Source organism: Thauera sp. 2A1, assembly GCF_009469595.2.
Taxonomy (GTDB): domain Bacteria; phylum Pseudomonadota; class Gammaproteobacteria; order Burkholderiales; family Rhodocyclaceae; genus Thauera.
The window spans coordinates 1-57,671 of record NZ_SSXV01000024.1; the positions used below are offsets into that span (position 1 = coordinate 1).

54 protein-coding genes (1 of these 54 running past the window's edge) are annotated in these 57,671 nt (G+C 63.4%); 18 read left to right on the forward strand and 36 right to left on the reverse strand.

What is annotated here, in order from left to right; translation table 11 throughout:
* Nucleotides 1-374 precede the first annotated feature (374 nt).
* Together GH664_RS18090 and GH664_RS18095 are read right to left on the reverse strand one after the other, a co-directional pair.
* Nucleotides 375-785: a VOC family protein gene (locus GH664_RS18090; RefSeq protein ID WP_153169484.1), complete on the reverse strand. Its 411-nt coding sequence runs from the start codon at nt 783-785 to the stop codon at nt 375-377.
* Between the two features lie 69 nt (nt 786-854).
* Nucleotides 855-1,634, reverse strand: coding sequence for an SDR family oxidoreductase (locus GH664_RS18095; protein ID WP_153169486.1), 780 nt, complete (start codon nt 1,632-1,634; stop codon nt 855-857).
* 261 nt (nt 1,635-1,895) lie between these two features.
* On the opposite strand from GH664_RS18095, the gene GH664_RS18100 reads away from it, so the two are divergent.
* From GH664_RS18100 to GH664_RS18120, 5 genes are all read left to right on the forward strand, one after another.
* On the forward strand, nt 1,896-3,290 hold the full coding sequence (locus tag GH664_RS18100) for an aromatic ring-hydroxylating dioxygenase subunit alpha (protein ID WP_153169487.1): 1,395 nt from the start codon (nt 1,896-1,898) through the stop codon (nt 3,288-3,290).
* A 39-nt stretch (nt 3,291-3,329) separates the two neighbouring features.
* On the forward strand, nt 3,330-3,899 hold the full coding sequence (locus GH664_RS18105) for an aromatic-ring-hydroxylating dioxygenase subunit beta (RefSeq protein ID WP_018990641.1): 570 nt from the start codon (nt 3,330-3,332) through the stop codon (nt 3,897-3,899).
* A gap of 93 nt (nt 3,900-3,992) precedes the next feature.
* On the forward strand, nt 3,993-5,309 hold the full coding sequence (locus tag GH664_RS18110) for an amidohydrolase family protein (RefSeq protein WP_153169488.1): 1,317 nt from the start codon (nt 3,993-3,995) through the stop codon (nt 5,307-5,309).
* A gap of 113 nt (nt 5,310-5,422) precedes the next feature.
* A complete protein-coding gene (locus tag GH664_RS18115) occupies nt 5,423-7,006 on the forward strand; it encodes an NAD(P)/FAD-dependent oxidoreductase (RefSeq protein ID WP_153169490.1) in 1,584 nt (527 codons plus the stop codon).
* Between the two features lie 72 nt (nt 7,007-7,078).
* Nucleotides 7,079-7,300 (forward strand): hypothetical protein, encoded by a 222-nt coding sequence (locus tag GH664_RS18120; RefSeq protein WP_228111604.1) that lies wholly within the window; start codon nt 7,079-7,081, stop codon nt 7,298-7,300.
* Between the two features lie 66 nt (nt 7,301-7,366).
* Here GH664_RS18120 and GH664_RS18125 read toward each other — a convergent pair whose 3' ends face one another.
* The 18 genes from GH664_RS18125 to GH664_RS18210 form a co-directional block, all read right to left on the reverse strand.
* On the reverse strand, nt 7,367-8,521 hold the full coding sequence (locus GH664_RS18125) for a multidrug effflux MFS transporter (RefSeq protein WP_153169493.1): 1,155 nt from the start codon (nt 8,519-8,521) through the stop codon (nt 7,367-7,369).
* A 48-nt stretch (nt 8,522-8,569) separates the two neighbouring features.
* Nucleotides 8,570-9,613, reverse strand: a complete 1,044-nt coding sequence (locus GH664_RS18130) for an oxygenase (RefSeq protein WP_153169494.1) — start codon at nt 9,611-9,613, stop codon at nt 8,570-8,572.
* Nucleotides 9,610-10,566 carry a Rieske 2Fe-2S domain-containing protein gene (locus GH664_RS18135; protein ID WP_153169496.1) on the reverse strand — a complete coding sequence of 319 codons (957 nt, stop codon included), beginning with the start codon at nt 10,564-10,566 and terminating at the stop codon, nt 9,610-9,612. Before GH664_RS18135 ends, GH664_RS18130 begins: the two co-directional genes overlap by 4 nt.
* Nucleotides 10,567-10,592: 26 nt before the next feature.
* A complete protein-coding gene (locus tag GH664_RS18140; RefSeq protein ID WP_153169497.1) occupies nt 10,593-11,519 on the reverse strand; it encodes a zinc-binding dehydrogenase in 927 nt (308 codons plus the stop codon).
* Nucleotides 11,520-11,529: 10 nt separating this feature from the next.
* On the reverse strand, nt 11,530-12,360 hold the full coding sequence (locus GH664_RS18145) for an SDR family NAD(P)-dependent oxidoreductase (RefSeq protein ID WP_153169498.1): 831 nt from the start codon (nt 12,358-12,360) through the stop codon (nt 11,530-11,532).
* A gap of 40 nt (nt 12,361-12,400) precedes the next feature.
* Nucleotides 12,401-13,237, reverse strand: coding sequence for an enoyl-CoA hydratase/isomerase family protein (locus GH664_RS18150; protein WP_153169499.1), 837 nt, complete (start codon nt 13,235-13,237; stop codon nt 12,401-12,403).
* A gap of 1 nt (nt 13,238) precedes the next feature.
* On the reverse strand, nt 13,239-14,204 hold the full coding sequence (locus tag GH664_RS18155) for a lactoylglutathione lyase (protein ID WP_153169500.1): 966 nt from the start codon (nt 14,202-14,204) through the stop codon (nt 13,239-13,241).
* Between the two features lie 81 nt (nt 14,205-14,285).
* Nucleotides 14,286-16,733, reverse strand: coding sequence for an RND family transporter (locus GH664_RS18160; protein ID WP_153169501.1), 2,448 nt, complete (start codon nt 16,731-16,733; stop codon nt 14,286-14,288).
* 36 nt (nt 16,734-16,769) lie between these two features.
* Nucleotides 16,770-17,897 carry a YCF48-related protein gene (locus GH664_RS18165; protein WP_153169502.1) on the reverse strand — a complete coding sequence of 376 codons (1,128 nt, stop codon included), beginning with the start codon at nt 17,895-17,897 and terminating at the stop codon, nt 16,770-16,772.
* Nucleotides 17,898-18,028: 131 nt separating this feature from the next.
* Entirely contained in the window at nt 18,029-19,384 is a 1,356-nt protein-coding gene (locus tag GH664_RS18170) for a DUF1329 domain-containing protein (protein WP_153169503.1), read from the reverse strand.
* A 26-nt stretch (nt 19,385-19,410) separates the two neighbouring features.
* The gene (locus GH664_RS18175) at nt 19,411-21,111 is read right to left on the reverse strand and encodes a DUF1302 domain-containing protein (RefSeq protein ID WP_153169504.1); all 1,701 of its coding nucleotides are present in this window, start codon (nt 21,109-21,111) and stop codon (nt 19,411-19,413) included.
* 272 nt (nt 21,112-21,383) lie between these two features.
* Nucleotides 21,384-22,235: an SDR family oxidoreductase gene (locus GH664_RS18180; protein ID WP_153169505.1), complete on the reverse strand. Its 852-nt coding sequence runs from the start codon at nt 22,233-22,235 to the stop codon at nt 21,384-21,386.
* Nucleotides 22,236-22,272: 37 nt separating this feature from the next.
* Nucleotides 22,273-23,445, reverse strand: coding sequence for a thiolase family protein (locus GH664_RS18185; protein WP_153169506.1), 1,173 nt, complete (start codon nt 23,443-23,445; stop codon nt 22,273-22,275).
* Entirely contained in the window at nt 23,442-24,347 is a 906-nt protein-coding gene (locus GH664_RS18190; protein ID WP_153169507.1) for a 3-hydroxyacyl-CoA dehydrogenase, read from the reverse strand. The genes GH664_RS18185 and GH664_RS18190 overlap by 4 nt, the downstream gene beginning before the upstream one ends.
* Nucleotides 24,348-24,364: 17 nt before the next feature.
* The gene (locus GH664_RS18195) at nt 24,365-25,237 is read right to left on the reverse strand and encodes a fumarylacetoacetate hydrolase family protein (protein ID WP_153169508.1); all 873 of its coding nucleotides are present in this window, start codon (nt 25,235-25,237) and stop codon (nt 24,365-24,367) included.
* Nucleotides 25,234-26,325: an amidohydrolase family protein gene (locus GH664_RS18200; protein WP_153169509.1), complete on the reverse strand. Its 1,092-nt coding sequence runs from the start codon at nt 26,323-26,325 to the stop codon at nt 25,234-25,236. The genes GH664_RS18195 and GH664_RS18200 overlap by 4 nt, the downstream gene beginning before the upstream one ends.
* 184 nt (nt 26,326-26,509) lie before the next feature.
* The gene (locus tag GH664_RS18205) at nt 26,510-27,211 is read right to left on the reverse strand and encodes a TetR/AcrR family transcriptional regulator (protein WP_153169510.1); all 702 of its coding nucleotides are present in this window, start codon (nt 27,209-27,211) and stop codon (nt 26,510-26,512) included.
* A 61-nt stretch (nt 27,212-27,272) separates the two neighbouring features.
* Nucleotides 27,273-28,073, reverse strand: coding sequence for an SDR family NAD(P)-dependent oxidoreductase (locus tag GH664_RS18210; RefSeq protein WP_153169511.1), 801 nt, complete (start codon nt 28,071-28,073; stop codon nt 27,273-27,275).
* Between the two features lie 86 nt (nt 28,074-28,159).
* Between GH664_RS18210 and GH664_RS18215 the strand changes: the two genes are divergently transcribed.
* The gene (locus GH664_RS18215) at nt 28,160-28,903 is read left to right on the forward strand and encodes a DUF2889 domain-containing protein (RefSeq protein WP_153169512.1); all 744 of its coding nucleotides are present in this window, start codon (nt 28,160-28,162) and stop codon (nt 28,901-28,903) included.
* A gap of 76 nt (nt 28,904-28,979) precedes the next feature.
* On the opposite strand, the gene GH664_RS18220 is transcribed toward GH664_RS18215, so the two are convergent.
* The 7 genes from GH664_RS18220 to GH664_RS18250 form a co-directional block, all read right to left on the reverse strand.
* On the reverse strand, nt 28,980-30,215 hold the full coding sequence (locus tag GH664_RS18220) for an NAD(P)/FAD-dependent oxidoreductase (RefSeq protein ID WP_153169513.1): 1,236 nt from the start codon (nt 30,213-30,215) through the stop codon (nt 28,980-28,982).
* A gap of 36 nt (nt 30,216-30,251) precedes the next feature.
* Nucleotides 30,252-30,572, reverse strand: coding sequence for a 2Fe-2S iron-sulfur cluster-binding protein (locus GH664_RS18225; protein ID WP_153169514.1), 321 nt, complete (start codon nt 30,570-30,572; stop codon nt 30,252-30,254).
* 27 nt (nt 30,573-30,599) lie between these two features.
* A complete protein-coding gene (locus GH664_RS18230) occupies nt 30,600-31,871 on the reverse strand; it encodes an MFS transporter (protein ID WP_153169515.1) in 1,272 nt (423 codons plus the stop codon).
* A gap of 102 nt (nt 31,872-31,973) precedes the next feature.
* The gene (locus GH664_RS18235) at nt 31,974-32,537 is read right to left on the reverse strand and encodes an aromatic-ring-hydroxylating dioxygenase subunit beta (protein WP_153169516.1); all 564 of its coding nucleotides are present in this window, start codon (nt 32,535-32,537) and stop codon (nt 31,974-31,976) included.
* 39 nt (nt 32,538-32,576) lie between these two features.
* The gene (locus GH664_RS18240; RefSeq protein WP_153169517.1) at nt 32,577-33,971 is read right to left on the reverse strand and encodes an aromatic ring-hydroxylating dioxygenase subunit alpha; all 1,395 of its coding nucleotides are present in this window, start codon (nt 33,969-33,971) and stop codon (nt 32,577-32,579) included.
* A 172-nt stretch (nt 33,972-34,143) separates the two neighbouring features.
* Nucleotides 34,144-35,130, reverse strand: coding sequence for a fumarylacetoacetate hydrolase family protein (locus tag GH664_RS18245; protein ID WP_153169518.1), 987 nt, complete (start codon nt 35,128-35,130; stop codon nt 34,144-34,146).
* 97 nt (nt 35,131-35,227) lie between these two features.
* A complete protein-coding gene (locus tag GH664_RS18250) occupies nt 35,228-35,929 on the reverse strand; it encodes an SDR family NAD(P)-dependent oxidoreductase (RefSeq protein WP_153169519.1) in 702 nt (233 codons plus the stop codon).
* Nucleotides 35,930-36,043: 114 nt separating this feature from the next.
* On the opposite strand from GH664_RS18250, the gene GH664_RS18255 reads away from it, so the two are divergent.
* The 9 genes from GH664_RS18255 to GH664_RS18295 all read left to right on the forward strand — a co-directional run bounded on the left by GH664_RS18255 (nt 36,044) and on the right by GH664_RS18295 (nt 44,668).
* Nucleotides 36,044-36,478, forward strand: coding sequence for a Zn-ribbon domain-containing OB-fold protein (locus tag GH664_RS18255; RefSeq protein ID WP_228111601.1), 435 nt, complete (start codon nt 36,044-36,046; stop codon nt 36,476-36,478).
* Nucleotides 36,475-37,668 carry a thiolase family protein gene (locus GH664_RS18260; RefSeq protein ID WP_228111602.1) on the forward strand — a complete coding sequence of 398 codons (1,194 nt, stop codon included), beginning with the start codon at nt 36,475-36,477 and terminating at the stop codon, nt 37,666-37,668. Before GH664_RS18255 ends, GH664_RS18260 begins: the two co-directional genes overlap by 4 nt.
* 74 nt (nt 37,669-37,742) lie before the next feature.
* Nucleotides 37,743-38,612 (forward strand): cache domain-containing protein, encoded by an 870-nt coding sequence (locus tag GH664_RS18265; RefSeq protein ID WP_228111603.1) that lies wholly within the window; start codon nt 37,743-37,745, stop codon nt 38,610-38,612.
* A 231-nt stretch (nt 38,613-38,843) separates the two neighbouring features.
* Complete coding sequence (locus tag GH664_RS18270; RefSeq protein WP_153169520.1) at nt 38,844-39,632, forward strand: IclR family transcriptional regulator; 789 nt, start codon at nt 38,844-38,846, stop codon at nt 39,630-39,632.
* Nucleotides 39,633-39,779: 147 nt separating this feature from the next.
* A complete protein-coding gene (locus GH664_RS18275; RefSeq protein ID WP_153169521.1) occupies nt 39,780-40,004 on the forward strand; it encodes a ferredoxin in 225 nt (74 codons plus the stop codon).
* A 60-nt stretch (nt 40,005-40,064) separates the two neighbouring features.
* Complete coding sequence (locus GH664_RS18280) at nt 40,065-40,823, forward strand: SDR family NAD(P)-dependent oxidoreductase (RefSeq protein ID WP_153169522.1); 759 nt, start codon at nt 40,065-40,067, stop codon at nt 40,821-40,823.
* Between the two features lie 130 nt (nt 40,824-40,953).
* Complete coding sequence (locus GH664_RS18285) at nt 40,954-41,895, forward strand: VOC family protein (RefSeq protein WP_153169523.1); 942 nt, start codon at nt 40,954-40,956, stop codon at nt 41,893-41,895.
* Nucleotides 41,896-42,009: 114 nt separating this feature from the next.
* Nucleotides 42,010-43,062, forward strand: a complete 1,053-nt coding sequence (locus GH664_RS18290) for a universal stress protein (protein WP_169141813.1) — start codon at nt 42,010-42,012, stop codon at nt 43,060-43,062.
* 19 nt (nt 43,063-43,081) lie between these two features.
* Nucleotides 43,082-44,668 carry an MFS transporter gene (locus tag GH664_RS18295; protein WP_050416127.1) on the forward strand — a complete coding sequence of 529 codons (1,587 nt, stop codon included), beginning with the start codon at nt 43,082-43,084 and terminating at the stop codon, nt 44,666-44,668.
* A 74-nt stretch (nt 44,669-44,742) separates the two neighbouring features.
* Here GH664_RS18295 and GH664_RS18300 read toward each other — a convergent pair whose 3' ends face one another.
* Nucleotides 44,743-44,961 carry a hypothetical protein gene (locus GH664_RS18300; protein WP_153169525.1) on the reverse strand — a complete coding sequence of 73 codons (219 nt, stop codon included), beginning with the start codon at nt 44,959-44,961 and terminating at the stop codon, nt 44,743-44,745.
* A 242-nt stretch (nt 44,962-45,203) separates the two neighbouring features.
* Here GH664_RS18300 and GH664_RS18305 point away from each other — a divergent pair, with 242 nt between their 5' ends.
* On the forward strand, nt 45,204-45,761 hold the full coding sequence (locus GH664_RS18305; protein WP_153169526.1) for a nucleotidyltransferase domain-containing protein: 558 nt from the start codon (nt 45,204-45,206) through the stop codon (nt 45,759-45,761).
* Nucleotides 45,761-46,198, forward strand: coding sequence for a hypothetical protein (locus tag GH664_RS18310; RefSeq protein WP_153169527.1), 438 nt, complete (start codon nt 45,761-45,763; stop codon nt 46,196-46,198). Before GH664_RS18305 ends, GH664_RS18310 begins: the two co-directional genes overlap by 1 nt.
* Before the next feature lie 306 nt (nt 46,199-46,504).
* On the opposite strand, the gene GH664_RS18315 is transcribed toward GH664_RS18310, so the two are convergent.
* From GH664_RS18315 to GH664_RS18325, 3 genes are all read right to left on the reverse strand, one after another.
* Entirely contained in the window at nt 46,505-47,434 is a 930-nt protein-coding gene (locus tag GH664_RS18315; RefSeq protein ID WP_050416129.1) for an electron transfer flavoprotein subunit alpha/FixB family protein, read from the reverse strand.
* Nucleotides 47,434-48,195: an electron transfer flavoprotein subunit beta/FixA family protein gene (locus tag GH664_RS18320; protein WP_050416130.1), complete on the reverse strand. Its 762-nt coding sequence runs from the start codon at nt 48,193-48,195 to the stop codon at nt 47,434-47,436. Before GH664_RS18320 ends, GH664_RS18315 begins: the two co-directional genes overlap by 1 nt.
* Nucleotides 48,196-48,281: 86 nt before the next feature.
* Nucleotides 48,282-51,839, reverse strand: a complete 3,558-nt coding sequence (locus tag GH664_RS18325) for an indolepyruvate ferredoxin oxidoreductase family protein (protein WP_096452355.1) — start codon at nt 51,837-51,839, stop codon at nt 48,282-48,284.
* A gap of 97 nt (nt 51,840-51,936) precedes the next feature.
* On the opposite strand from GH664_RS18325, the gene GH664_RS18330 reads away from it, so the two are divergent.
* The gene (locus tag GH664_RS18330) at nt 51,937-52,848 is read left to right on the forward strand and encodes a LysR substrate-binding domain-containing protein (RefSeq protein WP_096447412.1); all 912 of its coding nucleotides are present in this window, start codon (nt 51,937-51,939) and stop codon (nt 52,846-52,848) included.
* A 254-nt stretch (nt 52,849-53,102) separates the two neighbouring features.
* Here the strand turns inward: GH664_RS18330 and GH664_RS18335 are convergent, their stop codons facing one another.
* The 5 genes from GH664_RS18335 to GH664_RS18355 all read right to left on the reverse strand — a co-directional run.
* Nucleotides 53,103-53,897, reverse strand: a complete 795-nt coding sequence (locus tag GH664_RS18335) for a hypothetical protein (RefSeq protein ID WP_153169528.1) — start codon at nt 53,895-53,897, stop codon at nt 53,103-53,105.
* 329 nt (nt 53,898-54,226) lie between these two features.
* Complete coding sequence (locus tag GH664_RS18340; RefSeq protein ID WP_153169529.1) at nt 54,227-55,771, reverse strand: AAA family ATPase; 1,545 nt, start codon at nt 55,769-55,771, stop codon at nt 54,227-54,229.
* A gap of 372 nt (nt 55,772-56,143) precedes the next feature.
* Nucleotides 56,144-56,578: a hemerythrin domain-containing protein gene (locus GH664_RS18345; RefSeq protein ID WP_096447414.1), complete on the reverse strand. Its 435-nt coding sequence runs from the start codon at nt 56,576-56,578 to the stop codon at nt 56,144-56,146.
* Between the two features lie 13 nt (nt 56,579-56,591).
* Nucleotides 56,592-57,230: a GTP cyclohydrolase I FolE gene (gene folE / locus GH664_RS18350; protein WP_050416190.1), complete on the reverse strand. Its 639-nt coding sequence runs from the start codon at nt 57,228-57,230 to the stop codon at nt 56,592-56,594.
* Nucleotides 57,231-57,399: 169 nt separating this feature from the next.
* A protein-coding gene (locus tag GH664_RS18355) for an acyl-CoA dehydrogenase family protein (protein WP_096447416.1) crosses the window boundary here: on the reverse strand, nt 57,400-57,671 show its 3' portion. The gene runs 853 nt beyond the window's last position; 272 of the gene's 1,125 nt are visible here — the last part of the coding sequence; its start codon lies off the right edge, out of view; its stop codon occupies nt 57,400-57,402.

Consider the following 57,671-nt stretch of genomic DNA (forward strand, 5'->3'; position numbering starts at 1 on the left):
GTTGATCACCGCGTCGAGCGAACCATCGACCTGCTCGGCACGGCCGAGCGTGGCGACGGTGCGCTTCTTCACCCGTCCCACTTCGTCCCGATAGGACTCGACGAGCTGGACGTAGCGGCGGCCTCCGGAGGTGGTGAGCTTGACGTGCATGCCGCCACTCTAACCAGGCACAAGGCCTCGTCAAGTTTGACGGTAACTGTTACAAACGTGCCACCACAGCACTTTTGCGATCATGGCCTTGAAACCCGCGCCGGTGCTGAAGGCACTTTCCGAAAAGGGGCGAAAATCGGGGTTAAGTGTCGAACCCCGGGTTGCTGAGTTGTTGGGGGCAAAGTTCGGGCTAGTCGCTCGTGCTTGAGTTCCAGTCGCCCCAATTAAATCGCCGCCCTCCGCGTTTTCCAATCATGGGGACCGCTTTCGGATGGGTCGAAGTCGAGTTCGACTTCAACCCCGTTCGGATCCATGAAAAAGACCTGCCACGTGTGCAGTTCGCCCGGCGCGCGAATGATGCGGTAGCTGACGCCGGCGGCATCCAGGCGATTCAGCGTGCGCACCAGTCCCTCGGCACGAAATGCCATGTGGTCGAGAACGCCCCGACGCGGCTCGGGCATCTCTTTGACACTGATGACGTGCAGCACGGGTTGCTGCGATATGTAGAGCCAGCAGCCTGGGACGGGAAAAGGCGGACGCGGCCCTTCCTCCATCTCGAGCAGTTCCGTGTAGAAGCGACGCGTCACATCGAGGCGATCGGTAACGATCGTGAAGTGGTCCATTCGCGTGATCATGAATTGCTCCGACGGAGGTTGAATTCTGTAAGGCGGCCGGACGCCGTGGTTTGCAGCGGGTGAGCGCTCTTACATGAGCCCGCTGTAGCTTCCACCGTCCACCTGCAAGTTCTGTCCCGATATGTAGGAAGCCTGCATTGAACACAGAAACGCACATGCGGCGGCGAACTCCTCGGGGCGGCCGAATCTGCCTGCAGCGACGGGCTTGAGCATGTCATGCCGGGCCTCCTCGAAGCTGCACCCGGCTCTCGTCGCCTGCTGTTCGATCATGTAGCGCAGCCGGTCGGTTTCGATCCGCTCCGGCAGCAGGTTATTGATCGTGACGTTGTCGCGCGCGACGGCTCGCGATAGCGCCTTGGAGAAGGCCGTCAATCCGGTGCGCGCGGCAGTCGAAAGCCCGAGCGGGAGCTGCGGCGATTTCACCATCGCGGAGGTGATATTGACGATGCGCCCGAACTTGCGCTTCCGCATTCCCCCCACGACGGCCTGGATGAGGAGTATCCCGGACAGCATGTTGGCTTCGATGGCGCCCAGCCACGCTGCGTGATCCCAATCCTCGATCCTGCCGGGCGCGGGCCCGCCGTTATTAGTGACCAGGATGTCCGGTTCATCGCACGCGGCAAGCAGAAGCTGCCGCCCTCGCTCGGTATCGAGGTCGGCAACGACGGTGGCGGGCCTCACTCCGGTCTCCCGCGCGATCTCGTCTACCGCCAAGCTCAGGCGCTCCTCGTCACGTCCATTGAGGATGACCGCACAGCCTTCCCGCGCCAACGCCAAGGCACAGGCTTTTCCAAGGCCGCGCGAGGAGGCGCACACGATCGCCCGACGTCCATTGATTCCGAAATCCATTCAGCTCTCCTGCCACGTCTTGAACTTGCCTCGCAGGGACGGCATTGATCCACTTTACGGGAAAAGTGTTCAACTTCCACAAAGCCACACAAGCCTGCGCATCTCGCGTTTAGTCGAGGGGCACCACCGGCCATTTTGTTGACATAGATCAAATCACACCGTGAGCAACGGTAGGATACTCCGCTTAAATTATACATCTTTTGTGTTTATGTTCAGTTTTCAAGCACAGACGAACGGACGACCTTCAAGGAGGAGGACCACATGGACAGAAAATCGAACCCCAAACTCTCGGACGGCACCCTGCTTTCCGATCTGATCAACCTCGAAACCCGCGAAGTCAAGATGCGGGCGCTTTCCGATCCCGAACTGTTCGAGCTCGAGATGGAGCGCATCTTCGCCAAGACCTGGGTATTCCTGGGGCACGAAACCGAAATCCCGAACAAGGGCGATTTCGTTGTCCGCGACATGGGATCGGATTCCGTGCTGATGGCACGCGGGGCGGACGGCGAGGTGCACGTCTCCCTCAACGTCTGCCCCCATCGGGGCATGAAGATCTCGACCCACGACGTGGGTAACACGATGACTCACGTCTGTATCTACCACGGCTGGGCATTCAAGCCGAACGGCGACTTCATCGGCGCGCCGGTCGAGAAGGAATGCATGCACGGAAAGATGATGACCAAGCAGGAACTTGGCCTGAAGAAGGCGCGCGTCGCGATCTATGGCGGCTTGGTCTTCGCGACATGGAACATCGAGGGCCCTAGCTTCGAGGACTTCCTCGGCGATGCGAAATGGTATTTCGACACGCTCTGGTGCCGCACTGACAAGGGCATGGAAGTGCTGGGCCCCCCGCAGCGTTTCACGATCCGTGCGAACTGGAAGACCGCCTGCGAGCAGTCGGCGTCGGACGGATTCCATGTGCTGACCCTGCACCGCTGGCTGTCGGAAGTGGGCCCCTATCGCAAGCCCGGCAGCGAAGGTGGTGGCGGCGATCTGACGCCGGAGATGTACGGCACCGAGGTCTACACCGCGCACGCACATACCATGCGATGCATCGAGCTGGACCGCAAGATCCGACGCCTGACGGGGAAGGACCCGAGCGAGTTGTCGATCAAGGAGAAACTCGAGGCGCTGCCCCCGCCGGGCATCACGCCCGAGATGCTGCCGGAAGTGCTCCGTCGCTTCAGCGATGACCAGCTGCGCGTCATGGCCTGGCGTCCGCCCCAGGTGGGCAACTTCTTTCCCAACGGGCTGTTCGAGTTCGTCTACATCCCCTCGCCCGATGGCGTGATCGGGGTCATGGCGCTGCATGCGTATGTCCCGAAGGGGCCGGACAAGCTGGAATTCGTGAACTGGATCCTGGCCGAGAAGGACACTCCGCCGGAACTGAAGGCCAAGATGCTGCGCCTTGGCGTCCAACTCCTGGGCACTTCGGGGATGGTCGAGCAGGACGATTCGGACACCTGGCCGCACCAGACGCTCGCGGCGAAGGGTGCCGTGAGCAAGCACATCACGATGAAGTATCAGTCGATGTACGAGAACAACAGGCTCGAAGGCTGGCCGGGCCCGGGCGATGTCGGCGACGGCTTCACGAAGGACGACACCCAGTGGCGCTGGTGGGAATACTGGTACGAACTGATGACTGCCGAGAACTGATCACAGCGCGACTAACTACCCCTATTTCAGGAGACCTCCATGCTTCAGCAACTGCTCGAACCGACTCCGCTGCCGCCCTCGATCAAGGCGAACCGTATTCCCTCCGGCAGCGATACCTACAACGAGGTTCTCGACTTCCTCTACGACGAAGCCGAAATGCTCGACAACCTGCGCCTCGGCGAATGGGCGGAGCTGCTCACCAAGGACCTCGAATACAACGCGCCCCTGCGCCACACGCGTTCGACGTCACAGTTCGACCAGACCTATTCGCGCAACGTCCAGCACCTGCACGAGAATTACGGCTCGATGCTCATGCGGGTCAAGCGCATTACCGACACCAAGAGCGCCTGGGGCGAGGATCCGCCATCGCGCATCAAGCGTCTGGTCACGAACGTACGCGTCTACCGAATCGACGACAGCGATGACCTGAAGGTCGAGAGCTATCTGCTCCTCACACGCAGCCGTTTCGATTTCGACTACTTCGACCTGATCCCCTGCGTCCGCCACGACATTCTGCGCCGCGAGGATGGCGCGCTGAAACTCGCTCGCCGCGAGATCCTGCTCGACCAAGTCGTCATCGGCACCCCCAACCTGGGCGTGATCCTTTAGACGCGCAACGGCGACCACTACCACAAACATACCGCCTGCATGCCGCTCGGCCACGTGCGCGGCATGCGAGGGCGGAATCGGAGACAACACGCGATGAAACTTGAAGAACTCATCCTCGTCAGCATCGACGACCACGCCATCGAACCCCCGAACGCCTTTGCGCGCCACATGCCGGCCCGCTTCAAGGGGCGCGAGCCTCACATCGAGAAGCATAAGGGTCGTGACGTGTGGGTTTTCGAAGGACGGGCAACCGGCTACATGGGCCTCAACTCGGTCGTCGGTCGCCCCAAGGAAGAGTACGGCATGGAGCCGCTCGGTTACGAACACATGAGGCGCGGCACTTGGGACGTCCAGGCGCGCGTCGACGACATGAACGCCAATGGCGTGCTCGGCTCGCTGTGTTTCCCGACCTTCCCCGGCTTCGCGGGGCAGCGCTTCCAGCAGTACGAGAACGCGCGCGACGTATCGCTCGCCGCCATCCAGGCCTACAACGACTGGCACCTGCACGACTGGTGCAACGCCGCCCCGGGTCGCTTCATCCCGATGGCGCTGATTCCCTGGTGGGATCCGCAGGCCGCCGCCGCCGAAATCAACCGCATGGCGAAGGACGGGGTGCACGCGATCTCCTTCTCCGACAACCCCGCCCTGCATGGCTTCCCATCGATCCACGATTCGTACTGGGACCCGGTGTGGAAGGCCTGCGCGGACAACGCGGTGGTCATCAACTGCCACATCGGCACCGGCGTCAAGGCCGAGCACGCCTCCGACCTGTCGCCGATCGACGCGTGGATCACTTCGATGCCGATCTCGATCGCGAACTCGGCGGCCGACTGGATCTGGGCTCCAATGTGGAGGAAGTACCCGACGCTGAAGATGGCGCTTTCCGAGGGCGGCATCGGGTGGATTCCCTACCTCCTCGAGCGCGCGGATTTCACCCACCGGCATCACAAGGCCTGGACGAATGCCAGCTTCGGCGGCAAGAAGCCGAGCGAAATCTTCAAGGAGCACATCATCACGTGTTTCATCGAGGACGACTTCGGCCTGCAGAACCTGAAGCACATCGGTGAAGACATGGTTGGCTGGGAATGCGACTACCCGCATTCCGATTGCACCTGGCCGAATTCTCCGGAAGTGGTGTGGGGGAGCTTCAGGCACCTCCCCGACGAGACCATCGCCAAGGTCACTCACCGGAACGTGATGCGCGAATACAGCTACGACCCGTTCGCGATCCTCGGCCGCGAGAACTGCACCGTAGGCGCGCTGCGCGCGCAGGCTCGCGCCAAGGGCATCGACACCTCGCCCACGCAAGGCATGGGGGGCGCGGCACCGAAGCGGGAAGCCGGCAAACCGGTCACTTCGGGCGACATCAACGCCATGTTCAAACAGGCGGACGCCGAGACCGCACTCTGATCCGGGGGCGCTTCACGGTGCCCGCAGCATGAGAGGAAGACATCCCGCGCTATCCGCGATAGCGCGGCGGGCGCCCTCACGCCCGACGATGGAACCGATAACGGGAGATATCCATGAGCGAACAATACGACATCGTGGTCGCCGGTGGTGGCCACAACGGTCTGGTGGCCGCGTGCTACCTGGCGAAGGCGGGACTGAAGGTATGCGTCGTCGAGAAAAACGACAAGGTCGGCGGCGGCGTCATGACGCGCGAGCTGACGGCGCCGGGCTTCAAGCATGACGTCTGCTCGGTCGCACACACCCTGCTGCAGGCCAACCCATTGCTGCGCAACGACGAACTGCAGCTGAAATCGAAGTTCGGGCTGAAGTACATCAACCCCGACAAGATGACTGCGATCTTCTACGACGACGGGACCACGCTCGAGTTCTACACCGACCTTGAGCAGACTGCCCAAGCGATCGCAAAATTCTCGCAGAAGGATGCGGAAGCCTACCGGCGCTTCAACAAGGAGGTTTTCCAGAACCTCGACATGATGGTGATGGGCATGTTCCATGCACCCCCGAACGCGGGGGCGCAAGCCGTGATGATGGAGCAGAGCGTGGTCGGGCAATCGCTGATGCGAACCCAGTCGATGAGCGCATGGGACTTCATCTGCGAATGGTTCGAGCACCCCAAGGTGCGCATCGCGTTGGCCCGCTATGCCTCGGAAGCCATGATGAACCCGTTCAACAACGGCACGGGATTCGGTTTCTACATCATTCTGCCCTTCATGCACCGCTACGGTGTCGGCATTCCCGTCGGCGGCTCGGGCGCCTTCGCGGACAAGCTGCGGGAGTGCTTCGAATCGCATGGCGGCGCGGTACGCGTCAATGCACCCGTCAAGCAGATGCGCATGGATGGCAGCAAGGTGACGGGCGTCGTGCTCGAATCGGGCGAGGAGATCATCGCGAGGAAAGGCGTCATCTCGACGATGCACGTGCAACAGGTGTTCCCGCACATGGTGCCGGGCGCAAATCTGCCGGAAGGATTCGAGCCGCGGATTCGGGGGCTGAAACGCAACAGCTTCCAGCCCTTCAACCTGCACCTCGCGCTGCACGAGGCGCCGCAGTACAAGGTCGGTCCTGCGGTGGACGATTTCTTCTGGGTCGAGCGTTCGCACTCCGACTGGGAGGAGTTCGCACGCGCCTTCTCCGATCTCGAATACGGCATCCCGCGCCGCGACTTCGTCGCCTACGTGATGCAGGACGTCTATGACAAGACGCGGGCACCCGAGGGCAAGCGTGTGCTCAACATGTACGCGTTCTGCCCCTACAACGTAAAGGGCGGCCCGCAGCGTTGGGACGAGATCGGCAAGGAAATCGCTTACGGATTCCTCGACGACCTGCGCAAGCTCACGACCAATATGGGCGACGACAACATCATCGGTTTCTCGTGGTTCACACCGCTCGATATCGAGCGCCACAACAACGCGATGATCGGTGCGGACATCCTGCACTTCGGCTCGTACAACTGGCAGATCGCGGGCAACCGCCCTGCCCCGGGCTACGGGCAGTACAAGTCGCCGGTGGCAGGTCTGTACATGGCGGGCGCGTCCACCCATCCGGGGGGCGGAGTCACCGCAGCGTCCGGACGCAATGCGGCACAGGTGGTGTTGGAAGACCTGGGCATGGATTTCGACGACCTCATCGAAAACTGACCCGTGGAACGCCGCGACCGCGTCGCGCGGTTGCGGTCACGTCCAACGTGATGGAGAGCGGCAGCCGTGAAGATGTTCAGCAAGGAAGGCGTGGAGATGGTCGAAGTGAAGTCCATCCAGCGAAAGGACGACACCCTGGTCATGAAGGGCAAGGTCATGGGCTCGATGGCCACCACCATCCTGATCCGCCCCGAAGACTGCTGGCAGGCGCTGCAGCTGCTCGGTTGGCGGACGCTGCTGCGGATGCCGTTGATCCTGTTTCGGGGCTACCGCCACGCCGCAAGATCAAGCTGATTCGCGGTCGCTCGCACATAGCGCAGCAGTAAAGGGGCGCCCCTCTCCTTGATAGGCCTCGGATCTTCAGCTGGACAGGCGGCCCGCCACGACCACCCCGAGGACGCCGCACAGGGCGAGAGCGGCGGCTCCCAGCGCGAGGGACAGCAGCGAATTCCACATCAGTGGCGCCAGCACCGCGGCAATCCAGGCGTTGAATCCCGTCTGGATGAACAGCTGAACCGATGAGCCGGTGCCGCGGCGCTCCGGTACGCAATCCAGGCCGCGCACCGTGATCGTTGGAATCATCACCGCCATGCCCAGATTGAAGAACAGGAGATACGCCACATACCACGCCGTGCCGCCGGGTTCGACGAGGCACACGGCGAGATTCCAGAGAGTGGCGGCAGCCATGATCGCGAAGCCGGCCTTCAGCGTGGATGCCGTGGACCAGCGCTGCGCAAGGCGGCCCGCAAGCGCGGAGCCCAACATCAGCCCCACCGTCGCAGGTCCGAACATCCACAGGAAATCGGTCTCGCCCAGGCCAAGGTGCTCCATCAGGAACACCGGCGCAGACAGGACGTAAAGGAAGAAGCCGCCGAACATGCAGGCATACGCCAGTGCCCAGCTCATGAAGCGCGCGTTTCCGAGCACGGACGCGTAACCGCGAAGCACACCCGCCGGATTGAACGGGTGACGCTGCGAGGCTGGCAGGGTCTCCGGCAATCCGAAAAACACGGCGACAAGCAGGCTGGTGGCAAGCAGGCACAGGAACACGAATACGGAGCGCCAGCCCAGCGCGACCTGCAACCAGCCGCCCACCAAAGGAGCGACGGCAGGTGCGATCGAGAACATCAACACCACCTGCGACATCATGCGCTGCGCACGCGGCCCTTCATGCAGGTCCCGGACGACGGCGCGACCGATCACGATCCCGGCACCCGCCGAAAAGCCCTGGAGTGCCCGCAGAACCCACAACTGCTCCACTTGTGTCGCAAGCGCGCATCCGAGCGACGCCAATGCATAGACGACCAGACCGGCCAGCACCACGCGGCGGCGCCCGAAGGAATCCGAGATCGTGCCATGCCACAGGGCCATGAAGGCAAAGGCGGCGAAGTAGATCGCCACTGTCTGCTGCAACGCGACTCGATCCGTGCCGAGCACCACCGCCATTTCCCCGAAGGATGGCAGGTAGGTGTTGATCGAAAACGGGCCGAGCATCGCCAAGCCCGCCAGGATCACGGTCGTGCCGAGTTGCCTTGTACCGGGACGGTATCCGGATTGCAGAAATCAGCCCCGCATGCCGAGAACTGCCGAAATGTCGGCACTCGGGTCGGCGTCGGCGCCATAGCCGAAATCCCCGCGCTGCTGCCTCTCGGCGAGACGCACCATCAGCAATCGGTAGCGGTTGCCGGGGCCGTCGAAACGCGAGCTCAGGTCGCGGCGTTCGGTGGACTCGAAATAGCGCGCGTTCTGAGGGCGCAGCACCGAGTTGTCCTGTGGCTGGATCACGTAGGAGATGCGCGGCATCAGCCAGCGAAACGGTGCCGGCGCATGGACGGTGTAGTTCGTCTGGTCAACGCGAGAACGGTGCTTGCCGACTGGTACAAAGGGCTGCACGTTCGGAATCGGATAGCCCGGGGTGAAATTCGGGTAAGAGATGCACACGTTGTTGCGCAGATGGACATGCAGCACGGCGCGCAGATCCTGGTATTGGGCGCGTACGCCTCCGATCCAGCGCATCACCGGTGCCACCGACTTGCGGGTGACGTTACGGATGCGAGTCACCGTCTCGGAGGTCGAATGGACCTCGACGACATCGTTCTCGGACTGGCCGTCACCGATCGCGTTGGCATGCAGGAAGTCGGCATGTGTCAGATCGATGAGGTTCTCGACGGACAGCGGCGACGCCGCATCGAAGCGCACCGCGCGCTGCGTGTAGCGAGGGATCCCCTGACCATCGGGCGGCAGGAAGGGGATGTTCGGAATCAGTTCCTCGTGCGCATTATCGGGGTTTCCGTACCACGCCCAGATATACCCGTAACGCTCGACGGCCGGATAGAAACCGGAGCCGTTCGTGAAGGCACTTGCACCGGCGCGCATCGCCTCGAGGCGGTCGGGGCGGAACTCGGCCGCATATAACCTCCCGCCATCGCGCCATAGATATACGTCCTGCGCATGGACGATACGGCGTACCGCCCCTTGGCCGATGTCGGCACTGTAGGCGACCGGAAACCAGGTGTCGCGCAGATCGAGATTGATCGGTACCCAGTCGCGCTTGGAGGTCACCTCCGCTTCGCGCCCTGCCGCATCCATCATCGGGACTTCGCTCATACTGCGCACCTCTCCTGCACGGGCACCACGCGCTCGGCCGGCGTCCTCGCATCGGTCTTCGCCAATCTGCGATCTCGTGACGGTGCGACTTCGAGTGCCGCCACGGCTGCGCCGTCGATATGGGGGAAGATTGCGAACGGAGCACGTCCGATCGCCCGCGCCATCCGCCACCGCCACGACAGCGGCGCTGCCGTGGCATGACGAAAACCGCGCCAGACCAGACTGGTGGTACCGCGCCTGTTCTCGCTGGCAGCGATGAAGATCGTGACGAGCGGATCTTCGTCGGCGCTTAGGAGTTCCACGCGAATGTCGCCGCCCGTTACCGGTACGCGAGTACGTACCCACAGCGAATGGTCTCGCACGAAGGCCGGCCCATTTCCCTTGCCCTTCCACACCGCGCCTCGATCGAGGACAAGATGCTCGCCGTCGCGGCGCGGATCGCCGAGGAAGAAATCGGTGATGTGTACGCCGGGGAAGGAAAGCAGGCATTCCGGGCCGTCGAGCATCACGTCGAGATACTGCTCGAACGCGATATTGGCCACCGCTGAACCGGTCTGCTCGCGATCTGCCGCGCGATACGACGCGCCCGGCAATTCGGCAGCAGGCGTTCCCGCCCCCCGCCAGACGTGGATGAAGCCGTTCGCCTCGGCCGCCGGAAAGGCGCGCGCCGCATAACGCGCCGGCACCCGCTCATCGCGACGCAGGTTGGGAATGTCATTGCACAGGCCCGTCGCGCCGTCGAAAGTCCAGCCGTGGTAGGGGCACTGAAGACCACCGGCTTTCACGGGTCCGGGCGACAGTGGCACACGCCGGTGCGGACACCGGTCCTCCAGCGCGAACACGGCGCCCTTCCCGTCGCGAAACACGGCGAGTTGCTCGCCTTCGCAGGTCACCGCGAGCGCCTTGTCACCGTGCACCGCCTCGGACAGCGCGACCACCCACCATCGTCCCATGCTCAGCCTCCCCTGCCCCTTGCCGGTCAGCCCCTGATCCGCGCGGTGATCTTCGCGTGCGGCCCGGCAATCTGCGACGCCCAGGCTTCGGCAGCCTGATCCAGCGTATAGTCGGCGTAGTCGACCTGGATATTCTCTGTGTGTGCAATGCGCAGCAGTCGCTCCCAGATCGCGCGGCGATCGGCCGGCGGACGCTGCCCCGTACCCACGCATGACAGCGTGCGGAAAAGCAGATCGGCGATGTCGAGATTGATCTGACGCCCCGCACCCGTGCCGATCGTCATGATGCGTGCGCCCCATCGGGTCGCCTTGAGGGCGTTGAGCAGCGGTTGCCCGCACACCAGATCGAGCACGACGTCGAAACCGTCGCCCGCCGCGTCCTTCAACGCCGCGACATCGTTCTCGCTACCGAGCGCCACGACTTCGTCGGCAATCCCGCGCGTCTTCAGGCGCTGCAGGGTCTCGGCGGAGCGTGCGGCCGCGACGACCCTGCCCGCGCCGAGATAGCGCGCGAGTTGCAGCGCCACCTGCCCGAGCGTGCCGGTCGCACCGAGCACCAGCACCTGCTCACCCCGCTGGATGTTGGCCTGCTCGAGCGGCACCAGTGCGCCGGTGGCGGCGATACCCATCGTGATCGCGGTCTTGTCGTCGACGTCGTCGGGCACGCCCCACACTTCATCGGTCGGCACCAGCGTACGCTCGGCCCACGCCCCGAAGGGCATCACCGAGCGCTCGCCGAAATACACGCGGCGGCCGTCCGATGCCCTGCCCACGCCTTCGCCGCGGATCACGCACGGGTATTGCACGCCCAGCCGGTACGCGCCGAGTACGTCCCAGCCCCCGAGCCCCGCCGTGTCCATGTCGATGAGGACGGCGCCTTCCTGGGGCGCCGGTTCCGGAAACTCCTGCACGACCGGAGCGGCACCCCGCTCGCTGATGACCGCTGCTTTCATCGACGACTCCTTACATGCCCTTCGCGCCGGTCTGCGCGAAGAGGGCCTTCATTGCGACAAGCGAGGGCGTGTGGCATGAGAAACCGCCATCGGCGACCAGCGTCGTGCCGGTCACGAAGGACGACTCGTCGGACGCGAGGAAGGCCACCACGTCGGCGATCTGGCGCGGGGTGCCGACATCGGGCGTAAGGTGGTTGTCGCGGATGATCTGGATCACGGCCGGCGGCATGCTCCCGTGGGCGTTCTCCGCCGGCGCGAGGCCGATCTGCAGCGCGTTTGAGCGAATGCCCTCCTTGCCGTACTGGGTCGCAATCGACTTGCTGAGCATCATCAGCGCCGCCTTCGAGGCGGCGTAGGCCGACAGCGACAGGTCGCCTTGGGCGCCGAGCCCGGAGGTCGCGAAGATCAGGGAGCCTTTCTTCTGCTTGAGCATCTCGCGGATCGCATACTTGGCGCACAGCATCGCACCGCGCAGATTCACCGCCATCGCGCGGTCCCACGCCTCGACGTCCATGTTGGCAACGTCGCGGTCACGCTGGCGTTGCTCGACGCTCAGAATCGCCGCATTGCTGTACAGGACGTCCACTCGCCCGTAGCGCTCCACCACCGTCGCGACCATCGCCGCGACGTCCGCCTCGGACGAGACGTCTGCCCGCACGGCAATCGCGCGCCCACCACCGGACTCGATCTCGGCGGCCACCTTGCGTGCGCCGTCGAGATCGATGTCCGTGATTGCCACACTCGCACCGTGCATCGCCAGCACGCGGGCCGATTCGGCGCCGAGGCCGCCGGCCGCACCGGTCACGATCGCGACACGGCCATCCAGTTTTCGCTCGCTCATCTGTATGTCTCCTGATTCTTGTCTGCGCGGAGCGCGTCGCTTAGCGACCGGTAAAGCGCGGTTCGCGCTTTTCGCGAAAGGCGATCGCCGCCTCCCGCGCGTCGTCGCTGGGTTTGAGCAGTGCGAAAAGATCCAGCTCGAGGTCCAGCCCCTTCTTGAGGTCGACGTCCAGTGCGGCACGCGCAGCGCGCTTCACACACAGCGTCGCCGCCGGCGCCCGTGAGGCGATGCGCATCGCGAAGGCACGCACCTCTTCCACCAGTTTGTCCGGCGCGCTCGCCACCCGGGTGACCAGCCCGATCGCCTTCGCTTCATCGGCGCTCAGGCGGTCACCGGTGAGCAGCAGGTCCATCGCCCGGCCCGGCCCCACCACGCGCGGCAGGCGCTGGGTTCCCCCGCCGCCGGGAATCAGGCCCAGGGCAGTCTCTGGCAGACTGAAAACCGCGTCGGGCGTGGCAAAGCGGATGTCGCAAGCGAGGGCGAGCTCCATGCCCCCTCCCATGCAATAGCCATGAATGGCCGCAATCGTGGGTTTCTCGGCCGCATCGAACGCCTCGACCCAGCGCGCGCCCTGCATGCGCCGGCGCACTTCGATCGAGGTCTCGGGGCCACGCTGTTCCTTGATGTCGGCGCCCGCGCAGAAACCCCGCGGGCCATCCCCACGAATGACGATCACGCGGATCGACGGGTCTGCCTCGAGATCCCGCAGAGCCTGCGGAACGCCGGTGCGAATGTCGTCGTTGATGGCATTGATCTGGGCCGGACGGGTCAGCACTATCCAGCCGATGCTGCCCTGACGCTCCACGGCCACGGCGTCGTTGAGCGGGACCGCCATCGACTCGGCCCCCGCGTTCTTGACCGCAAGGTCGGATGTCATGTCAGACCTCCTCGAACTCGATGAGCTGCCCGCGCATCTCGCTCGGATCGATCCGGATCATCGCGCCGCCGCCGACGGCTTCGGACTCCTCGATCCATTGGAAACGGGTCCCGCGCGCGCGCAAGTCCTCGGCCTTGGCCTTGAGGCCATTCACTGCGATGCGGATGTAGTAAAGACCCGGCCCCCAGTTGTTCAGGTACAGGCCCGCGTCGCTGTTCCAGCGGCTGGGCTGGATCACGTCGAGGCTGGCGCTGTTGGCCACCGTAAAGGGCATTGTCGCGCGGCGGTATCCCTCGCGATGCAGCGCTTCGACTTCGCCGCTTGGCTCCCAGTCGAGATTCTTCGAACAGCAGCGCAGCGTCTCGTCCAGATCGCGCACGAGGAATCCGCGCGCGCTGACGCGCACCATGTCGCCCGGCTTCGGGTCGCGCGGCTGCATGGGTTGCGCGGCGAATGTCTCGGACGGCATCTGCAGCGGTTCGGTCGGCATCACCTCGATGCACAGGCCGCCATCCACCACCGGGGTGTAACGCGGCCGCTCGGGCGTCGCGCCGAGCCACAACCGGTCGAACGGCATGTCCGGCGTGCGCTGGGCCATCCGGAACGGCAACCCGCGACGCATCAGCTTGTCGACGAAGGCGTCGAATTTCGGCCCTTGCAGCGCGAGCACGACCGAGTGGGTGAGCATCGGACGATGGCGCCCCTGGTAGTCCTTCAGGCTTTCGAGGAACTCATGGAACATCGGGTCGCCCGGATTCTCGCGATCCAGATGCCATTGCGGTTCGAGCCGGGTCGGTGACACCGCCAGCGACTTGTGCACGCGCAGGAAATGCGCGATGTAGGGATGGTCGTCGAACGCCTGACGCCAGTTCGGATGGCCATGCACTCCGAGCTTGTTCACCAGCCGCGCAGCCATGTCGTCGGGATCAGGCAGCATCATGTCGGCACTCAGCAAGAGGTCGAACATCGTCTTGTCTCCAGTTGTGGTCTGTCTAGTCCGCCAGTCGCCCGCCCGGGCGATGTCGGCTTTCTTGAATTTCTTGAGGAATCAGGCCGCCGCGCGCAAAAGAGTTCCGCCCGCGCCGCTCGGTTCGCGCGGGTTGAGCATGAAATGCGACAGCGCCGGAATCAGGATCAGGGCACCGAGCATGTTCCACAGGAACATGAAGGTCAGCAGGATCCCCATGTCGGCCTGGAACTTGATCGGCGACCATGCCCATGTGATCACGCCGGCAGCCATCGTGAGTCCCACCAACGCGACCACCTTTCCTGTGAAATCGAGCGACTTGCGATAGGCATCGCGCAAGCTTCCCCCGCGGCGCTGGACGGCAATCTGCACGCTTAGCAGATAAAGCGCGTAGTCGACACCGACGCCGACACCAACCGCGATGACCGGCAGGGTCGCGACCTTGAGTCCGATCCCGAGCCAGACCATCAGCGCCTTGCAAAGGATCGTGGTGATGACGAGCGGGATCAGTGCGACGATCGTCGCGCGAACGCTGCGGAACGTGATCAGGCACAGCAGCGCCGTTGCTCCATAGACCGCGAGATACATCGTGACGATGCTCTTCTGTACCTCGATGTTGGTCGCCGCCTCGATACCAGCGCTGCCCGCAGCCAGCAGGAACTGCACCGGCTCCTTTGCATCGGGCGCGGTATTGTTGGCAGCCGCGTACGCTTCAGCAGTCTGCAGGATGCGTCCCACGGTATCCGCCTTGTGGTCCTTCAGGTAGGCGACCAGCGGCGACACGGAGCAACTCTGGTTCGTGATATCCGGCGTCGCGATCACGGCTGCCGACACGGAGCCGTCGGTGATCGACTGGTTACGGCTGATCGTGAGCCACTTGCCGCTGCCCTCGAACATCGCCGACGTCACGAACCGCACCGTTTCGGCCAGTGAGGTCGTCGTCTGGACCGCCGCATCCTGCCGCAGCAGTTGTGCCAGCCCGTCCATCTTTTGCAGGTTCGAATACAGGCGACAGCCTTCGTCGCTGGTCTTCATGATGACCACGAACTGGTCGCTCGAGAGCCCGTAGTGTTCCGTGATGTATGCGTTGTCGCGGTTGTAGCGCGACTCGGGACGAAGTTCGGGCGCCCCGGCATCCAGATCTCCGATGCGCAGGTCCTGCATGACGATTGCGGAGACGACGGTCACGATCGCGGCAATGGCGATGACCGCAATCGCCCACCTCCGCTCGGTGAGTTCGTCCAAACCGTGCCAGATCCGCCCCGGCAACGAACGCCGGCCGCCCGCCCTCATGTCGTCCGCCGTGGCATGCCGGATGGCCGATTCGCTGACGCCGAGATAGGAGAGTGCGACCGGAATAAGGAAAAGCTTCGTGAAGATCAGGACCGAAACGCCGACGCTGGTGGTCAGGGCCAAGTCGCGGATAACCGGGATGTCGATGATGATCAGTACAGCAAAGCCGACGATGTTCGCCAGCAGTGCCGTGAGACCGGCCATGAACAGGCGCCGGAAGGTGTAGCGTGACGCGACGTACTTGTGGGTGCCGCGGCCAATGTCCTGGATGATGCCGTTCATCTTCTGCGCGCCGTGCGACAGCCCGATGGCGAAGATCAGGAAAGGCACCAGGATCGAATACGGATCGAGCTCATACCCGAGCAACTGCATCAGCCCGAGCAACCACACCACGCCGATCACGGCGACCGTCACAAGAAGCATCGTGCTGCGCACGCAGCGGGTGTAGAGATAGACGAAGAACGCGGCAACGACGACTGACACCGCGAAGAACACCATCACCTCGCGCAGGCCCGCGATCAGATCGCCGACGATCTTCGCGAAACCGACGATGTGAATGCCGACCTTGTCACTCTCGTAGGTGCGGATCTTCGCTTCGAGAGCCTCCGCAAACTCACCGTAATTCAGCGCTTCACCGGTCTTCGGATGAATATCCAGCAGCGGCGCCACGATCATGCTCGACTTCATGTCATTCGCGACGAGGCTGCCGACGATGCCCGCCTTGCCGATGTTCTCGCGCAGTTTCGCGACTTCGTTCGCGCTGCCGTCGAAGCTCGCGGGCATCACCGCGCCGCCGGTAATGCCGTCTTCGGTCACCTCGCGCCAGCGGACAATCGGCATCCAGATCGACTTCATCCACGAACGATCGACGCCGGGAATCAGGTAAAGGTCGTCATTGACTTTCTTGAGCACGTCGAGGTACCCGGGATCGAAGACGTCCCCCGACTTGTTCTCGACGACGATCCGGATCGTGTTGCCCAGACCCGGCAACTCGCTTTTGTTATCCAGGTAATTCTTGATGTACGGGCTGCCGAGCGGAATCATCCGCTCGAAATTGGCATTGACCTGGATGCGCGTCGCGGCGAAGCCGAGTACGAGAGTCGCCACAAGGCATGCCAGGAGCACGACGATGCGATTGTTGAAGATGATGCGCTCGAGCACGCTGCCGGAACCGAAATCGAAATCCTTCAGGTCCCGGATCACCGGCATCACTCTTTGTTCGCTGTGGCCTGCCATGCTGTGTCTCGCAAATTTCAGTATCGGAAGAGGCCGTTACCGGAGGGGCAAACGGATCAGATCAACGCCATTGACCCGGGCGAGCAGGAGCGCTTCCGGACCGGCCATCGCAGCGGCAAATGCCTCCCCGCCGCGTGGCACCTCGAGCGCCGTCACGCTCGCCCCATCATCGTTACTCAGCAGAACCTGGCCAGATTGGGTCACGAACACCAGTCGTCCCGCGCCGCGGTCGAGTGCCCCGACAACGCTCGCATCGCTGCCCATGGCGAGAGACGACCAGCTCGCTGCCCCATCGCGGCTGATATAGGCATTGCCGCGCAACCCGTAGGCGATCAGCTTCGAGTGCCCTGCCGTGATGCCGAAATACGTGCCCTTGTAGGGCGTCTCCACGGTCTTGAACCGGGCCGCATCCCGATCCAGGCGACGCACCAGACCTTGCTCTCCGGCAAGAAACACCCCACCGTCGGGGGTCGGTTCGACGGCATACAAGTGCATGCGACGCCCGTTGTCCGCGCGCTCGATCCACGGCTCCCATGTGGTGCCACCGTCAGTCGTATGCAGCAGCAGACCGAAAGCACCGGCCAGAAAACCCTCGCCACGCTCATTTACGTTGATGTCGAAAAACGGATAGGCCAGCACGCCCGGCGTCGCAGACTGCTCGGCCGCCACCTCGACGTCCCGCAACACGCGTCCAGCCTCTTCATTGCCCGCATTGGCCAAAGCGCCGTAGTGTTTGGAGAGCAGCTCGAAGAGCGCATGACCGTCCATCACCCGGGACCAGGTTTCCCCGCCGTTATCGGAACGCAGGACGACTGCATCGTGTCCGAGTGCCCATGCGGTGCCGCCCGTCCCGAAGCGCACGGTCGTGAAATCTGCACTCACCGGCGCGGCGATCTGGGACCAGTTCCGACCACCGTCGCGTGACAAGAGAATGACCCCGCGCGGCCCGACGGCCAGGGCGCGCCCATCCTTGCTGGCGATACCTGACATGGCACCCCGCAAGGACTGGGGAGAGATCACCGCGGGGACGGCCAATACGTCGCGCACGGCGGGATCGGTGGCGAGCGCCACGCCGGCGGCGCCGAGAACCGCTGCCGCAAGGGTCAGACGCAGACGCCGGCCGTGGGTCTTGCAACGGGAGATCGAACTGCTAACGCGATTCAAGAGACAACTCCTTGCCGATGCCATCCCCCGCCCATGGCAAGCACCGTGCGGGGGATCTATCTAGAGTGAGCCGGAACCGGAAGGGGCTACACGGCAAGCCGCACTGCCCTCTTCCACACGAGGGCTGACGATCAGCGCGCGGTTTCCTGCGCGACGATTGCCTCGGGGTTGAGTTCGCGGTTGGCCATCGGCGCCTTCAGGACGCCGTAACCGCCCACCAGGCCGTCGTTCACCAGCGCGTACATGCCCTTATTGAAGTCATACACCACGTTCTTCACGGTGTAGGGCGCTTGGACGTCGTACAGCTGAACCATCGAGTTGAAGATCGAGCGATACAACTGGCCGCTCTGGTCGAAGGCGTCGTACAGGCCTGCGCCGTAAGTGTCCTCGTCGAAGTAGTACATGCGCTTAGCGTATACATGGCGGACGCCCGGCTTCAGCGTGGCTTCGACGACCCAGACGCGGTGAAGCTCCCAACGCCAGCAGGCCGGATTCGGGTGCTTGTCCATGAACTGCTCTTCGACGCCACAACCGAAATAAAGCTTGTAGGCGTTGTAGGGGATGTACATCTCCTTCTTGCCGACCAGCTTGAACTCGAAACGGTCCATCTGTCCCGAGAACACGAAGAGCTCGTCGAACAGTGTGACGCCCCCCATGCTTGCGACCGGCGTGTCATACGCGAACTCTGGTGCGAGCTTGATGCGGCGCTGTCCCGGCGTGTAGCTCCACGCGCGGCGTGGCTTCTCGGTCGGATCGAGGAAATCCGAGAGGCCGGTCGCCTCGCCTGCCTTGCGGATCGGTGCCTGAGTCACCGAGTAGGTGCGCCAATAAAGCTTTGCGTCGCGGCCGTCCAGATCGTCATGGTAGTAAGGCGTCTCTTCCATCGTCTTCTGCTGGGCCGCCATGACCACCTTGCCGTTGGAGTCCACCACCCACGAGCGCGACGACTTGGTCGTCGTATCGGCCTTGTAGCGAAGCTGCTGGTTCCACATGACTTCGTAGCCGGTCTTGGGAATCGGGAACGGCAGACCGCCCCGGCACGCGTCCTCGACGGAAAGGCCGTTCTTGGCGGTATTGCACGTCGTCGCATTGCGCACCGTGTTGTTCAGGATCTTGGCCGGATACGACGCCGTACGGTGCGACGGGTAGATATCCATATAGAAGCTCGGGTACTTCTTCAACAGCTCCTTCTGCCCTTCCGACAGCTTGTCTGCGTGCTGCTGATAGTTCTTGCCGTCGATCCGGAGCAGGGGCTTTTCGTCCTTGAACGGATCCGCCCAGAAACCGCTGTCGGGCTTGAAGTCGGCCGGAGCCTTGGTCAGCCCTCCGGTGTATTCCGGGATCGTCCCTTCCTTGTTGCCCGCCTGGATCGCGCCGTACTTGGTCAGCGTCGCACCGAGCTGCTTCGCCTCTTCTGCCGTAACCGCCGCCATCGCGTGGCTCGAGAGGACCGCCGCGGCGACCCATACGAAATTGCGCATCTTCATGTCTCTCGTCTCCTGTTTGCGGCCTGTCAGAAAGCCGTCTTGAATGTGAAGGACAGCCAGCCACGGTCGATCACACCAACCGAGGAGTTGCTGTGGGCCGCACCGCCGGTAATCCGTTCCTCACCGCCAACTACGCCCTTGCGCACCGGCAGGGTGCGGTCGGAGTAGTTGAGGGCGAATTCGTACTTGGACGCATAGGTCCAGGTGGTACCGATCGACCAACGCAGCTCACCCTCTGTGCCGCCACCTGAAGAGGGCGCGTTTCCGGAAAGCCCATAGTTGATGCTGACCGGCACCGTCAGGTCCCATGACGGAAAGATGTTGAGATATTGCGGCGAGAACTTGACGGCGAGCTGCAAGGCATCGTCGGTTGAACAGCCGTCGCGCTTGGTGCCGGTCCCCGGGCGTCCGATTGCCGAATTGACGCAACTTGCCGCGCCGACCTTGCGATACAGCTGCTCGTTCTCGGTCACACGATCGAGTCGGTTGTATGCGATCTCTGCGATCAGGGTCCCGGTATCCCACATCGGCGTCAGCGGCAACATATAGACGCCATTCAACACCGCATGCCAGGTGTCCCCGCGCGCCCCGGTGTCGAGCGTATGCGACGCCGGCGTATTCAGAGGCCCGTTCTTGCGGTACGACAACTCGGTACCCACGCTTACGCCGCCGATCACACGCGAGAAACTCAGACTGTATTGCTCGATGTCCTCGGGGTACAGGAAGCGCGCCTTACTGGGCAATACGGCCGGACCGAAGCGAACGAAGTCCGAGAGCTGCACGCCGAGTTCCGGCGCGTAGTCGTCGAACTTGCGGTAGTAGGCACCGAAGGTCGACTCGATCGCCTCCACGTTCCAGCGCGCACCCACGCCCCAATTGCCGCGCTTGCTTGGTTCCTTCGCGTCGATGATCGAGGCCTTGAGTTGGCCGATCCCGAAGGAAAGGTTATCGGACGTCGGCGCGGTGTCGGCACCCATCAGGTAAGTGCCGGCGTGCGGCACGCGGGTCGGTTCCCAATCGTAGAAATACTGCCCGACGACGGTCAGGCTGTCCGTGAGCTGGGCGCTCGCGTGTACCTGCCCGATCGGAAGGAAAACTTCCTTCGTCTCGATGCCGGGATTAGTTACGGCCTTCACGCCGTCGACCGGGGACTGACCGTAGGAGATTGCGTGCGCACCGATCAGCAGGCCTTCGCCCCACACATTGGTCTGGCGACCGACCTTCAGGTTGAGCGGCACCTTGCCGAGATCGAGGTTAGTCCAGACGAAGGCGTCGAGGATTTCGCCCGAGGGACCATTCACGTAGCGCTTGACCGTGCCGTTGTACTTGTCATTGCGATAGGCGGTGGCAGTGCCGGTCGGCGCAGTCACCGAATGATCGTCGTAGGCATGGTCGTACCACGCTGCACCGGTCACACGGGCGCCCAATTTGCCGCGATAGCTGACATCGAATTCGGAGAGCAGATCGAGGCGGTTGGTCACGATGTCGCCTCGATCGAACTTGCTGTCGCCCTCGTCATAGATCGGATTGCGCATCAGCTTCTTGTCCTGATCCTCGACGCGCACGCCCGTCGTATATCGGATCGTGTTATCCCAACGCATCTTGACGTCCGGGTTGCCGGTTTCGACCTCGAATGCCGACGCCCCCCCCACCCATGCAAGTGCAAGCGCGGCAGTGACGCCTCGCAGCGCGAACCGGGTACGGACAGACCTGCTCCCATTACTCATGAATTTGTCTCCTCTGGTTATATCGATGACCGTGACGCCCTGACCTTGTCTTTTCACGCCTCATTGGAGGGCGAATCCGGCCTGTTTTCAGATCGATCGCTGTGTCCCGGTACGGCGGGTTTTCACACAACTGGATTGTAGCGAGTAATTTATGATAATTCTACAGTCGGATTTAAATTCTCTTATTAGAATTGTATCCCGCACAACCCGCCCGCCCATTAATTCCATTGACATCATAAAAACACACGCCGATCCGGGTCGGCACCGACGAATCAGACTGTCGCCGAGCCCTCGTTGCGCCGCTTCACGGCTTCGGTGAAATCGCGCTTGAGTGTCGGGTAGTACGCGATCTGGCCCTGCAGCCCACCGGCGATATCGATCGAGGCCGCGCTGATGAAGCTGGCGTATTCGCTGGCGAGGAACAGCGCCATGCCTGCCACGTCTTCCGGCTTGCCGAAACGCCCGATCGGCACCACCTTGAGGACCATCTCGTTGAACTCCTCACGGGAGACTCCGGGGCCGACCTCCCTGAAATGGCGCTCCCACTGGCCGGTGTCGATCCAACCCATGTTCAGCGAGTTGACGAGGATGTTTTCCTTCGCGAGCGACATCCCGAGGGACTTGGAGAGCGCGAGGCAGGACGCACGATTGATGACCGACGGGATGCCGTCCGGCGTCGGGATCGCACCGGCCAGCGCGTTGATCTCGATGATGCGACCCCAGCGTTGCCGGCGCATGTACGGGACCACCGCCTGCACGAAGCGGAAGTGCCCCATCTGCAGAATGTTGGCGTGCTCGAGGATCGCCTCGGGGGTGAGCGTGTCCAGATTCCCCCCCCGCCCCTGGCCGGCATTGTTGACGAGGACATCGACCCCGCCCCAGCTCTCGGCGACCTCATCCACGAAGGCCTTCACACCCGGCGTGTCGGTCACATCCACCGCGTGCGCGATGACCGCCCGGGCCTGCTGTGCAAGCTCCCTGCCAGTCTCTTCGACCGCTTCGGGAGTGCGTGCGCAGATCGCAACGCGCGCACCTTCCGCGGCGAAGGCACGCGCGATCGCACGCCCGATGCCGCGTGAGGCGCCGGTTACGATTACGCGCCGGTTGCTAAGGTCGATGTTCATGTCGTGTCTCCTGTCGTTTGCCTGCCGCGGCGCCCGCTTACATGCGCTCGATGATCGTCGCGGTGCCCATGCCGCCCGCGCAGCAGATCGCCTGCAGGCCGTAGCGCGCGTCACGCCGTTCCAGTTCGTGCAGCAGCGAGGTCATGATGCGCGAGCCGCTTCCGCCGAGCGGATGCCCGAGGGCGATCGCTCCGCCATTGACGTTGAGCCGGTCATGCGACACACCGAGCTCCTTCATCCATACCATCGGCACCGGCGCGAACGCCTCGTTGACCTCGAACAGATCAATGCCCTCGACATTCAACCCGGCCTGGGCGAGCACCTTCCGGGTTGCGGCAATCGGCCCGGTCAGCATCAGCGTCGGGTCGGAGCCGACCGTGGTGAAGGCGCGGATGCGCGCACGGGGTTTGACGCCGAGCCGGTCGACCGCCTCTGCGGACATCAGCAGCAGCACCGCGGCACCGTCGGAAATCTGCGACGAATTGCCGGCGGTCATCTTGCCGTTGTCGCGAAAGCTGGTCTTCAACGTGGCAAGCTTCTCGGCACTGGTGCCGGGGCGAATCGTTTCGTCAGCGGCGAAGACTTCCGGCGCGGGCTCGACGTAGTCCCGATCCTTGAGCGCGGCGACAGGCACCGGCGCGATCTCCTTGCGGAAATATCCCGCTTCGGCCGCGGCTGCGGCGCGGCGGTGACTCTCCACCGCGAAGGCGTCGAGTTGGGCGCGGGTCAATTCCCATTTGTCAGCGACCCGTTCGGCCGCCTCACCCTGGCTGGTCAGCTCGTAGCGCTCGGAAGCCAGCCAGCCGAAGGGATCGCCGTAGATTTCGCGGTTGCCGCCCATGCGCACGCGGCTCATGTTCTCGGCACCGCCCGCCACGACGACCTGCGCCGATCCGGCGGCGATCAGTCCTGCGGCGACGTGTACCGCGGCCTCACCGGAGCCGCACTTGCGGTCGATCGTGAGGCCGGGAATCGTATCCGGCCAGCCGGCCCCCAGCAGGGAGGTGCGCGCAATGTTCGCGGATTGCTCGCCGACCTGAGTGACGCAGCCGAAGATGACGTCGTCCACCTCGCCCGCCGAGATGCCCGCGCGCTCGACCACGGCGTTGAGGACGTGGGCGCCGAGGTGGTCCGCGCGTACGCCGGCCAGACTCCCCCGGTACTTGCCGACCGGCGTGCGGACGGCCTCGACTATGAAGACATCGCTCATAGATTGCTCGCCTTCAGGCCCGAGCCCGGAACGCGCTGGCCAGTCTCGTCATACTTGTATACTCCGTGCCCGGTCTTGCGCCCGTAGCGGCCGGCCGCCACCATCTTGATGATCAGCGGGCAGGGACGGAACTTCTCGCCGAGCGTCGAATGGAGGTAGCGCAGCACCGACAGGCGCGTATCCCAACCGGTCAGGTCACCCAGCTCGAGCGGCCCCATCGGGTGGTTGAAACCCATCCGCAGCGCGGTGTCGATGTCCTCGGCGCTGGCAGTGCCTTCCTGCAGCATCCACATCGCTTCGTTCCCCAGCATCGCGGACATGCGGCTGGTCGTCAGGCCGGGGGACTCATTCACCAGGATCGAGGTCTTGCCGATCGCGTCGCACCATTCGCGGCTTGTCGCGACGGTGGCTTCGTCGGTCGCGATACCGAGCACCAGCTCGACGAGCTTCATCTTGTGCACCGGGTTGAAAAAGTGCATGCCGATGACGCGCTCGGGACACGGCACCGACGCTGCAATCTCGGTGACGCTGAGCGCCGATGTGTTGGTCGCGATCACCGCGTTCGCGGCCAGTACGGGAACCGCCTCGCCCAACACCGCCTTCTTGACCGCGAGATTCTCCGAGACGGTCTCGACCAGGAGGTGAGCCCCCTCGGCAGCCTGTTTCAATGAGGTATTCGTGGAAAGCCGCGCCTTGGCGGCGTCGGCCACATCCACGACGAGCTTTCCGAGCTTCACGCCACCATCGAGGATGCCGTGAATGCTCTTCTCCGCCTTGGCGAGTGCGTCGGCGCTGGTATCCACCAGTTGCGTCGCGAAGCCGCTGCTCGCGAACGCATGGGCGATGCCGGTGCCCATCAGACCGGCGCCGACCACCACAACCTTGTGATTCTTGTCGAGCATTTGTCTTGCCTCCTTGCTCAGACGCCGGATTTGGGCCCGACGATGTTCGTGATCGTCCCGATCCCCTCGATTCCGGCTTCGACGACGTCGCCGGGATTGAGGAATCGGCCTGTACCCTGGCCCACGCCGGCCGGCGATCCGGTAAACAGGATGTCGCCGGGCGCGAAACTGGAACGCTCTTCGACGAACTTCACCAGTTGCGCGACGTTCCACGTCATCTCGCCGGTATTGCCGTCCTGGCGCGTCTCGCCGTTCACCTTCAGGGTCAGTCGCAGTTTCGGGCTCCCCTCCGGGAACTCGTCGCGCGTCACAATCCACGGACCCACTCCGGTGCTGCGGTCCTGGCTTTTCGCCGCGAAGAGATCCATGCCGATGCCGGCCGGACCGCTGCGCTGCAGGTCGCGCGCCGATACATCGTTGCCCACGGCATAGCCGAGAACGCTGGCGAGCGGGTCTTCCGGGTCGACCGGCACCTCCCCCACGATGACGACGAGTTCGACCTCATGATCGAGTTCGTTCGTCAGCGGCGGATAGCGGATCGGATCATTGGCACCGATCAGGGCGCCGTAGGCCTTGAGGAAGGCGATCGGCTGCGGGGGAGACTTCAGGCCGAAGTCGTCGGCCAAATGCTTCGCGTAATTCGCGCCCGCGATGACGACCCGATTGACCGGCTCGATCGGCGGCAGCAGACGCACCGAATCCAGCGGCCGGGCATCGCCGCCGGGCTTCAGCACCGAATGGGCTGCTCCGCCCTGCCCCGCGGCAATCGCGCGGGTCAGCGCCGGTCCCCAATCCGCGAAGCTGCCGACGATCGGTGTGACCGTGCGGGCTTCGGCATTGACGACGGCCCAGAATGGCGCGCCGCCATCACTGCAGCGCGCGAGTTTCATGCCGCCACCTCGGCCTTTGCGACGGCGCCCACTTTCGCCGGATCGAGGTGGAGCAGTTCGCAGGCATTCCTCCAGCGGATCTTCTGCAGATCCTCCTCCGAAAGGCGCAGGCCCTCGGTGAGGTCGTGACGCACCGCATCACTGCCTCCGAAATTCGAACCGTAGAGGATGCGGTCGGCGCCGATGACGTCGATCAGTGCCTGACGCATCGGCAGCTCGTGCAGCTCCACGTCGAACCAGAAGTTGCGCATGTACTCCAGCACAGGCTTCTTGTTGTGGTACGTGTCGAGGTTGGGGTTGGTCTGCGCCAGGCGGCCGAGCTGATAAGGCACATAGCCACCACCGTGCGTGATGTAGACCTTGAGCTTGGGGAAGCGGTCGAACACACCACCGTTCACCAGGTACCAGAAGGCCTTGGTCTCGTCGTAGTTCATGCCGACGATGGCCGTGGTTTCGTAGCGGTCGGTATTGGCCTTCTTGCCCCACGTCACCGACTGGTTGTAGCCATGCACGAACATCGGCAGGTCGAGGTCGCACAGGGCCTCCCACACGGGATCCATCTCAGGCGAATCGAACTCCAGGCCGCCGAAATTCGACCCCCCCGCACCCAGACCCTTTGCGCCCAGTTGGGTGCACGCGCGGCGAATTTCCTTGGCTGCCTCCTTCGGATCCTGCAGGGGCGCCTGCGCCCAGAACATCAGTCGGTCGGACGCCGCCGAGCAGTACTCGGCGAGCACGTCGTTGACCTTGCGCGAGAACGGTATCGCGTAGTCGAGCTCCGTCCAGTACATGTAGCAATGCGAAGGCACCGAGACGACCTGGGCATTTTGGCCGGCTGCATCCATCCCCGCAAGGCGCGTCTTGGGGTCGCGCCAACGGCTCATGTAGTCCTGCACGTTCAGGGCATTGCCCTCGGCCTTCGCCTTGCGCAAGGCGGCTTTTCGCTCGGGCGCGCCGAGCGTGAGGATCCAGTCGCCGACGCGAAGCTTGATGTCGCCGTCGGGCTGCGATTCGAAAGCCGGCCCCCAATAGGGGTGCTGGTCGTAGTAATCCGGATGGGGGGCGTGGGCGTGGAGGTCGATGAGCATGTGGTGTCTCCCAGTGCAGGTTGGTGGAACCTGCCGAGTGCCGCAATCGCGGACGGGAGCATCGATGCGCCGGGCGGACCTCGCCTGGCTATCGGGGATTTGTCTCCTGCCTGCGACACTCGACCGGTGTCTTTGCAACGATGAGATTCATCATGCCAAACATAAACAGATTTTGCAAATCTGTTTATGTTTTTTCTTTCTCGCGGCGCCGAGAGGCCGTGGAACGTGCCGGCGCAGGCACCTCGACAGCCTCATCGCCCTTGGTGGCAGGAAAACCGATCAGCGAGCGCACGAGACGCTCGATGCGCGCCGTGCCTTCGGTTACGCGCTCATTGGGGACGAGCTGTTCGCTCAATACGTAGCGGATCAGCATTTCGCACACGAGCTCGCGATCGATGCTGATGCCGAGACGCCCATCCCACGCGTCGAACACGGCCCTGAGGACGTCCTGCAAGCGCACGCGCGCGTCGTTGAAGACGCGGCGAAAAAAACTCATCGCATAATCGGGCGCCACCACCAGCAGACGCCGCGCCTGTCCGTGCGCCGCGTAGTGCTCCAGGTAACCGATCAGGGCGCGAAATTTCTCGTCGGGGTCGTCGTAAGGGGCGGTCACTTCCTGCATCGCCCTGTGAAAACCCTCGCGTTTGTGGCGCGAAAACGCATCGAGCAGGTCGTCCTGCGACGAGAAATAGCGGTAGAACGTGCCCCGCGAGACACCTGCGTCGTCGCACACGTCGATAATCGAAATGCGCTCGGCACCTCCCTGGAGGATGATCCTTTCCGTCGATGCCAGAATTCGTGCAATGGTCGCGTCCGAGCGGCGATTGCGCCGAGCGGACTCCATTACCGGTCCGTCTTCAGCGACTGTCTCGGCTTCGTCGTTCATGCGTGTGCCTTGGGAATGGACGGACCGCGGGGCGAACCGCAGGGCCCATCAGACCTTCGATTCAGTATTCGCGCACCGGCACATCCGCCGGACGCGAGTTGTAGCCGGGCAAGTGCAGCCCGCCGTCGACATGCAGCATTTCGCCGGTGACATAGCGGGACATGTCCGATGCGAGAAAGACCACAACGGGGCCGATGTCGAGTTCCGGATCGCCGCACCGGCCGAGGGGGCGCATCGCGGCAGAGCGTTCGGCGAAACCGGGGTTCTCCGCGGCCAGCTTGTGGAAGGTCGCTCCCATTGCCGTCGGGGCGACGGCATTCACCGTAATGTTGAAGCGTCCCCATTCCGCCGCCGCACTGCGCGTGAGGCCGACGATGCCTCCCTTCGCCGTGTTGTAGTCGGCATGCAGCCACGCGCCGATCTCGACGTCGATCGAGTAGAAATTGACGATCTTCCCGCCCCCGCGCGCCCGCATGTGCGGCAGCGATGCCTGCATCGCCCACCACGACGCCTTGATCGTCGAGGTCAGCGTCTGCTCGAGCATTTCGTCCGTCTTGTCTTCGAGGCGCACGTTCGGCGTCGGCACGAAGGCGTTGTTCACGAGGATGTCCAGCCCGCCGAAATGGGCCACTGCCGCCTCGATCGCTCCCGTCACGGACGCCTTCTGCATCACGTCGGTACGCACGAACAGCGCCCGCCCGCCCAACTCCTCGATCTCGCGCGCCACCTGGGCTCCAGTCTCTTCGTTGATCTCCGCGATCACCACGGCAGCCCCCTCGCGCGCGAAGCTGTGCGCCACGCCGCGCCCGATGCCGCCGCCGGCCCCGGTAATCAACGCAACCTTGTCCTTCAGCAAGCCCATTTTCGTCTCCTGGCGTTTTTAAACACTATTTTTGTTATTGTACACATTCAGAAGAAAGAAACACTCCCCAAACGGAAGCCATTGCAATGCCCTCCTTTTGCCGACGGATCCAGCTTGAAGGCCGCCAGACCAGCCATGAGGGCGAAGTCCGTGCCGTCCTCGAAGACGACTTTCACCATTTCCGCGTCGCGCTGCGTCATCGCCTCGGCCGCGTGATCGAAATCTCCGCCGAGGCTCCGCGACATCCGTTCACCGAGTGCCCGAATGCCGCCGCACCGCTGAACGCACTACGCGGCATGCAACTGGACCCGATCGCCAGCGCAGTAACCCGCCATACCGACGCCAGCCTGCAGTGCACGCATATGTTCGACCTCGCCGGCCTCGCGATCGCCGCAGCGGCGAGGGGGATCTCCCATCGCCGCTTCGACATCGAAGTTCCCCGTCATGTCGACGGCCGTTCGCACGCCCGTCTGGTCCGTGACGACGGTTTGCGGCTCGACTGGGAAGTGCAGGACCGTACGATCGTGTCCCCCTCGCCCTATGCCGGCGTCGACATGCGCCAGGGCATGGCGCGCTGGGCGCTCAGCAGTCTCGCGGCCGACGAGGCGGAAGCGGCCCTCGTGCTGCGCCGCTGTGCGCTGATCGCGCTCGGACGTCTGCGGGACATCGACAAGGACTTGCACGCCCGCCCGAGCGGCCGTTGCTTCGTGCAGCAACCCGAACGCGCGCCCCAGGCGATTCGCATCGTGGGCTCGACCTGGGACTTCACCGCGCATCCTGAACGCCTTTGCCGCGACGACCAGTCTTGGCTCCACGCTTTCGCGGAGTAAGCACGCTCCAGGTGTCGGCGCGAGCGCCATGCGGCGGACGCCGACATGCGATCGCGCCGAGTAGCACACCGGACGATCAGGGCCGGTTGGCCGCTTCCCAGGCTTTCAGATCGAAATCGGGGGCAGCGGCGGCAGCGGGCGTCAACGCCGGGGGGCGTGCGAGGATCTTGCGTGCGAACACGTGGTCGCCGGGGCGGTTGCAGGACTCGACCGCGATCAGCTCCTCCCCGCGGAAGCACAGCACCGAGAGCTGCTGCGCGGCGGCGTCACCCAGCGTCACGTAGTTGTCTGCCCCGATCGACAGACCGGCGATCTGCAGCTTGAGATTGCCCTGGTCGGTCCAGAACCAGGGCAGCGCTGTGTAGGGTGCGGGTTTGCCCACGAGGCGGGCCGCGATGAGCTTGCCTTGGTCGACCGCGTTCTGCACGGACTCCAGGCGCGTGAGATTTTCGCCGTTTTGCACACACGGGAAGGCGGCGACGTCACCCAAGGCGGAGATGTGGGGGTCCGAAGTGAGGAGACTGGAATTAACGCGAATCCCGTTATCGATGTCGAGCCCGGCCTCGAGCGCAAGCTGCACGTTGGGAATCACGCCGATGCCGTAGACGACCAACTCGGCAGGCAGACGTCGTCCGTCCGATGTCGTCACGGCGCTCACCTTCCCGTCCTCGCCTTCCAGCTCCGCCAGCCCGGTACGGAAGTTGAACTTCACGCCACAGCCTTGATGTGCAGCACGGAAGAGCTCCGACATCTGCGGGGACACTGCCCGTGCCATCGGGCGGTCGCCGAGTTCAAGCACTTCGACCGCAGCTCCTTCGGCCGCCGCCACCGCGGCGAACTCCAGACCGATGAAGCCGGCACCGATCACGACGACGTTCCTGGCCTGCTTCACCAGCGGCGACAAGAAATCGGCATCCGCCTTGGTCTTGATGCCGAAGATGCCGCCCAGCGTAGAACCCGGCACGTTGAGCGGCCGATTGTGGGCGCCGGTCGCGAGCACCAGATGGCCGAAGTCGAGCGCACTCCCCGAGTCGAGCATGACACGACGGTTCTGCCGATCGATCGCCGCCACCCGGTCATGGACGAGCTCGATGCGCTGATCGGCGTAGAAGGTCTCCGGCCGGAAGAGCATCGCAGTGGCGTTGATCTTGCCGAGAAGGTAGGCCTTCGACAGGGGCGGCCGTTGGTAAGGCAGACCGGGCTCGTCGTTCACGAGCACGATGCGGCCCCCGAAACCTTCCTGGCGCAGCGAAATCGCCACTTGCACGCCCCCGTGCCCCGCCCCCACGATCACCACTGAATCGAGCGACATCTTCCCGTCTCCTTGTCGTTTTTCAGATCGCCGTCTTCAGAACTGCACAGCCGGCAGCCGCAGCGTGAGGCCGTCCATGTCCGCTCCGACGACCAGCTGGCACGTAAGGCGACTGGTGGGCTGGCGCTCGACGACGTTCTCGAGCATGTCGTATTCGGTGCCTTCGGCGGGTGCAAAACGCCCCGCCCACGCGTCGTCGACGTAGGCATGGCAGCTGGCGCAGGCGCAGGCCCCGCCACAGTCACCGGGAATGCCGGGAACGCCGGCAAAGGTCGCGGCCTGCATGGCCGACTGGCCGACTTCGGCATGCACTTCGTGCCGGGTGCCGTTGTGTTCGATGAAGGTGATCGTGGGCATTTGGTGGCTCCGATGAGAAGGATGAAATCAGGCCCGCTGCGCTTCGGCGTGCAGGGCAAACTGGGGAGTGCGCCCGAGCGTCAGCAGCAATGACGCGCCGAGCAGGGTGGCCACGGTGCAATAGACGAGCATGGCAAAGTAGGTACCGGTGACACTCAGCATCGCTGCAAACATCAGCGGTGCGGCCGCCGACGCTACCGTGATGAGCCCCTGATGCACGCCGAACAACCGGCCGTAGTCCTTCAGACCGAAGTAGCGTGCGATGAGGAAGGCCGCGATGTCGAATTCGGCGCCGGCGCCAAGTCCGACCAGCGCCGCTGCAAGACTCATGACGGCCGGATCGGTGGTTCCCGACAGGAAGATCAGACAACCCACCCCGGGCAGGGAAAGGCTCAAGGCCGCCACGCCGGGCGGCCACAGCCGGTCGAGCAGGTAGCCGACCACCAGGCGACCGCAGATCAGCGCAATGCCGAAGTAACCGAAGACCAGGGTCGCATCCGCCGCCGACAGCCCCTTGTCTCGCAGCATCGGCACGGTACTGGTAACGAGGCCCACCACCGCCGACACGACCAGCGACAACGCCACATTGCAGATCCAGAATCGCGGCAGGAGCATTCCCTCCTGGAAGCTGACGCCGCTCCGCACCAGCGGCGGACCGTCGTCTGCCTTCGCGCCGCTCACGGGACGTTCGCCAGGCAGGCGGAACCACCATAGAGTCAGCGGCAGTCCCACCAGCACATTGAGCAGCGCCAGGATGACGAAGGCGGCTCGCCAGTCCCAGTTCTCGACCCCCCAGCCCAGTAGCCTCGGTACCAGCGCGGCGGTGATACCGGTGCCCGAAAGCCCTATCGCGAGCGCCAGTCCGCGATTGCGGTGGAACCAGAGATTGAGGAGTTGCGTCCAGGTGACCGCCAGCGCACCCATGCCGATGATCGGGAGCAGGAAAAATGCTGCGTAGAGCGACCAGACCGAGCCGCCAATCTGCGTCGTCGCCAGATAGCCGAGCGCCATCAGCAGCAGTGAAATCACTGTCACGCGCTTCATGCCGAAACGCAGGTTGAGCCAGCCGACGAGTTGCAGGCCGAGCACGGCGCCGCCGAACAGAAAGGTGATTGCTGCTTGCAGCGAACCACGGTCCCAACCGAACGCCTGCTCGAGGGGGATCACCAGGACGCCGAAGCCATACAGCAATGCGGCGTTGATGCTGATCGCCACACCGATCACCGACAGAACCACGATCTGCCAGCCCTGCCTGAACTCGGTCAGATCGATCGCCGCGTGATTTCCATTTGATGCCATTTTTCTACTCCGCTCCCCGTCCTGGCTCTCTCTCCAGCCTCGTGCCGAAGGACAGAACGGGCACCGTCCGATCCGTAACCGGACCGGCGGCGCCCGGGTTGCCTAGAGGAAGATCGCGAGGTTCGGCGTGCCCAGCACCGCCTGGTCGAGAATGACTTCGCGACGCACGAGCTTGAATCCCTCGCCATCGACGCGCAGCAGATCGTTGCGCTCGCCGCTGATGACATCCATATCCGGAAAGTCGAAACGGCTGCGTGTCAGCAGCAGATAGCTCACGACCGCGAATTCGTCGGGCCTGTCGGTAGCGAATACCTGCACGTTGCTGACCATGCGGCGGGTGCGTGACGGGGGATCCTCGGCCCACGCGCTACGTGTCTCGGTGAGCCGCATGATGCGCCCCATGATCGAGCGGTAGTTATCATGGTAGTGCTGCACGGTGCGGATAACCGACTGGGCCTGCTGGGACATCGGGCGGGTCTGTCGCAGAGGCACGGTGTAGACCAGGTCGGGCGCAAGCGTCGCGCCCCACTCCTTGAGACGGATCGTGTCGAGCAGGGTCGCTTCCTGGTAGAGGAAGCCGACGACGCGGTTATAGACCTCGGCCCCGACCGGGATCGGGTTTCCGATGACGGGGGCGTTCTCGGCAACTTGTTGTGCGGCGCTCATGTGTCGCTCCTTCGAAGGTGTTGGGTCGGACCGGACGGCTCAGGCCTTGGCGTTCATCAGTTCGTTCCAGTACAGCCACCAGTGCCACTGGGTGTCGTCCTTGGTGAACCCTTCATTGACAATGCCCGGCCCGGGCCAGCCGGCAGGGGCGCCGGTCTCGTACACCGCCTGGTACTTGAGGGTCGAGCGACGCCCGCGCGCGCCCTTGGCGGCGAGGGTCATGTGGGGCCAGGTATCGGAGTCGTCCTGCTCGACCATGCCCGAGGTGCCGAACAACTGGATGCTCTGCATCAGCATCCTGTCCTTGAGCTCCTGCGGGGCATCCTTCTCAGCGAGCACCCAGTTCACGAACTCGAGTTGATCCGGCCCCTTCGGCACGTAGGCGTGCAGCAGCGTGAGGCCGAGCACGGAGCCGTCGGCCTGCGGGATATACACGAACGCGAATAGCACGTTGGGGAAAATCCCGCCCACCTGCGGCGGCATCGACACCATCACTTCGAGCTGCTCTTCGCTCAGGTGCTTCCTGAGCTGAGGCAACATTTCACGCGTCATCCCCGGCGGCGGCAGTGCTTCGAGTTTCTGATCCACCGTCAGCTCCGCCGGATCAAGGCCGGAGAGCTTCTTGATTTTGCGTCCGAGGTCGATGCAGCGCAGCGCATGGCCATGCGGCGAGCTCACCTCGACGCCGTACATCTCGGGCGACAGGTCCGCGCTGCCGCCGTCGCCACTCTTGGAGTAGTTGCCGACCTCACCCAGCCAGCGGTGCAGGGTCAGCGTGTGGTAGCCGTCGGCGGCGGACTGTTCGCCCGCGGCTTTCCAGTTCGCGCGCACGATGAAACGCTGCGGCGGGCCGAGCACTTCGAGCCCCTTGTCGCTGCGCTCGAACAGGGTGTCGAAGTACCATTTCGCATCACCGAGGAATTCTTCGAACGACGGTCCCTCCAAGTCCCAGGTCGCGAAAATGATGCCGCCGTAGAGCGTCACCCGCGCCTGCGGCAGGCCCAGCTCCTCCTTCGGCATCATCTTGCCGTGCATGCACTCCTTCTCGACAGGCGCTCCTATGAACTCGCCGCTCGGCTTGAATGCCCACCCGTGGTAGATGCACTTGTGAATCTGGGTATTGCCCGCGTCGACCGTCGAGATGCGCATGCCGCGGTGGGGACACACGTTAAGCGAGACGTGGATGTTCCCGTCCTTCGCACGCGCGACGATGACCGAATCCGACCCCATGTCGCGCACGACGAAATCGCCCGAGTTGGGCACTTCGGATTCGTGCCCGAGCAGCAGCCAGGTCTTGCCGAAGACGCGATCCATCTCCAGCTGATAGATCTCCGGATCCGACAGGGCCCGCATCTGGACTTCCCGCGTCGGGACGCGAACCAGATCGGACAGCGGCGTACCGTCCGCCAACGTGTAGCTTGCCTTGGTCAACATTGTCATCTCCTGTGGAGTGAAGCCGTCCGTAAGGACGATCCTCGTTCGATGGGCCTGACGGCCACTTCTTGTGGGTTGTTCAATTGCTCGGGCACCGGTGTTCGGCACCCTGTATTTCGGTAGCCGTTGCCCACCGTCTAACGTCCTTATTGCGAAGGACTGCGTCTTCCCGTCACGGCTTCGTCACGCGCGTGCGCAACGTGCCGATCGCCTCGATCTCGAGTTCGACGACGTCGCCCGGTTTGAGATAGCGCAGCTGCTCGAGTCCGCAGCCGTTGCCGACCGTGCCCGAGCCCAGCACTTCGCCCGGATAGAGCGTTTCCGAGCGGGAGATGTGCGCGATCACGTCCTCGAAGGTCCAGCGCATGTCGCGCGTGGTGCCACGCCCCCATTCCTCGCCATTCACGCGCGCGATCATCTGCAGGTCGTAAGGATCGGGTATCTCGTCCGCAGTGACGAGGCAAGGCCCCATCACGTTACCGGTGTCGAAGTCCTTGCTCTTCGCCGGGCCGAGCATGCCGGGCATCTCGAGGGCCTGCGCATCGCGGGCGCTCATGTCGTTGAAGATCGTGTAGCCAACGATGTAATCGCGCGCCTTGTCGCGCGGCACGTCCTTCCCCTTGCGGCCGATGTAGCAGGCCAGCTCGAGTTCGAAGTCCATCGCCTTGCTGTACGCCGGCCACACGACATCGTCGTCGGGACCGATCACCGCGAAGCGATTGCACTTGTAATAGATCGGCTGGCGATTGAAGGTCTCGATGACGCGCTCGTCGGCGCGCGTGTTCATCTGCCGCAGCGCCTCCTCGGGGTCGGGCAAGTGCGCCACGCGCGCGCGCCGCGCAGCAGCGAAGCTCTGTCGCAGATGCAGCTCGAAACAGGAGCAGTCGCGCATCTGCGGCGGCGGCTGGATGGGGGCGCACAGCTTCACGCCCTCACGCGCGATGACCGCCGCCGACGGAGCTTTCCGGACCAGGACGCGTGCCGCTGCAAGAGCCTCTTCACCGGCCTCGACCAAACCCAGCACGCTCGCGAAGGTGGGGGACCCATGGCCGTTGGCGACTTCGCAAGCCGTGGCGAGGTCGAGGATCGCCGAATCCGATTCGATCAGCGCGCCGGCACGCTGAAAGCCGTGAGAGTCACGATATGTGACGAGTCGCATCTATTGTCTCCTGTCGGGGACTCGTCCCGCTCGATGCGGGCGAATCCTCTCTTCTTCGAGTTCTGCCCCTCCCCCATGGGAGAGGCGCTGGCGGTTGCTACACCCGGCCGCTCACCGGCACGCAGGCTCCGGTGACGGCCGAGGCGTCATCCGAGAGCAGGAAAGCGATCACCGCGGCGAGCTTGTCCGGCGCCACCCAGCGGCTGGCATCGGCGTCCGGCATGTCGGCGCGGTTGGCGGGGGTGTCGATGATGCTCGGCAACACCGCATTCACGGTGACGCCACGGTCCTTGAGCTCTTCGGCAAGTGATTCGGTCAACCGCGCGACGCCGGACTTCGATGCGGCATACGCCGCCATCCCCATTCCGGCCTTCTGCGCGGCCAGTGCGCCGACATTCACGATGCGCCCCGCCCCGCGCGCCAGCAGATGCGGCAGAGCCGCCCGGCAACTCGCTACGGCGGTACGCACATTCATCGTGTACAGGCGATCCCAGGTCTCGAGCGCTCCGCCTTCGATCGGCTCCCACGCGAAGCCACCGGCCACATTCACCACGCCGTCGATGCCACCAGCAGCCACACGCACGCGCGCATAGGCTGCCGCGCAGGCCGCTTCGTCGCTCAGGTCGACCCCGCCGAGCACAACCGCGACGCCTGCAGGCAGGCCGCCAGCGGGCGCCGCCGCACGGTCCACAAGCGTGACGTGCGCACCGTCTTCCACGAGGCGCTGCGCCACCGCGCGGCCAAGCGCGCCGAATCCACCGGTTACGACGATACTTCTAGCTTCGAGTCGAGTACTCATGGGATCAGAGTTCCTTGTATGGCCTCCGCGTCGTTGCACGCTGGCAGGCAGGTCCTTGCGACAAACTTTAGACAGATTTTGCACTTCTGTCTATATGTGCATGTAGAATCCCGCTTGACCGATCGTCAAATCGTCGAGAGCGCGCAGACCATGACCCGAAAACTCCCCCTCCTCACCGAGGACAACTCCCCGTTCTGGCAGGGCGGCGCGCAGGGGCGCCTCCTCATACATCATTGCGCGGACTGCACGCGCTTCTTTCATCCGCCCGCCCCGATCTGCCCGCACTGCGGCAGTTTCGAGGTGGCACCGCGGGCGGTCTCCGGCGAGGGCAAGGTCCTGAGCTACACGATCAATCACCAGGCATGGCGCCCCGACCTCACCGAGCCTTATGTGGTGGCGATCGTCGAACTCGCGGAACAGGCCGGCCTGCGCTTCGTCACGAATATCGTGGGACTTCCCGCCGAGGCGGTGCATATCGACATGCCCGTCAGGGTGCGCTTCGAGCAGCACGAGGACGTGTGGCTCCCCCTCTTCGAGAAGGACGCATGATGTTCGACCGAATCTTTGAAAAAGACGTCGCCATCACCGGTGTCGGCCAGTCCGCGGTAGGACGCCCGGTTGCCCGATCGGGCATGCGACTCACGCTGGACGCTTGCCTCGAAGCCATCGCCGACGCCGGACTCACGCGCGCGGACATCGACGGCGTGGCGTGCTGGCCGGGCGACAACAACAATGGCGATGCCTTCTCGCCCGTCGGCCCCAACGCGCTGATCGGCACCCTCGGCCTCCAGGTCAACTGGTACGGTGGGGGCTACGAAGGCCCCGGACCGCTCGCAGGCATCATCAACGGCGCGATGGCGATCGCATCCGGCCTGTGCCGCCACGTGCTGGTCTTCCGCACCATCACGGAAGCGAGCCGCCGCAAGGTCGACAAGAATGCCAGCGCCCTGACGAACAAGACGATCGGACGCGACAGCAGCTTCTTCTGGCAGTGGTACACGCCATTCAATGTGCTCTCCGCGATCAACCTCATGGCGCTCTACACCCAGCGCCACTTTCACGAATACGGCACGACGCCCGAACAACTCGCTCAGATCGCCCTCACCTGTCGCACCAACGCCGCGCTGAACCCCAAGGCGATCTACCGGACGCCGCTCTCGCTCGATGACTACTTCGCCTCGCGCATGATCTCGACTCCACTGCGCATGCTCGACTGCGACGTCCATTGCGACGCCTCGACCGCGATCATCCTTTCGCGTGCCGACGTCGCCGGGGACGGGCCAAATCCACCAATCCGCCTCGAAGCGATCGGTGCCGCACTGCACCAGCCCTGGTCCTGGGACCAGATCGACCTCACCGCGACTGCCGCGCGCGATGTCGGCGAAATGATGTGGGCGCGCACCGATCTCAAGCCCAAGGACGTCGGCTCGGCCCAGCTCTACGATGGATTCTCGATCCTCACGATGATCTGGCTCGAAGCACTCGGGCTATGCCCGCGCGGCGAAAGCGGCCGCTTCGTCGAAGGTGGCCACCGCATCGCCCGCGACGGCCAGTTGCCGATCAATACCAACGGCGGCCAGCTCTCCGGTGGGCGCACGCACGGTCTGGGCTACGTTCATGAAGCCTGCTCGCAGCTGTGGGGACGCGCGGGCGAACGACAGATCGCGCCCCATCACGTTTCAGTGGTTGCGGCAGGCGGTGGACCGCTGGGCGGCAGTGTGCTGCTGGTCCGTGACTGAGCCCGGCCACGGTCGCAGGCGGATTCCTTCACAATCAGATTTACTGTCCAATTTCCGACTATTCGGAGGGGAGCATGGCGATAAGAACACTCGCGCTGGGACTGTTCATTCTTGCGAGCACCTGGCTGCCGCCGGCAAGCGCGGCCGAAGCGGTTTCGGGTAGCCCGGTGTCCGCACCGGATTCCGCCACGCGCGCGCAGGCATTGCTGGAGAAGGCCACCGCCCGACTTCGTGCCGTCGGCGACCGGGCACTGGCGGAATTCGGCCGGCAGGGCGACTTCATCGACCGTGAGCTCTATGTGTACGTGCTCGACATGGACGGCACCATGCTGACGAGCGGGGGCTCGTCCACGACCCTGATCGGCCGCAAGGTCTCCGAGATGCGCGACGCCAGCGGAAAGGCTTTCTTCGCGGAGATGCTGAACAAGGCGCGTACCGATGGCCGCGGCGAAGCCGAGTACCGCTGGGTCAACTGGACCGACAACACTGTTCAGCGCAAGCATGCGTTCTTCGAGAAGGTCGGCGAACGAGTGGTCGCGGTCGGTTACTACATCAGCCGCTCGTCCCCGGACCAGGCGCAGGCCTTCCTCGAACAGGCCGTTGCGGCGATGAAGGCCGCGCCCGCCAGCGCAATTGCCGAATTCAACCGCATCGAGGGCCGCTTCGTGCGGGACGATCTCTACGTGTTCGTAATCGACCGGAAAACGGGACGCTTCGTCGCCCACGGCACGATGCCGCGCCTGGTCGGCTCCAACGGCCGGGACCTGTACGACCAGGCCGGCACGCCCATCGTTCGCAAGATGCTGGAGCAGACCGCGAACCGACCGCGAGGCGAACTCGACTACCTGTGGAAAAACCCGGTCACGAAAAGAACAGAGGAAAAGCACACGCTGTTCGAAGTCGTCGGCAACCACATCGTCGCGGTGGGCTACTTCAAACCCTGAGGGCCATTTCCCCTTGTCCTAAGCGCGCCCGGCTGTCGCCTTTTCGTCGTCGCCGTAGTATTCTGCGGACAGAATTTAATTCTAATACGCAAACACAAAACCGTTTTGCGTGCAGATTCTCCGGCTCACGGATGGACACCCTTCCTAAGGCGCCTCGCCTAGGGCGCACGCGAGGAAGACGTCTCCCGCTTGCCGACCGGGACCCTGCACGACGGACGGAGGAGACAAGGGATGGACACCACACAAGAGGATGAAACCGAGGGCCGGTCTTCAAGCGGGGTCACCGTCAAGCCTGTCGTCAATGCGGTGCGGATCCTGCGCTTTCTGACGGAGACCGACACCCCGGAGCGCGCGGCGGACATCGCCCGGCAGTTGTCGATCAACCCCAGTACCTGCTTCAACATCCTACGCACACTGGCCGCCGAGGACATGGTTGCTTTCGATCCCGCGTCGAAGACCTATTCGCCCGGCCTGGGGCTCGCCAAACTCGTAGGACACCTCGTAACACAAGGCCAGCGGCTCGATATCGCGCGCCCACTCCTGCAACAATTCGCCGCCCGCTTCCATGTCACGGTCACCCTGTGGCGCCAGATGGGATACGACCGCATCGTGCTGGTGAGTTCCGAGGCAAGCCCGAGCGATCTGCGCATCGACATGGCGATCGGTCAGCGCCTGCCCATCTTCATGGGCGCCAGCGGCAGACTGTTCGCGGCGGAGGTGGATCTCGACCCGACCGCGATGCGCGCCGCATTCGAGAAGATCCGCTGGGCCCGACCGCTGGAGTTCGACGAGTACTGCCAGCAGGTGCAGTTCGCCAGGGAACACCAGTGGGCGATCGATGACGGCTACTTTTCCGCCGGCATCATGGCTATCGCGGCCCCCGTGCGCGATCGCGCCGGTGCCATTGCCTTTGCCGTATCGGCGGTGATGTTCCGGGGCCAGTACATCGGGGCCGACGCGGACAAGCTCGGGGGCGAGGTGCGCAAACTCGCGGACAAGCTGTCGAACCTGTTGTTTTGAGGGTCGTCGCGAGGGCTGCCGGCGGTCATTGAACAACCCTTTTTGCGGCCCCGCGACACGCCCCGCAAAAATAGTGACACTTTTTCGTTTTCTGTGCATAATCATCTCGCAGGCCTCGATGGCCCCGAGCAGATGAGGAGACACGCCATGAGCGAACAGAACGAAAAACTTCACAAGGTTATTGTCGATCGCAGCCGCTGCTGCGGTTACGGATTGTGCGCGGCCCTGTGCCCCGACGTGTACAAGCTGGACGGCGACGGCATCGTCTATCTCGACAGCGAGTTCGTCCCCGCCGGCCAGGAAGAGGCCGCGATCGAGGGGGCTGCCGCCTGCCCCGCCGAGGCGATCCGTGTCGAAGCACCGAGCGCCTGAGCTCTTCGCCGGACTGGTAGCGCGAAAAGCGCTGGAACCGCCCACTTCGCGGAGATCCGAATGAATCGTCTTGAAGGAAAAGTAGCGCTGATCACCGGCACCGGCGGCGGTCAGGGTCGTGTCGCAGCCTTGCGCTTCGCGCGCGAGGGCGCCGTGGTGGTGGGTTGCGATACGGATGCCGCGGCCCACGCCGAAACGCGCCGGCTGGTCGAGGCCGAAGGATTCGAGTTGCACGGCTCCGCCCCGGTGGACCTCGGCGACCACGAACAGGCCCGCACCTGGGTCGAGTCCGCGGCGGAACAGTTCGGGCGCATCGACGTTCTCTACAACAACGCATCGGCCGCGCGTTTCGGACCGGTGGCGGAATTTTCGATCGTTGACTGGCACTACACGATCCGGAACGAGATCGACCTTATCTTCTACACGACCAAATACGCGTGGAAGCACCTTGCCGTGCGCGGTGGCGTGATCATCAACATCGCCTCGACCGCCGCCTGGGGCGGCTCAAAGGTTGCAGGCATCAGCGCCCACTGCGCCGCCAAGGGTGCGGTCGTCTCCTTTACCCGCCAGCTGGCGGTCGAAGGGGCGCCGGTCGGCATACGCGCGGTCAGCATCAGTCCGGGCTTCGTGAAGACGCCCGGCACCGCGGCCTTCGTCGAGAACCCCGTCACCCGCCGGGCGCTACTCGATGGCGTGCTGCAGGATCGGCCGGGGGAACCCGAGGAAGTCGTGTCGCTGGCCCTGTACGTGGCGTCGGACGAAGCCGGCTTCATGACCGGTTCCGACCTCGTCATCGACGGGGGCCTGCTCGCAATCTGAGCACGAGCCCGAAAGTTCGTGACCCAACAGTGAACGAACGGACGCCGTGCCGCTGCGGCACCGTCCGAAGTCTGCGCAAAGCGCGGTGCAAATCGCGGGCGCAGGTCGCTCAAAACAGGAGGAAGACAGCATGGACATCATCGGTATCGGCTACCTGGGGTTCGAATCGGCGAACCTCGATGCCTGGCGCGAATATGGCCCGAAGGTCATGGGCTTTCAGATCGGGACATCCCCGACTGCGGATCCGGACACCCTCTACTTCAAGCTCGATGACCGTCGTCATCGGCTCGCATTCCATCCGGGCAAGATCGACCGCCTCGCTTACATCGGCTGGGAAGCCAAGGGCAAGCTGGAGTTTCACGCCGCCGTCGAGCGCTTCCACAGCCATGGTGTCGAGGTCAGCTTCGGCGATCCGGAACTGTGCGACAAACGCGGCGTGAAGGAGCTGATCCGTTTCCGTGACCCGGTCGGATACCAGCACGAGCTGTTCTATGCCCAGAAATGGAGCCCGCGCTCCTTCGTGCCGGGCCGTCCGCACGGCGGATTCGTCTGCGGCGAACGGGGCGTCGGCCACATCGTCGTGATCACGCCCGAATACACGCCCGAACTCGAACACTTCCTCACCGGCATCATGGGCATGCACTGGTACGGTTCGGGCGCCGGCAAGGGCAAGACGGGGTTCTTCCGCTCCAGGCTCAACGACAAGACGAGCCACGACATCGCTTACGGTTTCGGCCCGGGCAAGGCCGGCGTGCAGCACATCGGCCTCTTCGTGCGCTCGGTTCGCGACGTCGGCGAAACCTACGATCTGGTCAAGAAGAACGGACTGCAGATGATGATGACGCTGGGACAGCATTCGCAGGACCCGCACATGTCCTTCTATCACTTCACGCCGTCCGGCTTCGCGATCGAATGCATCACCGAACTCGAACCCTGGCACGATGACGGCTTCGAACTCAATCCGGAGCAGCTCTCCACCTGGGGTCATGAGATCGTCGGGCCCATCCTCGGCCCTAGCGTGCGCACACCGGCGGAGGTCTTCGACCCCGAGGTTCTCCACGCCAGGGGCTGAGTGCCTGCGAGCGCACCAGCCGGACCGGGTTCCGCACTGCGCGCGCCGGTTGCGGCGCCGGCCGCTACCGCGCACCCTATCGACATCATCTGAATGCAGCCACCGGAGCACGCGATGTACAGCCATATCCTCGTTCCGACCGACGGTACCCATCTCGCCAGCCAGACGATCTCTCAGGCCGTCCAGTTCGCCCGCAGCGTGGGGGCGCGCATCACGTTCTTCTATGCCGACCCGGATGCCGGCGCCTCTCTGACCGACGACGGTGCGCTGATCCACCTTCTCGACCCCGGCCTGTACCAGGACGACTTCGGCGGGCGCGCCCGCGAGATCCTCGCGAAGGCCGAGGTGTCGGCGCGCGCGGGCGACATCGACTGCGAGTGCGTGACCCGGCGGAGCAACCGGCCGCACGAGGCCATTCTCGCCGCGGCAAAGGAATTGGGCTGCGACCTGATCTTCATGGCATCGCATGGGCCGCGCAGCATCGGCGGCGTCATGCTCGCCTCCGAAACGCTCAAGGTGCTCGCTGGCAGCCGCATTCCGGTGCTCGTGTCGTCGGTCGAAAAGAACGACCCGAACCCGGCGATGACGAAGGTCTGCGCGATTATCAAGGACGAGCACCGCTCGATCGCGGTCGTGTCCTACGGCATGCGGATGCTGGCCGGCGGACTGCGCGACGGCAAACCTGCGGATATCGGCCTGCTCGACGGCATGCTCACCTACCTCGACGAGTTCCCGGCCAAACTGCACCATCCAAAGGAAGATGCCTATCTCTTCGCTGCACTCAGGAGGCGCACGTCTTCGCTCGACCAAGTCATCGACGACCTGCAACAGGAGCACCTGGATGGCGACCGACAACTTGCTGCCCTGCGCGCGGCGGTCGCCCACTATCAGGCGTCTCCCGACCCAGACGCAGAAACGCTCGCGAGCGCCATCGACGCCTTCGCCCTCGGGCAGCTCAGGCATATCGCACTCGAGGAGCGGGCGGTCATCCCGGGCGCCTGCGAACACCTCGCGGAACAGGACTGGAAGGAGATCGTGGCGGCCTTCGGACCGAACGGCGACGCGCGCTTCAACCATCGCGAACGCGAGACCTACCGACGCCTGTATTCGCGGATTGCCAACCTGCACCAGACGCTGCCCCGCATGAGCACGCCCGGCCAGTCATGACGACGCCGGTGCCCCGCCCGTGAGTGTCGAGCGCAATGCCACGGGTGCGTGGGCACCTCTCCTCCATCGGCCGTTTCGCGCGCTGTGGATCGCGGCGATCGCGGTCAACCTGTCGATGTGGATGCAGAACATCGGCGCCGCCTGGATGATGACCGAACTGCGGCCCGATTCGCCGCTCATGGTGTCCTTGGTCCAGACGGCGATGGCGCTGCCGGCCTTTCTGCTCGGGCTCCCGAGCGGCGTGATCGCCGATCTGGTCAACCGCAGGCGCCTCCTTCTGATCACCCAGACCTGTTCCCTCGCATGCGCCTGCCTGCTCGCAGCCACTGCCCTGGCTGGCGGCATCGGCGCCTGGCTGCTCCTCGGCCTCACCTTCGCGCTCGGGTGCAGCAACGCGTTCGGCATGGCGGCGTGGATTGCCGCCAACATCGACAGCGCGCCGAAGGGGCAGATACCGGCAGCGATCGCCCTGTCCACGGTCACGCCCAATATCGCGCGCGTCGTGGGACCGGCCGCCGCGGGGGCACTGATCGCATTCGCGGGCGTCCCGACGCTGTTCGTCGTGGTCGCGGTCGGTTTCTTGATCTCACTGGGGCTGCTGCGCGCCCTGCCCGACACGGATCTGCGGCCCGGCCTGCCGCCCGAGCGGCTGTGGAGCGGCATCCGCAGCGGCGTACGTTACATGCAGCATTCGGCGCAGCTGCGGCTCGCGCTGCGACTGGTCTTCGCTTTCGTGACCGCAGGCAGCGCGATCTGGGCATTGCTCCCACTCGTCGCCCGTGACCAGCTCGGGCTCGCTGCGGGCGGGTTCAGCCTGCTCCTCGGCAGTCTCGGCGCGGGCGCAGTCATCGCGGCATTACAGGTCACCCGACTGTATCGTCGTTTCTCCGTGCGCCGCATCGTGACCGGCGGCGGCCTGTTGTTCATGGCCGTCACAGCGCTGATTCCGGTGGTACACAATCTCTTTGTCATGAGTGCACTGCTCTTCGTCGGCGGAATGGCGTGGATGGCTGTCAATACCACCACCGGGACCGTGATCCAGACCTCGGCCGCAGCCTGGGTACGTGCTCGCGTTGCGTCGGTATACCTGCTCGTCATCATGGGGGCGATGGCAGCGGGCGGCGTATTGTGGGGCGCGATCGCCGAACGCATGGGCGTCGGGGCAAGCCTGTGGATTGCTGCCGGGTCGATTGCGGCCGGGCTGATGCTGACCGGACGAGCTCGCATGCAAATGGGATCGGAGTCCGATTTCAGCGTCGCCGACACGCAGGAAACGGGGCCCGCTGCCAGCCCGGCCGACCATGAGCAGGGACCGGTTGCGGTCGAAATCACTTACCACGTGCCGGCCGAGCGGCATGAGGAGTTCGTGCGCGCGGCCCACGAACTCGGCATCTCACGCCGACGAAACGGGGCGATCGCCTGGCGCCTCTATAGGGATCTCGAACACACGGATTGTCTTGCCGAACGCTTCCTGGTGGACTCGTGGCTCGACTACCTGCGCCAGCGCGACCGTGTCACTCGGCAGGACCGCGACATCGAGCGCCGCCTGGAGGCCCTCACCACGGACGGGAACTCGCGCACACGCCGCTTCATTGCGGAAGCGTGACGCCTGAAAGCGGTCGCGAGGACCTTCCGCAGCGTCCCGGCGCGGCCGAGGACGCATTGACGTCCCCTCGACACTTAGCGGTGCATCAACAACATGCCGACGAACTCGTTCATCGTCTTGTGCGCATAGAGATGCGACACCGCATACGCGTGACTCTCCAGCGTCCCATCGCACGATGGAGCTGAAGCACACGCCTGGGTGACACCTGGGGGGTGCAGCGAAACGAAGGAACCGTCGGTAGCGGTCAGCAACGCCGCCGCGACGGCGCTGATGCCGAGTGTTCTGAGAGCCATGATGTCTCCTCCTGTCGAAGGTGCGCCTCTATCGGGCGATTTTTGTATTTGCACACTATATGTGCTTGTGTTCAAGATTAGACAATACCCTGAACGAGCGCAAGGATTTTTTGCCGCATCCCTAGCGTGGTTGAATCAGGGCGTTTGTATAATCCTCTAAATGGGGACATATATCCCTTAATTGAGGATTTTGCGATAAATCCCTATAATAGGGACAGCTATCCCTAAAGTGAGGATTAGCCATGAGTCTTGCCGACTTTCTCTTCACTCCAGGCCTGCAACGAGTGCTGGGGGCTACGCTGTTGCAACCTAACCGCAGCTTCACACTGCAGGAACTGCTACGCCTGGCGGACAGCGGGCGCGGAAGCGCTCAGAAGCAGGTGGACCGCCTAGTCGAGGCCGGCGTACTAAAAGAAGACGCCCGGCGAGGCCGGCAGCGGAGTATCCGGGCGAATACCGACTTCATTCTCTATCCGGAGTTGCTCAGCATCGCTCGCAAGTCATTTGCTGTTGTGGAGCCGCTGAAAGAGGCCCTGGCGCCTTTTGCTGACCACATCACCTCAGCGTTCGTATTTGGTTCTGTGGCCAAGGGCACCGACAGCGGCCAGAGCGATATTGACTTGATTGTAATCGGGAGTGCCCCGCTCCTCGAGCTATCCGAGGCCCTGACCCTCGCCGAGCAAGTTCTGCTGCGCCCCGTCAATTTCTCTCTGTACGAGCCTGCTGAGTGGGCTGCTCTGGTGAAGTCCGACCCCATCATGGCTCAAATTGCCCAAGGCCCAACCCTGAGGATACTGTAATGCCACGCCCGGCCGAATACGAAAACCTCATCAAGACAAAAGCCTTTGAAGCGGTCGCCCCGACACCCGGGGCTATATTGGGCTTTTTGCGTAACGCGGCGGACTACAAGGTCACCGCCGAACAGATAGACCCCACCCGACATCTGCAGGTCTTCACCTTAGCCTACGAAGGCTATTTTCAGGTGGTACAGGCCGTCCTGGAATTTTACGAGGTTCGGACCAAGGATGCTGGTCGTAACTTGGCCATTCAGCGGGTGTCGTCCTCGCTGGGTGTGAGCCCTCAAGAGTTTGCCTTCATCACGAAGGCTCATGAGCGGCGCAACGGCACTTTCTACCTTTCTCCGTTCCCCCCGGTATCGAAGGCTGAGGCAGCCACCATGCTAGCCATTCTCGCCAAGTACCTGCCTGTGGCACACACGCTGACCGGTACGCCGTGAGGCCCTACTGCGAGCGATTACTTTACCAAAGCGCCGCTGTCAGAGCCTCCACGCTCGACCGTTCGACAAGACCCTGGCCGGACACACGCTTGTGCGGTGCGCATGCAGAGGTTCCCTGACCATGGAAAAGACAGTGAATGGGTCAGCTGCGCGGTAACACCCTTGAACCAAAAAAAACCACCGGTTTGCGACCGATGGGCGAAGGGATCTTCGGCAGGGATTGCAGCGGGAGAGGAATAGCTGCCACCGAAGAATCCAACGGGAACGGGTTGGCATCACGGCCAGCGAATCGGCATGACCTGCAGATCAAAGGCTCGCTGTCAGTTCGGGAACTGCGGCGAACAGATCCGCTACAAGCCCGTAGTCCGCAACCTGAAAGATCGGCGCCTCGGGGTCCTTGTTGATCGCGACGATCAGCCGGGAATCCTTCATGCCCGCCAGATGCTGGATAGCGCCGGAGATGCCGATCGCGATGTAGACCTGGGGCGCGACGATCTTGCCGGTCTGGCCGACCTGGAAGTCGTTGGGGACAAAGCCCGCGTCGACCGCGGCGCGGCTCGCTCCGAGCGCGGCGCCTAGCTTGTCCGCCAGCGGCTCGAGCAGGGTGCGGTAGTTCTCGCCGTTACCCAGCCCCCGGCCACCGGAGACGATGATCTTGGCGGCACCGAGTTCGGGGCGCTCACTCTTCGTGAGTTCGCGGCCGACGACACGGGTCAGGCCCAGGTCCTTCGCGGCGGGCACGACCTCGATCGGCGCGGAGCCGCCGAGCGGCGCGGCGTCGAACGCAGCGGTGCGCACGGTCACGACCTTCACGCGGTCGGTGCTCTTGACGGTCGCTAGCGCATTGCCGGCGTAGATCGGTCGCACGAAGGTGTCGGCCGATTCGACCGCGACAATGTCGGAGATCTGCGCGACGTCGAGCAGTGCGGCGACGCGCGGCAGCATGTTCTTCCCGGCGCTGGTTGCCGCGGCGAAGACGTGACTGTAGTCGGCGGCGAGCGCACGCACGAGCTCGGCAACGTTCTCGGCGGTCTGTGCTTCGTACTGGGCCGCGTCGCATACCAACACCTTCGCGACGGCGCTGATGGCGGCGGCGGCTTGGGCGGCGGTGGAGCAGCCGCTGCCCGCGACCAGGACGTGGATGTCCGCTCCGACCGCCTGCGCGGCGGTCACGGCGTTGAGAGTCGCGGTCTTGATCGACTGGTTGTCGTGTTCCGCAATGACGAGGACGGCCATCAGATCACCTTTGCTTCGTTCTTCAGTTTATCGACCAGCGTCGCGACATCCGGAACCAGCACGCCGGCACTGCGCCTGGACGGCTCGGCCACTTTCAGGATCGCCAGACGCGGAGCCACATCGACTCGCAGATCCGTGGGCTTCACGGTCTCGAGCGGCTTCTTTTTCGCCTTCATGATGTTGGGCAGCGTCGCGTAGCGCGGCTCGTTGAGGCGCAAATCCGTGGTGACGACCGCGGGCAGCGTCATCTCGAGCGTTTCGAGGCCGCCGTCGATCTCGCGCGTGACCGTGGCAAGGTTCCCGTCCACTGACAGCTTCGATGCAAAGGTGGCCTGCGGCCAGCCCATCAGGGCTGCGAGCATCTGGCCGGTCTGGTTCGCGTCGTCGTCGATCGCCTGCTTGCCGCAGATCACCAGCTGCGGGGCTTCCGTGTCGCACAGGGCCTTCAGGAGTTTGGCGACGGCGAGCGGCTGCAGCTCGGCGTCGTTCAGTTCACCACAATCGACGAGGATGCCGCGGTCGGCCCCGATTGCCATCGCCGCACGCAGGGTTTCGGAGCACACCGCCGCGCCGCAGCTCACCGCCACCACTTCGGTCGCGATGCCGGCTTCCTTCAGCCGCACAGCCTCTTCCACCGCGATCTCGTCGAAGGGGTTCATGGCCATCTTCACGTTGGCGAGGTCCATGCCCGAACCGTCCGCTTTCACGCGGGCCTTCACGTTGTAGTCAAGCACGCGCTTGACGGGTACCAGGATCTTCATGAGTCTCCTTGTTGTCGATTGCTGGTTGATTCGCGCCGTACGACCATCAAGGGCGCGAGCGCCTCGATGTTGTTGTCCGGCGCACTTCAGGCTGCCCGTTCCGACCGGCCAGCCTCGAACCGGGCCTGCAGCTCTTCGCGACGCTTGGTCGCGCCGGCCATGCTGCGTTCCTTGACGTGGCCATAGCCACGAATCTGTTCCGGGATGCGCGCAAGCTCGATCGCGACATCCAGCCGGTCTCGCGACAGGCCGTCGCAGATGCGGTCGATGAAGACGAAATAGTCCTTCACCAGTTCGCGCTCCTGGCGCCGCTCCGCGCTCCTGCCAAAGGGATCCAGGGCGGTGCCACGCAGGCCCTTGAAGCGGGAGAGCAGGCGGAAGGTACGCATCATCCACGGACCGTAGGCGCGCTTCTGGGGCAGGCCGTCAACGCCACGCTTCGCGAACAGGGGTGGCGCGAGGTGGAAGTTGAGCCGGTAATCCCGGCCGGGCTCGCCCTCGAACTGTTCGCGCAACTGGGCGAGGAATTCGGGCGCGCTGTGCAACCGCGCCACCTCGTACTCGTCCTTGTACGCCATGAGCTTCGCGAGGTTGCGCGCGACAGCCTCGGTCAGGGCGAGTCGGCCTTGTCCAACCACCGCTCGCTCGGCCTCTTGCACCCGCGCCACGGCCTTTCGGTAACGCTCGCCATAGACACCATTCTGATAATCGCTGAGCAGCCTGACGCGGCGTTCGATCAGCCGGTCCAGCGACTCCGGCATAGCCAGCACCACCGCCTCACCCCGCCCCGAAGCGTCGGCCACCGGCAGTTTTCCCGCGTCGTGTGCCGCAAGCCGTCCCCACTCGAACGCCTGCTGGTTCTTTTCGACCGAGACGCCATTCAGCTCGATCGCGCGCAGCAATGCCGCCTTGCCGACCGGAATCCAGCCTTTCTGCCACGCGAACCCCAGCACGAGCGGATTGGCGTAGATCGTGTCGCCGAGCAGCCGCAGTGCAAGCGCGTTCGCGTCGATGAATTCACAGGCATCGCCCACACTGGCGCGGATGTCGCCCTCGGCCGCCGCCCCCGGAAACTTCCAGTCGGGATTCGACAGGAACTCCGCCGCCGGGGTCTGCGCGCTATTGACCACCGCTCGCGTGCGTCCCTGACGAACCTTGGAGAGCGCTTCGGCCGAAGCCGAGACGATCTCGTCGCAGCCGATCAGCACGTCGGCCTCGCCGGTAGCGATCCGGGTGGCGTGAATGGCCGCCGGGGTCGCCGCGATCTGCACGTGGCTCAACACCGCCCCGCCCTTCTGCGCGAGCCCGGTCATGTCGAGCACGGTGACGCCCTTGTGTTCCAGATGAGCCGCCATGCCCAACAGCGCACCGATCGTCACGACCCCCGTTCCGCCGACCCCCGTCACGACGATACCGCAGGGTTTGTCCAGCCCGGGCAGTGCGGGTTCAGGCAGCGCTTCCGAGGCAGTCACCGGCGCCGACTCGCGCGCTGCGGGCTTGCGCAATTGCGCGCCCTCGGCGGTCACGAAGCTCGGGCAAAAACCCTTCAGGCAGGAGAAGTCCTTATTGCAGCCGCTCTGATTGATCTTGCGCTTGGTGCCTAGCGGCGTTTCCAGTGGCTCCACCGACAGGCAGTTGGAGGCCACGGAGCAGTCGCCACAACCCTCGCAGACTGCCGGGTTGATGAATGCGCGGCGGGCCGGATCAGGGTAATCGCCGCGCTTGCGGCGGCGGCGCTTCTCGGTGGCGCAGGTCTGATCGTAGATCAGGACCGACACCCCCGAACTCTCGCGCAGCTCGAGCTGCAACGCGTCAAGCTCATCCCGATGGTGCACCGTCACCGCATCCGGCAGACCGGCGCGCATCGCGTACTTCTCCGGCTCGTCGCTCACGATCAGGACCCGGCTAGCACCTTCGGCGCTCACCTGCTGCGCGATCTGCGGCACCGTCAGCACCCCGTCGACCGGCTGCCCCCCCGTCATCGCGACCGCGTCGTTGTAGAGGATCTTGTAAGTGAGGGTCGCCTTGGCGGCGATCGCCGCGCGGATGGCGAGCAGGCCCGAATGGAAATAGGTGCCGTCACCGAGGTTCACGAAGACGTGCTTGTCGCCCGAGAAGTGCATCTGGCCGAGCCAGCTCACGCCCTCCCCGCCCATCTGCGTGAAAGTCTCGGTGCGCCGGTCCATCCACATCGCCATGTAGTGACAACCGATGCCGGCGAGCGCGCGCGAGCCTTCCGGCACGCGGGTGGACGTGTTGTGCGGACAGCCCGAACAGAACCAGGGCTTGCGCTCGACGGTCACGCGAGGCCGCGCCGCTTCGCGCTCCTTCGCCTCGATGACATCGATGCGCGCGAACACGCGGGCGCGAAGGTCTTCGGGCAGCCCCACGCGCTCCAGTCGCGCGGCGATGGCCTTCGCGATGATCGCCGGCGACAGCTCGTAGCGCGCCGGAAGCAGCCATTGCCCACGCGGCACCGACCACTCGCCCCCCGAGTTGTCGCGCTCGTCGAATTTGCCGTAGACGCGCGGGCGGACGTCGTCGCGCCAGTTGTACAGTTCCTCCTTGAGGGCGTACTCGAGAATCTGGCGCTTCTCCTCGACCACCAGGATTTCTTCCAGTCCGGTCGCAAACGCGCGCGCATTGTGGGCGTCGAGCGGCCACACGCAGCCCACCTTGAAGAGGCGGATGCCGATCCGTCGACAGGCATCGTCGTCCAAACCCAGGTCCGTCAGCGCCTGACGCACGTCGAGATAGGCTTTGCCTGCCGCCATGATCCCGAAGCGCGCGTCGGGCGAATCGATCACGATACGGTTGAGCTTGTTCGCGCGGACGTATTCGAGCGCCGCATACCACTTGTAATCGAGCATGCGCGCTTCCTGCGCGAGCGGCGTATCCGGCCAGCGGATATTGAGCCCGCCTTCAGGCATTGCGAAGCTATCCGGAATGACGATCTGCAGGCGGTCCGGATCGATCTCGACCGATGCGGACGACTCGACGACATCGGTGACGCACTTCATCGACACCCACAACCCGGAGTAGCGGCTCATCGCCCAGCCATGCAGGCCGAAGTCGAGATACTCCTGCACGTTCGCCGGGTACAGCACCGGAATGCCACAGGCGATCAGCAGGTGTTCCGACTGATGCGCGACCGACGACGACTTCGCCGCATGGTCGTCGCCGGCGAGCATCAGCACGCCGCCATGGGGCGAGGTCCCTGCGGCGTTCGCGTGCTTCAGCACGTCGGCCGAGCGGTCCACGCCCGGCCCCTTGCCATACCACATGCCGAATACCCCGTCGCGCTGGGCGTTGGGGTAAAGATTCACCTGCTGCGTGCCCCACACGGCGGTCGCAGCGAGGTCTTCGTTGAGGCCGGGCTGAAAGACTACGTCGTGGGAGGCAAGATGCTTTTTCGCCTTCCACAGCGCCATGTCCAGCCCGCCCAGCGGCGAGCCGCGATAGCCCGAAATGTAGCCGCCGGTGTTCAGCCCCGCGCGCCGGTCGCGCTCCTTCTGCAGCATGGGCAGGCGCGCCAAGGCCTGAGTACCGCTCAGGTAGATGCGTCCGGACTCCTGGGTGTACTTGTCCTCCAGCGTGACCGAAAGCAGTGCATCCCTCGCCTCGGCAGACAGCGGTGAGTTCATCATCCCCTCCAGACTCTCTATTTATATCGACACATAGTACGAATCTGTCTATGTATCGTAAAATCACCAATACTGAGTTCTGGTATTAGGAAAACGGATGCCGGTCGACAACAATGTCACCCTGCGCCAGCTGCGCTACTTCATCGCCGCCGCGGAGACCGGCCAGTTCTCGATGGCCGCCACGCGCGCCCACGTTTCGCAATCGGCCATCACCAATGCGGTGCTGCTCCTGGAAGAATCGCTGGGGGTGCGCCTGTTCGACCGCAAACCCCACGGCGTGGGCCTCACCGCCGAGGGGCACAGCTTCTATCGACGCACGCGCGACATCCTCGACGCGCTCGAAGACGCTCTGCGCGAACCGCGCTTCCAGGCCCACCACCTGAAAGGCGCGATCCGCATCGGTGCTTCGTACACCGTGCTCGGCTATTTCCTGCCCCCGCTGCTCGCCCGCTTTCGCGCGAACTATCCGGACGTCGAACTCGACCTCCACGACATGAACCGCGAAGCCATCGAAGCCGGCGTCGCGGCCGGCGATATCGAGTTGGGCGTGGTGATCCTGTCCAACGTCGTCGAGCGCGAACGCTTCGGCCACCACGTGCTGCTGCGCTCCCGCCGCCAGCTATGGACTTCGGCCGCCCACCCGCTCCTGCAAAAAGACAACGCGGCCCTCGCCGACGTCGCTGCCTATCCCTACATCCAGGTCACCGTTGACGAAGGCGAACTGTCGACGCAGCGTTATTGGGCAGCCAAGGGCATTCAGCCCGACATCGCGTTTCGCACCGGCTCGGTCGAAGCGCTGCGCGGGCTCGTCGCGCACGGCTTCGGCGTCACCATCCTGTCCGACATGGTGTATCGGCCGTGGTCGCTGGAAGGCAAGAAGATCGAGGCCCGCCCCATTCTCGATGTGGTACCCGACATGGAAGTCGGGCTGATCTGGCGGCACGACGGCACGCTGGAACGATCCGCCGACGCGTTCAGGCAGTTCCTGATACAGGCTTGCGGGAGCTGAGCGGCGCGGCGGTCGTTACGGGCACGTCAGACGGGATGGTCTAGCGGCGACGGTCGGACGACAAGTACTCGGCCGGAGCGGACCCTGAGGCACCACCATCGACCGACTGCAATTAAACCAAATTCAGCTATTGAGCATGCTTGGCATGAACGAACAGCCACATTATTGAATACTCGATGAACCCCACTAGTCCCGTTCGCGGAAAATCAACTCCGTTCCGCTTTTTCGATTTGCTCACAATCCCGCTCTGGCAGTCAAAGAACTGTTATGCGCTCGGACCCACAAAAAACAGAATACAAAAGAATGACAAGCCTCCTCCATGTATCGGCAACGTTATCCGCACAGCGTTCGGTAACCGAGAAGAAGTCTGAACGCCTGACAGCTCGAGCGAGGATTTGGTCCGACAGTGGGGGCACTACATATGATGAACAGTCGCGCTTCTTTGCGCATTGTGCCCCGGATGTACAAGTTCGCTTCCCGCATATCTCGGTCCAGAATATTGATTCAGCTGAATTCTGACTGAGTTCGAAGCATCTGACACCAGACTTAATTGGCACAAACTTCCAGTGGGATGATGTTGAGAACTGCTTTTCAATCTGCTCGAACCTTTGGGCCTGTACTGGGTCCATTTCTTTAGCGATTGACCGAATCTCCGCGCGAGGAATACAGTTCTCTATTGTGCGAACATCAAGAACGTGAGCCTCAAGTAGCGGCGATACAGGCTTAGCCTCCGCTTCTTTAACTAAGGCTAGCGCGGTTCCACCATGGGCAGATCCCGGGTAGCGGCAATCGCTGTCGGCGATCGCTGCTCCCAGACGGTCAGACCGCGCCTTGTGGTATGCAAAAAGGCCAGACAGGGTATGCCCGCCGCCAGGCGCGATGTCGTATCGCAGCGGAACAGCCTTTAGCCAAGCGAGATCCGGGAGGACTTTGGCATTAGCAATGGATTGCGCCAGCTTCACATAGCACAAGCCATCATTCAAATTCTCCACCATGAGTATCGGTGCGCTTAATAAAGAGCTATGCTGTTCAACTGACTTTGCCGGCAAGATAATTTCCTCTCGGCCGTTTTCAATTACGCGAGACGGAAGTGAAGATTCGCAGGCGGCTATTAACCGTATCGCACGCGTTGAGAATTTATTTACTACCCCCAATTGGGGCAAGCGTTCCTCAGCGCGAGCTAATATTGACGCTGATCTAGTGTCAAGACTCTTGTGAAACGCACGAAGGCGCCGGTATACGTTTCGCTCCGCGAAGAGTATATGATTTCCTTCCCTGACTTGCTGTGCGCATATCGTCAACGCAGTCAAGACGGCGCTGGAACTCGGTTTAATTGACTCTAATTCGGACGCGAGCGACTCATCCAAGATGATCAACATCAATAATCTGCCTCAAAAAATCCGTAGGGCCAGTTCGAAATAAACCCCTCGTTGTCGAAACTTCCTGTCTCTACAGATGTGGGCAAGGCAAAGCCTGGCTTGTCGAAAAGAACCACTGCAATGGCATCTGGGTCCATCTTGGACTCGCTGACTCGTCGCCCCAAGCGATTGATGATTTGCTCGCTGTGCGTTTCGATGATAAGGCGTAGATCTATGCCGTTCTCGCGCGCGAGCTTAACCGATTGGCAAAAGAGGTCGGCCAAGACTGCTTGCAGCCTTGGATGCAAATGTAATTCAGGCTGCTCAATTGCGACAAGCACAGTAGTCGTCGAAAGTGCTCTATGAACTCCACCGCGCGCGTTCAGCAGTGTCCAGATTTGCATCAGAACCGGGATCATCTGGGAGAACCCAAAGCCGGTATCCGCCAAATTGAACGAGCTGACTCCGGATTGCTCACTTGGGTCACGCACGACCATTGAAATGTGACCGGACGTCGCAACGGTGTCCACCACGTAACCAAAATGCTCGCTCATCCACGCCATAAATCGCTGCTTGTCTGCAGGGGACAAGTTGTGAAGAAACATTGCGACGTTTTGACCTTGTGGATCGATCTCGCCAAGAGCCAACCCTTGCCTTCGATAATAGCGTTCAGCAGATGCCCGAATTGGAGTAATGTAACGAACTTGGGAACATTGGCTGCTAAAAAAATTCCCTGCGATCTGGATTAACTCTGGAATACGGGTGCCAATGATCCAATCGCGAAGAGTCTTGAATAATGGGCTTTCGGTATTCCAATTTTGGGTTGTGCGTTGCCAGATGGAATCCGCACCTGGAGGATGCGTGACGTAATTTAAAACGTTATCGAGAGGGGCTTGCATTAGGCTACGCGCCAAGTAAGCAACACGATCCGACTGCGATTTTCCGTGGGTGTTGGCGCGTGTAAATGCGAATATATACCGCGAAAATGGATCTAATTGAGCAGGACCATCATCTCGAAAAATCAGGTTTGGGAAGCAAGCTGACCAATTTGAAACAACTAGCTTTCCCTGCACCATGTCAGAGTAATCAACGTTATTGATTAGCAGCTTAGTGACCGATGTGTCGTTTATGTGCAGCAGTACTTCGTGCTGCAGGAAAGTGAGTTTGAATTCGTGCTGCTTCGTGCCGCCCTGAGGTTTTAGGTATCGTACCGATACGGTCACAGGCGTCGACTCTTTCACCGCAGACGCTCTGTATGTGACTAACCCTCGTCTTCGATTTTCAATTGAAGACTTGTCAACGTTAAAAGTAACGTCAAAACCCAGCGCCTCCGGTACACCGATTTGCGATGCCGCCTCCTCAGCGCTACCGAAATCTACAAAACGACCAAACCAGAGTAGCGGCTCTCTGGCCAATACTTCCGCGGTTTGCTTGAGCAGAGGAAAAAAGCGAAGAAAAGTGCTCTTACCAGAGCTATTTTGGCCAACGAGGACTGTAATCGGAGCAATGCGAACTGGACCACTATCTACAAGGCTACGAATATTTACGAGTCGAATGCAATCCATGACTTTCCAATGCCCCTGTCCGGATGAGGATACTGGCTAAATTATCTCAGGGGGATATTGTAGTCGGCCAAAGACGATCCAGCACGAAGAATTCAGGGCCACGGGGAAATGCAGCACCGCGTTGGTTGGCAGGACCGGTTGAGAAGCCACGTCGGTACGAGGGGTAGTCGAAGGTCAGTTGTTCGACACATTGCTGACGTAGCATCACGCGACGTCGGACGTCGGCATTGGCCGAACGACGGTCAGTGCGCAGGGAACATCACAACTGAGTGATGAATGGTCGCACAAAGTGCACTTTGGATACCGCAGCCGACGTCACCGACCTAACCCGGCTCTGCCATAGCCACCGCAGCGCGCCTACCTAGCCGACTTTCAGGTCGTCACCGCGCGCTTCAGGACCAGCGGCACGCCCCCCGTACTGCGCTTGACCATCCATTGCGCCAGCGCCGAATCCATGTAGGTCGCATGGCCCGGGAACCACTCCTCGAGCGCGACCGCGAGGCGGCGCCCGACCTCGATGTTGCCCGCCGCGACCATCTGCTGCACTTCGCGCACCGACGCCATGACCTTCTCGTGTTCCTCGATGTGGCAGTCCCGCGCCGGGAAGTTTCCCGCGGACATCCAGGCGGCTTCCTCCGCGAAGTGGTGCTCGGCGTGGGCGGCGAAACGGTCGAGCAGCGCCGGGAAGACTTCGTCTCCGACGACCTGCATGGCGTGCACGAGCTCGACGAACTCGTGGTGGATGTCGTCCATCGGCCCATAGCCGAGGAGGAATTCGTCGCTCCAGGGGGTCGCCTGCTCGCTCATTTCCGGTCTCCGTTCAGGTATTCGGCAGGCCGCGCGGGCCGCCCATGCCGATCATCGCGAGGAATTCGCGGCGCGTCGAGGCGTCTTCGCGAAACGCGCCGACCATCCGGCTGGTGACGAGGCCTGCGCCGGGCTTGTGCACCCCGCGCGTGGTCATGCACTGGTGGGACGCCTCGATGACAACCGCGACGCCCTTGGGTTGCAGCACGGAGTGCAGCGTGTCGGCGATCTGCACCGTCATTTTTTCCTGGATCTGCAGGCGTTTTGCGTAGATCTCGACCAGCCGCGCGAGCTTGGAGATGCCGACCACGCGGTGGTTCGGGAGGTAACCGATGTGCGCCTTGCCGATGATCGGCGCCATGTGGTGCTCGCAGTGGCTTTCGAAGCGGATGTCGTTCATGACGATCATCTCGTCGTAGCCCTCGACCTCGGAGAAGGTGCGAGCCAGGATTTCGGCCGGGTCCTGCGAATAGCCGGCGAAGAATTCTTCGTAGGCGCGCACGACGCGCGAGGGCGTATCGACGAGCCCCTCGCGGCCCGGTTCGTCGCCGGCCCAGCGGATAAGGGTGCGTACGGCGTCTTCCGCCGCCTCGCGCGATACGCCACCGCGCAGGTCCGCGTCACCGGCGTCGTCGGTTTGCCCTTCTTTCATGCTGCGTTCTCCCGTTTGTCCTGCGGCGTGCGGGGGCGCCCGTGACGCAGGGCGTCCCCACAGAAGAAAGAGCGGGACCGTGTTGCCGAGGTCCCGTAAACCGGCAGCGCACCGCGCACCGTCGGAGGAGAAGACATAATCTGCGTCACGCCCGCGCGGTCTGGTCTGCTCAGAGCGAGCGGGCGATGATTTCCTTCATGATCTCGGACGTGCCACCGTAGATACGCGCGACGCGTGCATCGACCCAAGCACGGCTGATCTTGTACTCGCTCATGAAGCCGTAGCCGCCGTGCAGCTGCAGAAGTTCGTCGAGCACCTTGCCCTGCATCTCGGAACCGACCAGCTTGCACATCGCGCCGACCTCGGGCGAGAGTTCGCCGCGCATGGCCTTGCCCAGGCAGTCGTCCACAAACACGCGCAGCATGGTTGCCTGCGCCTTGC

Coding starts and splice junctions, on each gene's coding strand:
- GH664_RS18230 (WP_153169515.1), bottom strand. CDS start 31,871: ATGGCATCAAATGGAAATCACGCGGCGATCGATCTGACCGAGTTCAGG.
- GH664_RS18180 (WP_153169505.1), bottom strand. CDS start 22,235: ATGAACATCGACCTTAGCAACCGGCGCGTAATCGTAACCGGCGCCTCA.
- GH664_RS18345 (WP_096447414.1), bottom strand. CDS start 56,578: ATGAGCGAGCAGGCGACCCCCTGGAGCGACGAATTCCTCCTCGGCTAT.
- GH664_RS18120 (WP_228111604.1), top strand. CDS start 7,079: ATGTTCAGCAAGGAAGGCGTGGAGATGGTCGAAGTGAAGTCCATCCAG.
- GH664_RS18205 (WP_153169510.1), bottom strand. CDS start 27,211: ATGAACGACGAAGCCGAGACAGTCGCTGAAGACGGACCGGTAATGGAG.
- GH664_RS18110 (WP_153169488.1), top strand. CDS start 3,993: ATGAAACTTGAAGAACTCATCCTCGTCAGCATCGACGACCACGCCATC.
- GH664_RS18095 (WP_153169486.1), bottom strand. CDS start 1,634: ATGGATTTCGGAATCAATGGACGTCGGGCGATCGTGTGCGCCTCCTCG.
- GH664_RS18145 (WP_153169498.1), bottom strand. CDS start 12,360: ATGAGCGAGCGAAAACTGGATGGCCGTGTCGCGATCGTGACCGGTGCG.
- GH664_RS18140 (WP_153169497.1), bottom strand. CDS start 11,519: ATGAAAGCAGCGGTCATCAGCGAGCGGGGTGCCGCTCCGGTCGTGCAG.
- GH664_RS18175 (WP_153169504.1), bottom strand. CDS start 21,111: ATGAGTAATGGGAGCAGGTCTGTCCGTACCCGGTTCGCGCTGCGAGGC.
- GH664_RS18310 (WP_153169527.1), top strand. CDS start 45,761: ATGCCACGCCCGGCCGAATACGAAAACCTCATCAAGACAAAAGCCTTT.
- GH664_RS18260 (WP_228111602.1), top strand. CDS start 36,475: ATGATGTTCGACCGAATCTTTGAAAAAGACGTCGCCATCACCGGTGTC.
- folE (WP_050416190.1), bottom strand. CDS start 57,230: ATGAAAGAAGGGCAAACCGACGACGCCGGTGACGCGGACCTGCGCGGT.
- GH664_RS18210 (WP_153169511.1), bottom strand. CDS start 28,073: ATGGGCTTGCTGAAGGACAAGGTTGCGTTGATTACCGGGGCCGGCGGC.
- GH664_RS18090 (WP_153169484.1), bottom strand. CDS start 785: ATGATCACGCGAATGGACCACTTCACGATCGTTACCGATCGCCTCGAT.
- GH664_RS18305 (WP_153169526.1), top strand. CDS start 45,204: ATGAGTCTTGCCGACTTTCTCTTCACTCCAGGCCTGCAACGAGTGCTG.
- GH664_RS18135 (WP_153169496.1), bottom strand. CDS start 10,566: ATGGGACGATGGTGGGTGGTCGCGCTGTCCGAGGCGGTGCACGGTGAC.
- GH664_RS18190 (WP_153169507.1), bottom strand. CDS start 24,347: ATGCTCGACAAGAATCACAAGGTTGTGGTGGTCGGCGCCGGTCTGATG.
- GH664_RS18220 (WP_153169513.1), bottom strand. CDS start 30,215: ATGTCGCTCGATTCAGTGGTGATCGTGGGGGCGGGGCACGGGGGCGTG.
- GH664_RS18155 (WP_153169500.1), bottom strand. CDS start 14,204: ATGTTCGACCTCTTGCTGAGTGCCGACATGATGCTGCCTGATCCCGAC.
- GH664_RS18330 (WP_096447412.1), top strand. CDS start 51,937: ATGCCGGTCGACAACAATGTCACCCTGCGCCAGCTGCGCTACTTCATC.
- GH664_RS18105 (WP_018990641.1), top strand. CDS start 3,330: ATGCTTCAGCAACTGCTCGAACCGACTCCGCTGCCGCCCTCGATCAAG.
- GH664_RS18240 (WP_153169517.1), bottom strand. CDS start 33,971: ATGTTGACCAAGGCAAGCTACACGTTGGCGGACGGTACGCCGCTGTCC.
- GH664_RS18280 (WP_153169522.1), top strand. CDS start 40,065: ATGAATCGTCTTGAAGGAAAAGTAGCGCTGATCACCGGCACCGGCGGC.
- GH664_RS18250 (WP_153169519.1), bottom strand. CDS start 35,929: ATGAGTACTCGACTCGAAGCTAGAAGTATCGTCGTAACCGGTGGATTC.
- GH664_RS18245 (WP_153169518.1), bottom strand. CDS start 35,130: ATGCGACTCGTCACATATCGTGACTCTCACGGCTTTCAGCGTGCCGGC.
- GH664_RS18215 (WP_153169512.1), top strand. CDS start 28,160: ATGCCCTCCTTTTGCCGACGGATCCAGCTTGAAGGCCGCCAGACCAGC.
- GH664_RS18115 (WP_153169490.1), top strand. CDS start 5,423: ATGAGCGAACAATACGACATCGTGGTCGCCGGTGGTGGCCACAACGGT.
- GH664_RS18160 (WP_153169501.1), bottom strand. CDS start 16,733: ATGGCAGGCCACAGCGAACAAAGAGTGATGCCGGTGATCCGGGACCTG.
- GH664_RS18200 (WP_153169509.1), bottom strand. CDS start 26,325: ATGCTCATCGACCTCCACGCCCACGCCCCCCATCCGGATTACTACGAC.
- GH664_RS18195 (WP_153169508.1), bottom strand. CDS start 25,237: ATGAAACTCGCGCGCTGCAGTGATGGCGGCGCGCCATTCTGGGCCGTC.
- GH664_RS18320 (WP_050416130.1), bottom strand. CDS start 48,195: ATGAAGATCCTGGTACCCGTCAAGCGCGTGCTTGACTACAACGTGAAG.
- GH664_RS18265 (WP_228111603.1), top strand. CDS start 37,743: ATGGCGATAAGAACACTCGCGCTGGGACTGTTCATTCTTGCGAGCACC.
- GH664_RS18130 (WP_153169494.1), bottom strand. CDS start 9,613: ATGAGCGAAGTCCCGATGATGGATGCGGCAGGGCGCGAAGCGGAGGTG.
- GH664_RS18185 (WP_153169506.1), bottom strand. CDS start 23,445: ATGAGCGATGTCTTCATAGTCGAGGCCGTCCGCACGCCGGTCGGCAAG.
- GH664_RS18235 (WP_153169516.1), bottom strand. CDS start 32,537: ATGAGCGCCGCACAACAAGTTGCCGAGAACGCCCCCGTCATCGGAAAC.
- GH664_RS18275 (WP_153169521.1), top strand. CDS start 39,780: ATGAGCGAACAGAACGAAAAACTTCACAAGGTTATTGTCGATCGCAGC.
- GH664_RS18270 (WP_153169520.1), top strand. CDS start 38,844: ATGGACACCACACAAGAGGATGAAACCGAGGGCCGGTCTTCAAGCGGG.
- GH664_RS18170 (WP_153169503.1), bottom strand. CDS start 19,384: ATGAAGATGCGCAATTTCGTATGGGTCGCCGCGGCGGTCCTCTCGAGC.
- GH664_RS18150 (WP_153169499.1), bottom strand. CDS start 13,237: ATGACATCCGACCTTGCGGTCAAGAACGCGGGGGCCGAGTCGATGGCG.
- GH664_RS18340 (WP_153169529.1), bottom strand. CDS start 55,771: ATGGATTGCATTCGACTCGTAAATATTCGTAGCCTTGTAGATAGTGGT.
- GH664_RS18100 (WP_153169487.1), top strand. CDS start 1,896: ATGGACAGAAAATCGAACCCCAAACTCTCGGACGGCACCCTGCTTTCC.
- GH664_RS18325 (WP_096452355.1), bottom strand. CDS start 51,839: ATGAACTCACCGCTGTCTGCCGAGGCGAGGGATGCACTGCTTTCGGTC.
- GH664_RS18315 (WP_050416129.1), bottom strand. CDS start 47,434: ATGGCCGTCCTCGTCATTGCGGAACACGACAACCAGTCGATCAAGACC.
- GH664_RS18300 (WP_153169525.1), bottom strand. CDS start 44,961: ATGGCTCTCAGAACACTCGGCATCAGCGCCGTCGCGGCGGCGTTGCTG.
- GH664_RS18225 (WP_153169514.1), bottom strand. CDS start 30,572: ATGCCCACGATCACCTTCATCGAACACAACGGCACCCGGCACGAAGTG.
- GH664_RS18290 (WP_169141813.1), top strand. CDS start 42,010: ATGTACAGCCATATCCTCGTTCCGACCGACGGTACCCATCTCGCCAGC.
- GH664_RS18285 (WP_153169523.1), top strand. CDS start 40,954: ATGGACATCATCGGTATCGGCTACCTGGGGTTCGAATCGGCGAACCTC.